50 protein-coding genes (2 of these 50 cut by a window edge) are annotated in these 57,671 nt (G+C 42.7%); 36 read left to right on the top strand and 14 right to left on the bottom strand.

Annotation, left to right across the window (positions count from 1 at the left end; genetic code table 11):
• Nucleotides 1–370, bottom strand: the start of a protein-coding gene (gene argH / locus OEG80_RS12215) for an argininosuccinate lyase (protein ID WP_041772188.1). The gene continues 1,004 nt to the left of window position 1, outside the view; the window shows 370 of its 1,374 coding nt (coding positions 1–370); it begins with the start codon at nt 368–370; the stop codon falls past the left edge of the window.
• Nucleotides 371–486: 116 nt separating this feature from the next.
• Here argH and OEG80_RS12210 point away from each other — a divergent pair, with 116 nt between their 5' ends.
• The 6 genes from OEG80_RS12210 to OEG80_RS12185 all read left to right on the top strand — a co-directional run bounded on the left by OEG80_RS12210 (nt 487) and on the right by OEG80_RS12185 (nt 6,522).
• Complete coding sequence (locus OEG80_RS12210; RefSeq protein WP_263241058.1) at nt 487–1,638, top strand: histidine kinase; 1,152 nt, start codon at nt 487–489, stop codon at nt 1,636–1,638.
• Nucleotides 1,639–1,833: 195 nt separating this feature from the next.
• Nucleotides 1,834–2,571 carry a LytR/AlgR family response regulator transcription factor gene (locus tag OEG80_RS12205; protein WP_011512472.1) on the top strand — a complete coding sequence of 246 codons (738 nt, stop codon included), beginning with the start codon at nt 1,834–1,836 and terminating at the stop codon, nt 2,569–2,571.
• Nucleotides 2,572–2,754: 183 nt separating this feature from the next.
• Complete coding sequence (gene hemC / locus OEG80_RS12200; protein WP_201530569.1) at nt 2,755–3,792, top strand: hydroxymethylbilane synthase; 1,038 nt, start codon at nt 2,755–2,757, stop codon at nt 3,790–3,792.
• Between the two features lie 112 nt (nt 3,793–3,904).
• Nucleotides 3,905–4,882: a uroporphyrinogen-III synthase gene (locus OEG80_RS12195; protein ID WP_011512474.1), complete on the top strand. Its 978-nt coding sequence runs from the start codon at nt 3,905–3,907 to the stop codon at nt 4,880–4,882.
• 129 nt (nt 4,883–5,011) lie between these two features.
• On the top strand, nt 5,012–5,962 hold the full coding sequence (locus tag OEG80_RS12190) for a hypothetical protein (RefSeq protein ID WP_263241054.1): 951 nt from the start codon (nt 5,012–5,014) through the stop codon (nt 5,960–5,962).
• Nucleotides 5,963–6,036: 74 nt separating this feature from the next.
• On the top strand, nt 6,037–6,522 hold the full coding sequence (locus tag OEG80_RS12185; RefSeq protein WP_263241053.1) for an acyl-CoA thioesterase: 486 nt from the start codon (nt 6,037–6,039) through the stop codon (nt 6,520–6,522).
• Between the two features lie 105 nt (nt 6,523–6,627).
• On the opposite strand, the gene ribBA is transcribed toward OEG80_RS12185, so the two are convergent.
• Both ribBA and OEG80_RS12175 read right to left on the bottom strand, forming a co-directional pair.
• Nucleotides 6,628–7,740 carry a bifunctional 3,4-dihydroxy-2-butanone-4-phosphate synthase/GTP cyclohydrolase II gene (ribBA, locus tag OEG80_RS12180; protein ID WP_011512477.1) on the bottom strand — a complete coding sequence of 371 codons (1,113 nt, stop codon included), beginning with the start codon at nt 7,738–7,740 and terminating at the stop codon, nt 6,628–6,630.
• 312 nt (nt 7,741–8,052) lie between these two features.
• Complete coding sequence (locus tag OEG80_RS12175) at nt 8,053–9,342, bottom strand: replication-associated recombination protein A (protein WP_263241052.1); 1,290 nt, start codon at nt 9,340–9,342, stop codon at nt 8,053–8,055.
• A 329-nt stretch (nt 9,343–9,671) separates the two neighbouring features.
• Here OEG80_RS12175 and OEG80_RS12170 point away from each other — a divergent pair, with 329 nt between their 5' ends.
• Nucleotides 9,672–10,169 carry a hypothetical protein gene (locus tag OEG80_RS12170; protein WP_011512479.1) on the top strand — a complete coding sequence of 166 codons (498 nt, stop codon included), beginning with the start codon at nt 9,672–9,674 and terminating at the stop codon, nt 10,167–10,169.
• 100 nt (nt 10,170–10,269) lie between these two features.
• On the top strand, nt 10,270–11,235 hold the full coding sequence (locus OEG80_RS12165; protein ID WP_263241050.1) for a hypothetical protein: 966 nt from the start codon (nt 10,270–10,272) through the stop codon (nt 11,233–11,235).
• A gap of 79 nt (nt 11,236–11,314) precedes the next feature.
• Here OEG80_RS12165 and gltA read toward each other — a convergent pair whose 3' ends face one another.
• Nucleotides 11,315–12,595: a citrate synthase gene (gene gltA, locus OEG80_RS12160; protein WP_011512481.1), complete on the bottom strand. Its 1,281-nt coding sequence runs from the start codon at nt 12,593–12,595 to the stop codon at nt 11,315–11,317.
• Between the two features lie 1,031 nt (nt 12,596–13,626).
• Here gltA and sdhC point away from each other — a divergent pair.
• The 13 genes from sdhC (at nt 13,627) to OEG80_RS12095 (ending at nt 31,726) form a co-directional block, all read left to right on the top strand.
• Nucleotides 13,627–14,013 (top strand): succinate dehydrogenase, cytochrome b556 subunit, encoded by a 387-nt coding sequence (gene sdhC, locus OEG80_RS12155; protein ID WP_011512482.1) that lies wholly within the window; start codon nt 13,627–13,629, stop codon nt 14,011–14,013.
• Between the two features lie 17 nt (nt 14,014–14,030).
• Nucleotides 14,031–14,417: a succinate dehydrogenase, hydrophobic membrane anchor protein gene (gene sdhD / locus OEG80_RS12150; RefSeq protein WP_041753314.1), complete on the top strand. Its 387-nt coding sequence runs from the start codon at nt 14,031–14,033 to the stop codon at nt 14,415–14,417.
• A gap of 178 nt (nt 14,418–14,595) precedes the next feature.
• Entirely contained in the window at nt 14,596–16,446 is a 1,851-nt protein-coding gene (gene sdhA, locus OEG80_RS12145) for a succinate dehydrogenase flavoprotein subunit (protein ID WP_011512484.1), read from the top strand.
• A 207-nt stretch (nt 16,447–16,653) separates the two neighbouring features.
• Nucleotides 16,654–17,364, top strand: a complete 711-nt coding sequence (locus OEG80_RS12140) for a succinate dehydrogenase iron-sulfur subunit (protein WP_011512485.1) — start codon at nt 16,654–16,656, stop codon at nt 17,362–17,364.
• 811 nt (nt 17,365–18,175) lie between these two features.
• Nucleotides 18,176–21,061 carry a 2-oxoglutarate dehydrogenase E1 component gene (locus OEG80_RS12135; RefSeq protein WP_263241049.1) on the top strand — a complete coding sequence of 962 codons (2,886 nt, stop codon included), beginning with the start codon at nt 18,176–18,178 and terminating at the stop codon, nt 21,059–21,061.
• 155 nt (nt 21,062–21,216) lie between these two features.
• Entirely contained in the window at nt 21,217–22,449 is a 1,233-nt protein-coding gene (gene odhB, locus OEG80_RS12130) for a 2-oxoglutarate dehydrogenase complex dihydrolipoyllysine-residue succinyltransferase (protein WP_011512487.1), read from the top strand.
• Between the two features lie 270 nt (nt 22,450–22,719).
• Entirely contained in the window at nt 22,720–24,171 is a 1,452-nt protein-coding gene (gene lpdA / locus OEG80_RS12125) for a dihydrolipoyl dehydrogenase (RefSeq protein ID WP_020442497.1), read from the top strand.
• Between the two features lie 201 nt (nt 24,172–24,372).
• Nucleotides 24,373–25,539: an ADP-forming succinate--CoA ligase subunit beta gene (sucC, locus tag OEG80_RS12120; RefSeq protein ID WP_011512489.1), complete on the top strand. Its 1,167-nt coding sequence runs from the start codon at nt 24,373–24,375 to the stop codon at nt 25,537–25,539.
• A 104-nt stretch (nt 25,540–25,643) separates the two neighbouring features.
• On the top strand, nt 25,644–26,519 hold the full coding sequence (gene sucD / locus OEG80_RS12115; RefSeq protein ID WP_011512490.1) for a succinate--CoA ligase subunit alpha: 876 nt from the start codon (nt 25,644–25,646) through the stop codon (nt 26,517–26,519).
• A 107-nt stretch (nt 26,520–26,626) separates the two neighbouring features.
• Entirely contained in the window at nt 26,627–27,667 is a 1,041-nt protein-coding gene (galE, locus tag OEG80_RS12110) for a UDP-glucose 4-epimerase GalE (protein ID WP_263241048.1), read from the top strand.
• 53 nt (nt 27,668–27,720) lie between these two features.
• Nucleotides 27,721–28,605, top strand: coding sequence for a UTP--glucose-1-phosphate uridylyltransferase (locus tag OEG80_RS12105; protein ID WP_263241047.1), 885 nt, complete (start codon nt 27,721–27,723; stop codon nt 28,603–28,605).
• A 3-nt stretch (nt 28,606–28,608) separates the two neighbouring features.
• On the top strand, nt 28,609–30,276 hold the full coding sequence (gene pgi / locus OEG80_RS12100; RefSeq protein ID WP_263241045.1) for a glucose-6-phosphate isomerase: 1,668 nt from the start codon (nt 28,609–28,611) through the stop codon (nt 30,274–30,276).
• 37 nt (nt 30,277–30,313) lie between these two features.
• Complete coding sequence (locus OEG80_RS12095) at nt 30,314–31,726, top strand: UDP-glucose/GDP-mannose dehydrogenase family protein (RefSeq protein WP_263241043.1); 1,413 nt, start codon at nt 30,314–30,316, stop codon at nt 31,724–31,726.
• 150 nt (nt 31,727–31,876) lie between these two features.
• Here the strand turns inward: OEG80_RS12095 and OEG80_RS12090 are convergent, their stop codons facing one another.
• Complete coding sequence (locus tag OEG80_RS12090; protein WP_263241042.1) at nt 31,877–33,370, bottom strand: phosphomannomutase CpsG; 1,494 nt, start codon at nt 33,368–33,370, stop codon at nt 31,877–31,879.
• A 155-nt stretch (nt 33,371–33,525) separates the two neighbouring features.
• Between OEG80_RS12090 and mazG the strand changes: the two genes are divergently transcribed.
• The 8 genes from mazG (at nt 33,526) to yjgA (ending at nt 41,204) form a co-directional block, all read left to right on the top strand.
• Nucleotides 33,526–34,389, top strand: a complete 864-nt coding sequence (mazG, locus tag OEG80_RS12085; RefSeq protein WP_263241041.1) for a nucleoside triphosphate pyrophosphohydrolase — start codon at nt 33,526–33,528, stop codon at nt 34,387–34,389.
• Nucleotides 34,376–34,807 (top strand): ComEA family DNA-binding protein, encoded by a 432-nt coding sequence (locus tag OEG80_RS12080; protein ID WP_011512497.1) that lies wholly within the window; start codon nt 34,376–34,378, stop codon nt 34,805–34,807. Before mazG ends, OEG80_RS12080 begins: the two co-directional genes overlap by 14 nt.
• A gap of 164 nt (nt 34,808–34,971) precedes the next feature.
• The gene (gene pcnB, locus OEG80_RS12075; RefSeq protein ID WP_263241038.1) at nt 34,972–37,218 is read left to right on the top strand and encodes a polynucleotide adenylyltransferase PcnB; all 2,247 of its coding nucleotides are present in this window, start codon (nt 34,972–34,974) and stop codon (nt 37,216–37,218) included.
• 34 nt (nt 37,219–37,252) lie between these two features.
• Nucleotides 37,253–37,819 (top strand): 2-amino-4-hydroxy-6-hydroxymethyldihydropteridine diphosphokinase, encoded by a 567-nt coding sequence (gene folK / locus OEG80_RS12070; protein WP_263241037.1) that lies wholly within the window; start codon nt 37,253–37,255, stop codon nt 37,817–37,819.
• A 67-nt stretch (nt 37,820–37,886) separates the two neighbouring features.
• The gene (panB, locus tag OEG80_RS12065) at nt 37,887–38,687 is read left to right on the top strand and encodes a 3-methyl-2-oxobutanoate hydroxymethyltransferase (RefSeq protein WP_263241036.1); all 801 of its coding nucleotides are present in this window, start codon (nt 37,887–37,889) and stop codon (nt 38,685–38,687) included.
• Between the two features lie 51 nt (nt 38,688–38,738).
• Nucleotides 38,739–39,602, top strand: coding sequence for a pantoate--beta-alanine ligase (gene panC, locus OEG80_RS12060; protein ID WP_263241034.1), 864 nt, complete (start codon nt 38,739–38,741; stop codon nt 39,600–39,602).
• 59 nt (nt 39,603–39,661) lie between these two features.
• A complete protein-coding gene (gene rapZ / locus OEG80_RS12055; RefSeq protein ID WP_263241032.1) occupies nt 39,662–40,624 on the top strand; it encodes an RNase adapter RapZ in 963 nt (320 codons plus the stop codon).
• Nucleotides 40,625–40,691: 67 nt separating this feature from the next.
• Nucleotides 40,692–41,204 (top strand): ribosome biogenesis factor YjgA, encoded by a 513-nt coding sequence (gene yjgA, locus OEG80_RS12050; protein ID WP_011512503.1) that lies wholly within the window; start codon nt 40,692–40,694, stop codon nt 41,202–41,204.
• A 149-nt stretch (nt 41,205–41,353) separates the two neighbouring features.
• On the opposite strand, the gene OEG80_RS12045 is transcribed toward yjgA, so the two are convergent.
• Complete coding sequence (locus tag OEG80_RS12045) at nt 41,354–41,974, bottom strand: thiol:disulfide interchange protein DsbA/DsbL (RefSeq protein WP_011512504.1); 621 nt, start codon at nt 41,972–41,974, stop codon at nt 41,354–41,356.
• 376 nt (nt 41,975–42,350) lie between these two features.
• On the opposite strand from OEG80_RS12045, the gene ubiG reads away from it, so the two are divergent.
• From ubiG to OEG80_RS12020, 5 genes are all read left to right on the top strand, one after another.
• Entirely contained in the window at nt 42,351–43,181 is an 831-nt protein-coding gene (ubiG, locus tag OEG80_RS12040) for a bifunctional 2-polyprenyl-6-hydroxyphenol methylase/3-demethylubiquinol 3-O-methyltransferase UbiG (protein ID WP_263241029.1), read from the top strand.
• Nucleotides 43,182–43,216: 35 nt separating this feature from the next.
• Nucleotides 43,217–43,927, top strand: a complete 711-nt coding sequence (locus OEG80_RS12035) for an HAD family hydrolase (RefSeq protein WP_263241028.1) — start codon at nt 43,217–43,219, stop codon at nt 43,925–43,927.
• Between the two features lie 118 nt (nt 43,928–44,045).
• Nucleotides 44,046–44,930 carry a YciK family oxidoreductase gene (locus tag OEG80_RS12030; protein WP_263241026.1) on the top strand — a complete coding sequence of 295 codons (885 nt, stop codon included), beginning with the start codon at nt 44,046–44,048 and terminating at the stop codon, nt 44,928–44,930.
• Between the two features lie 242 nt (nt 44,931–45,172).
• On the top strand, nt 45,173–45,967 hold the full coding sequence (locus tag OEG80_RS12025) for a substrate-binding domain-containing protein (protein WP_025651116.1): 795 nt from the start codon (nt 45,173–45,175) through the stop codon (nt 45,965–45,967).
• A 177-nt stretch (nt 45,968–46,144) separates the two neighbouring features.
• Complete coding sequence (locus OEG80_RS12020) at nt 46,145–46,411, top strand: DksA/TraR family C4-type zinc finger protein (protein WP_263241023.1); 267 nt, start codon at nt 46,145–46,147, stop codon at nt 46,409–46,411.
• Between the two features lie 120 nt (nt 46,412–46,531).
• Here OEG80_RS12020 and OEG80_RS12015 read toward each other — a convergent pair whose 3' ends face one another.
• Together OEG80_RS12015 and ompR are read right to left on the bottom strand one after the other, a co-directional pair.
• Nucleotides 46,532–47,719, bottom strand: a complete 1,188-nt coding sequence (locus OEG80_RS12015; protein ID WP_263241021.1) for a CobW family GTP-binding protein — start codon at nt 47,717–47,719, stop codon at nt 46,532–46,534.
• A 43-nt stretch (nt 47,720–47,762) separates the two neighbouring features.
• Complete coding sequence (gene ompR / locus OEG80_RS12010; protein WP_011279439.1) at nt 47,763–48,527, bottom strand: osmolarity response regulator transcription factor OmpR; 765 nt, start codon at nt 48,525–48,527, stop codon at nt 47,763–47,765.
• 418 nt (nt 48,528–48,945) lie between these two features.
• On the opposite strand from ompR, the gene OEG80_RS12005 reads away from it, so the two are divergent.
• Nucleotides 48,946–51,468: a Tex family protein gene (locus OEG80_RS12005; RefSeq protein ID WP_263241018.1), complete on the top strand. Its 2,523-nt coding sequence runs from the start codon at nt 48,946–48,948 to the stop codon at nt 51,466–51,468.
• Between the two features lie 136 nt (nt 51,469–51,604).
• On the opposite strand, the gene OEG80_RS12000 is transcribed toward OEG80_RS12005, so the two are convergent.
• Nucleotides 51,605–52,036 (bottom strand): hypothetical protein, encoded by a 432-nt coding sequence (locus OEG80_RS12000; RefSeq protein WP_020442514.1) that lies wholly within the window; start codon nt 52,034–52,036, stop codon nt 51,605–51,607.
• Nucleotides 52,037–52,483: 447 nt separating this feature from the next.
• Nucleotides 52,484–53,782 carry a saccharopine dehydrogenase family protein gene (locus tag OEG80_RS11995; RefSeq protein WP_263241015.1) on the bottom strand — a complete coding sequence of 433 codons (1,299 nt, stop codon included), beginning with the start codon at nt 53,780–53,782 and terminating at the stop codon, nt 52,484–52,486.
• Between the two features lie 459 nt (nt 53,783–54,241).
• Here OEG80_RS11995 and OEG80_RS11990 point away from each other — a divergent pair, with 459 nt between their 5' ends.
• Complete coding sequence (locus tag OEG80_RS11990; RefSeq protein ID WP_011512513.1) at nt 54,242–54,397, top strand: DUF1328 domain-containing protein; 156 nt, start codon at nt 54,242–54,244, stop codon at nt 54,395–54,397.
• Nucleotides 54,398–54,544: 147 nt separating this feature from the next.
• On the opposite strand, the gene OEG80_RS11985 is transcribed toward OEG80_RS11990, so the two are convergent.
• From OEG80_RS11985 to OEG80_RS11970, 4 genes are all read right to left on the bottom strand, one after another.
• Entirely contained in the window at nt 54,545–54,838 is a 294-nt protein-coding gene (locus tag OEG80_RS11985) for a 4a-hydroxytetrahydrobiopterin dehydratase (protein WP_133103928.1), read from the bottom strand.
• A 304-nt stretch (nt 54,839–55,142) separates the two neighbouring features.
• Complete coding sequence (locus OEG80_RS11980; protein WP_020442517.1) at nt 55,143–55,436, bottom strand: GNAT family N-acetyltransferase; 294 nt, start codon at nt 55,434–55,436, stop codon at nt 55,143–55,145.
• 182 nt (nt 55,437–55,618) lie between these two features.
• Nucleotides 55,619–56,965, bottom strand: a complete 1,347-nt coding sequence (locus tag OEG80_RS11975; protein ID WP_020442518.1) for a fatty acid desaturase family protein — start codon at nt 56,963–56,965, stop codon at nt 55,619–55,621.
• Nucleotides 56,966–57,094: 129 nt separating this feature from the next.
• On the bottom strand, nt 57,095–57,671 hold the final stretch of the coding sequence (locus OEG80_RS11970) for a flavin reductase family protein (protein WP_020442519.1). Its footprint extends 746 nt past the window's final position; 577 of the gene's 1,323 nt are visible here — the last part of the coding sequence; the start codon falls outside the window, past its right edge; its stop codon occupies nt 57,095–57,097.

Here is a 57,671-nt window from a genome sequence, read left to right as displayed (position 1 = left end):
TATCAGTCTCTTCGCGTAACCAAAGACGAATATCAGTCGCCACTTGGTCATTACGGCTACGACCGGTATGCAGCTTTTTGCCCACCGCGCCGACGATATCGGTCAGGCGCGATTCGACGTTCATATGCACGTCCTCTAACGCAATCGACCAATTAAACTCACCGGCTTCGATTTCGCGTAGTACTTGATGCAAACCATCAATGATCGTTGCAACGTCATCAGCTTCCAAGATACCGCACTCTCTGAGCATGGTCGCATGGGCAATTGAGCCTTGAATATCGTGGCGGGCAAAGCGCTGGTCAAAACCAACCGATGCGGTAAAGGCTGCCACAAAGCTGTCGGTCGCTTCACTAAAGCGTCCGCCCCACATCTGCTGACCCTGACTACTAGTAGTAGGGCTGTTCTGTGCGGCAGCGTTTGTTATAGAAGCATCTGTGCTAAACTCAGAAGCAGATGAATTTTTATTTGAATCGGGATTACTAAGGTTTGAAGAATTGGCGTTCATATCAGTCTAAGACAAGTCAAGAGAATAAGAACTCAAGTATAGCAAATGATGAGGTTGCCTTACTAGCGGAGCGCTTAGAGTTTTTTATACCCAAGCTCATGGAAATCATGAAACCTTGGCAATGGCTGCTGGTAATCTTTTTTTGGTCGCTTTTTTTAGCGATTGTCGATCGTCATAGCGTTGTCAATGAAACACAATTTGCCATAAAAATGACGGCAAGATTTATCCAAACTGCCTTAACACTGCTGCCTTCCTTTTATCTCATTGACTATCTACGCCCTGTTTTTAAACGTATGCGTACATTGAAGGTGAGCTTATATGTTCTGTTCATCATTACTATCAGTGCCATTATCACGTTGATACTGGTTCTGTTATTGATGATCAATACAGGCGCCTTTACCTTTACTCTCACTGCTTTTATCTCAACCGTTATCTTTAACACTTTAATTATTGCAGGATTTACCATTACAGGATTGCTGATCTTTTTACGTCGTTATCGTGAGATGACGGCGCTGAAGCAATCTTTTGAAAAAAAGCTTGCCGCACAAAATGATGTATTAAAAGCGCGTCTGGCACCGCATTTCTTTTTTAATACCATTAATACCTTAATGTCACTGATTGAGACCAATCCTTCTCGCGCTGCCGATTTATTACAACACGTTTCAGTATTATTTCGTGCCAGCTTTAATGGTGCGCGCGAGATCAGTTTTGCAGAAGAGGTGGCACTTTGTGAGCATTATTTGGCCATTGAGACGATTCGATTGGCAGACAAGTTGGTAGTCAGTTGGCAGCTGCCTGATGAAAATATCATGTATGACATGGTCATCACCGCTTTGAGTTTACAGAGCGTGATTGAAAAAATGCTGCTGAATGTGGTTGAGAGGAGCACTGAAACTGTATATATCGATATTCATGTCACGTGGCTACAGCACCGTGTGGCAATCACCATTAACGTACAATTACCTAAAAATAGTTTAATGATCCATCATGATTTGCGCCAACATATGGATTTTCATATTCAAGCGCAGCGCTTACAAGCGTATTTTGGTCAGAGTGCAGATATCCAAAGTAGGGTGACAAGCAAACAGATTATGACCACTATCGATTATCCGCTACAGGACGTTAGCTTATAGATTTTTTAACCGTGGCATATTTATTGCAGCATTTATTATATCGCACGAATAGTATGGACGGATAATAAGTCTGATTAAGGTAAATCTATTATCAAAAACCATTATTTCCCTATACTAGATGATAGGTTATAAGTGCTAATATATTATTGATATTTTTAAATATATGTTCAAAGTATGCCCTTGAAAGGAGCTTGCATGCGGATCGTAGTTTGTGATGATGAACCATTAGCTCGTGAACGTTTGGTTAGGATTGTTAAAGAGTCAGGTCATGAGGTGGTTGCCCAAGCAAAGACGGGTATCGAAGCCATTAGTGCCGTAAAATCTCAGCAGCCAGACATCATATTGCTAGATATTCGTATGCCTGAGATGGATGGCGTACAGTGTGCGCAAGAGCTTGCTAAGCTGCAACATCCGCCCGCAATCATCTTTGTGACGGCCTATGATCATTATGCCATTGCCGCTTTGAAAGCCAATGCCATTGGTTACTTGCTAAAGCCTGCCAATAAAGATGAGTTGCTCGAAGCCCTAGAAAAAGCCACCAATCTCAATGCGGCGCAGCTCAATGAGATTCGTAAACTTGAAAGTCCAACGTCTCGTCCAGTGCGCGAACATATTGCAGCGCGTACCCATCGCGGTGTTGAGCTGATAAAACTCAAAGATATCTACTATTTTACGGCAGATCAGAAGTACGTCAAAGTACGGCACAAGGATGGCATCGTGCTCATTGATGACACCTTAAAAGAGCTTGAGCAAGAGTTTGAAGACAAGCTGTTCCGGGTACATCGTAACGCTATCATCAATATCAAATATTTAGATTTTTTAGAGACTTTAGATGCCGGCCAATATCAGTTACATTTTAAAGGAATTGATGAGACTTTGGCAGTGAGCCGCCGCCATTTACCAGGGCTGCGCGAAAAGATTCAAAACATCTAAGCATGCCTCACTTTGTCTCCTAAAATAATCACGCCATATCATCAAACCCTTATTTATGCTTAAATAGGGGTATTTTTTTTGCATTATTATCGTTATAAACCATTTTTATGCCCCATCTTGGGCGAAAAACTCACATTATCGTCGAGCAATGACCGTTTAGTATTAAAATTATTGAGGCCTTTTATGAGCACCATGCAGCAACCTGCTTTGACTACCTTAAATATCGCTACGCGCCAGAGCCCACTGGCATTATGGCAAGCTGAGCATATTCGTGATCGATTACTAGCTTTGTATCCTGAGATGACAATTAATCTGCTAAAAATTGTCACTAAAGGTGACAAAATTTTGGATACGCCACTGGCTAAAATTGGCGGCAAAGGTTTATTTGTTAAAGAGCTTGAGCAAGCACTGTATGACAAGCAAGCAGATATCGCAGTGCACTCACTCAAAGACGTGCCCATGGATTTACCAGAAGGGTTGACGCTAGGCGTTTATTGCAAACGTGCTTCACCAACCGACGCTTTTGTATCGAATACTTATCATAGTATCGATGAGTTGCCACAAGGGGCGGTAGTCGGTACTGCAAGTTTGCGTCGTCAGTGTCAAATCAAAGCTTATCGTCCCGATTTGCAAATTAAAACCCTCCGCGGCAATGTCGGCACGCGACTAAGCAAGTTAGATGCGGGCGAGTATGATGCGATTATTTTGGCGACTAGTGGTCTACAGCGCATTGAGCTTGATGCACGTATTCGTAGTGAGTTGGATATCAATATTTGCTTGCCAGCAGTTGGGCAAGGCGCGTTAGCAATTGAATGTCGTGAAGATGATGCCGACGTATTAAAATTATTGGCACCACTCAATGACGACAAAGCCCGTATCCGCTTAATCGCTGAGCGCGCATTAAATCGTCATCTGCAGGGCGGTTGCCAAGTACCTATCGCCGCTTATGCTGTATTACAAAAGGCAGATGCATTGGCTGCTGATAATGATAGCAATGATAATGACAATGGTAACAACGATGCTGGCGATACCTTATGGCTGCGCGGTCGCGTTGGTCAAGAAGATGGTAGCGAGCTGCTTAAGGTGGACAAGCGCCAGACGTTAACAGGCAGTCAAGCTGAGCAAGAAGCCCAAGCAAACCAGTTGGGTATCGAAGTTGCTGAGATGTTATTGCAAGCTGGTGCTGGTGAGATTCTATCAGCGATCTATCATCCTGAGTAATAGCTAGTCTGTATAACACTGGATCATCATTATCAACTCAGTCATAGAGTTATCATGGTTTAGATGACTCTATGATGGTGCTAACTCTATTTGCTTTTTTCACGGTATATTTATGTCTTGGTCATCATCTAAGTCCACGGATTCAAATCAACCAATTAATACGCCATTATTGCTGCCGCAACTTGTCATCAATACGCGCCCAGTCGAGCGTGCCGCCCCACTGACGCGACATTTACAAGCGGCAGGTATGTCGGTTGTTGATATGCCGATGTTGACACTGCAACCGCGTTTGACCACTGATAGTGATATGATACTGATGCGCCAGTGGCTAGCAGGCGAGTATCAAGCATTGGTCATCGTTAGCCCGACAGCGGCAGCCTCAGGTTTGGCTATTTGGCAGTTGCTTGAGCGTGAGCACCAAGCTAATGGCGCGACTGATAAAGCAGTAGAGGCTATAGAAGGTAGCTCTAATATTTCAGTAGCGCCAAGCCATCTGATTGCTGTTGGTGAAGCGACTGCTGCTGTGTTAAATGAGGCAAAGTTATCAAACGCCAGTTATCAAGTACTGCAGCCTGTTATTGCTAATAATGAAGGTATGCTGGCGATGCCTGAGATTGATAGCCTGCAGGCGGGGGATAAGCTACTCGTGTGGCGAGGTCTTGGTGGACGACGATTATTGGTTGATACTTTGCAAGCGCGCGGTGTGCATATCGATAGCATTGCTTGGTACGAGCGCAAAATGCCTATTGATGCCATGATGCAGTATCAGCAATGGCTACAAGATTTCAATAATCGAAATGCGACCGTTGGCATAACCGCGTCACAGCAAGGAAAACCCATTGTCATTGTAAGTAGTGGTACCGCATTTGAGCATTGGGAAAGTATCGTTCAGGCTGCCAAAACATTCGATGTAGCAGCAGAACACCAAGTAATGTCAGTCAATGCGCCACTTAAACTATCAGACTTTTCTTATGTGGTATTGGGTGAGCGCTTAGCCAATATGGTTGCTGAGCAAAATTTAAGTTATTGGCGCGTAGAGGATTTGGCACCAGAAACCATTCTCACTGCTATTAAGACAACCAGTTTATAATATTTAACATATAGTAAATTTGAGATAAAAAAGAGACGTTTAGCGTAACGTGCTACTACTCTAAAATTATTTAAACTACTTGCTCAACTGTTTACGCTTAACCTTATCAATCATGAACGGTGTGGCCTTATGCCAATGAATTCTGAATCGTTATCGAAAGATCCTTCTGCTCTTCAGCAGCGCCGGCAAGCAAATATGTTCTTGTTACGCTTGCAATGGGTGGTTATTTTATTGTTGATAGGCGTCTTACTGTGGCTATATATCAGTCAGCAGCGTTTTCAGCATACGGTCAATGAGCGCTTGCAAAGTAATGAGCAAGTTGTCAGCCGTTTAAATGAGATGGACGATCGCTTATTTGCGATGAGTCAACAAACGCTGCCAGCGACTAGTGCAGCAGTCAATAGCCAAGCTCAAAACCAGCTGGATTTATTACGTATCCAGATACAAGCTGCTGATAGGTTGCTGGCAGACAGTAATGGCAGTGCGGCGATTGATTTATTGCAAGGTCTACATTGGCAGCTTTCACAAAAAAGTAATGAGATTGCGCCCGCGCTAACGGTTGTTATTAAACAAAGCTTGGTTAAAGATATTGAGCGCTTGCAGGCGAGAAGTGCTCAACCAAGCTCTTGGCAGCTGCAAAACCTTGCGATTCAAAATATCCAAGATTTTTTATATCGCCATGAGCGTGCTGCTAATACTGAGCTCAACACTGCACTACAGAAAAACACAGCGACGAGCCAATTTACTGACAATAGCCGTTTAACGCGTCGGCAGCTGACGATTCATGAAGCCATCATGACCTTAAATCTAGCCAGTCAGGCCAGCAATATGCATGATCGTGATCAGTTAGTCATGTATTTAAATCAAGCACGTAAGCAGCTGCAAACGCTGATGCCTAAACAAGCAGAATCACAGGCTTCTATCGATAACAAGCAAGAGTCAGACAAAAATGACTTGCCGACCAAATCCTCTCCTAAAAATATGACAGAAGTGATAGAAGGTTTGGATAGACTGATTGCGAATGCACCAAAAACATCGCCATTATTAACCTCACAGATTTTAAATAAGCCGCAACGTTAATGCACTACGGATTTATACGATTGTTTTAAAGTGTTATTGTTTTAAAGTATTATAAAAATAAGAGACAGGCAGTTATGGAACTTTTCAATCAAACATCTATCATTGATAATTTGGACAATCATTGTCCTGAAGAGCTAGCGCATTATCCTATTATCCATCAGCAGCCGATTCATTGGGGTGAAATGGATGCCTTTAATCATCTAAATAATGTGGTGTACTATCGCTACGCTGAGTCAGCCCGTATTGGCTATTTGCAGGCGCTGGGCATGTTTGATGGCAATATGGTTACGGTATTGGCACAATCAAGCTGCCAGTATTTGCGCCCAGTGATTTTTCCTGATATCTTGTTATTAGGCGTTCGTTGCCAGCGTTTGGGTACCACCAGCATAGTAATCGAGTACAGCTATTATAGTACGGCACAAGCTGCCATCGTTGCGACCGCTGAGGCAGTGATAGTGCGCTTAGAGAGCAATGGTCAAGATAAAAAGCCATGGACGAATGAGGAGCGTGAACGACTACTAGCTCTAGAAGCAACATTCGGTCATATCCCACAACTCTAAGTATGATGCTTTGTGATTAAGCTTTGAGAAAATAAGAAAAAAGGCGCATCAATCTAAGCTGATGCGCCTTTTTTATTGATAATAAGTTTCTATTAATTAAGCCTATTAATCTTGCTTTGGTGCATGGACAAAATCAACCACGTTCAAATCAAAACCTGATAAGGCATAAAACTTCATCGGTGAGGACAAGAGGCGCATATCACGTACCCCTAAATGACGCAAAATCTGTGCGCCAACACCAATACTGCGATATGGTTGCTGTGTGATGGTAGATAGAGCTTCATTCAATGCCGCCTTATCCAAAGCATCGCCCAAGTCAGTCGGCTCATGATTGCCAATCCAAACCAAGACACCACGCTCTGATGCACTGATCTCTTCTAATGCTGAGCGTACGCTCCAGCCGCTACGACCAGTGGTATCATTTTTGGCAGCAAACAAGTCACGTAATGGATGGAAACCATGGACGCGAACGGTGCTAATACCTTGGCTCACGTCGCCTTTAACCAAAGCTAAATGGGTTTCAGTCGCACCGAACTCACGGAAACGATGTAAGGTAAAAGTGCCATACTCGGTCTCAAACGGATGCGAGGCAATCTCTTCGACGGTTTGCTCATTAGCAATACGGTAGTTAATCAAATCAGCAATCGTACCAATTTTTAAATCATGTTCCTTTGCAAATACTTCAAGATCATCACGGCGTGCCATGGTGCCATCCGCATTGATAATCTCTACAATCACCGCTGCTGGCTCAAGTCCGGCAAGACGTGCCAAATCACAACCTGCTTCGGTATGTCCGGCACGATGTAAGACGCCACCATTCTGTGCCATGATTGGGAAAATATGCCCAGGCTGAACGATGTCTTCTGGTTTTGCAGAAGAGGAGACCGCTGCTTGAATGGTACGCGCGCGGTCAGCGGCTGAAATACCCGTAGTCACGCCTTCAGCCGCTTCAATAGAAACGGTAAAATTGGTACTAAATTTTGCTTCATTACGGTCAGACATGAGTGGCAGTGCCAACTGCTGGCAACGTGCTTGTGACAAGGTCAAACAGACCAAGCCACGTGCATGAGTAATCATAAAGTTGATATCTTCAGGGCGCACGTGGGTCGCTGCCATGATAATATCGCCTTCGTTTTCGCGGTCTTCATCATCCATCAAGATGACCATTTTACCTGCACGAATGTCTTCGATAATCTCAGGAATCGTATTTAAACTCATAGTAGATCTCAATATTTTATTGTATAAATAGGTGTCAATATGGGATATAAAGTGTTATCTGCCTATTGTAGCAGTAGATGCGACAAAGCGCTGTTGCGGCTAAGCAAAACGCGCTGGATCAAATAGATCAACTGTAGACGTTATCTAATCATTGCTTATACATCATTATGAGGACATTTTAACGCTTTTCATCCCACTGTGCTGCCTCATCTCGAAACTATATAGGCCAGTCTGTCTAAAACCGTGATTAGTATCACTAATGGTAACGACAATTGATAGATCAGTGCATATAATCAGTCATATTTTGAGTGATTAGTCATTACTGGCCGCTTGGTCTTTCAGCCAATCGATAAACTGCTTGCTATGCTGCTCACGCTGATTGTCTGCAAATTCATAAAAGCGCGTACCGATTAAATTGTCTGGTAAATAACTTTGCGCATAATAATGATTGGGATAATTGTGGGGATAGACATAATCTTGTCCATAGCCTTGATTGCGCATTAATTTGGTCACGCCATTACGTAGGTGTAGCGGCACAGGTGAGGCGTCTTTTTCTGCCAAGCTCATCGCAGCATTGATAGCGTTGTAAGTACTATTACTCTTGGCACTGGTTGCCAGATAGACCACCACTTGCCCCAAGATAATACGTGATTCTGGCATGCCGATGGATTGCACGCTGCGCAATGCCGCATCAGCAAGGAGTAGGGCATTAGGGTTGGCATTACCGATATCTTCACTGGCTAAAATGACCAAACGCCGCGCGATGAAGTCGGCAGGCTCACCGCCCACTAGCATCCGTGCCATCCAATATAGTGCCGCGTCAGGATCTGAGCCGCGCACTGACTTTATCATCGCTGAGACCATATCATAGTGCTGCTCACCATCTTTATCATAGCGTACGAGTGCAGTCTGGGCGACACGAGCGACTAAGGTATCGTCGATAATGATCGGTGTTTGCTTGGTATCAGCCGTTTGAATCGCCAGCTCTAATAAATTAAGGGCTTTTCGTGCATCACCATGTGCCAACTGGCTAATCGTATCTTGCGCCTGCAAATCGACCGATAGGTTTTTCAGTATATTATCTTCTAAAAGCGCCCGCTGTAATACCGCACTGATTTGCTCAGGCGTCAATGGCTCTAGGCGATACACTTGGCAACGTGATAACAGCGCATTATTGACACTAAAGGAAGGATTTTCAGTGGTCGCGCCAATCAAGGTAATATCACCAGACTCTACAGCGCCCAGTAATACATCTTGCTGAGCTTTATTAAACCGATGAATCTCATCAATAAAGACCACTGGCGACTCAAAACTCAATGAATCCTTAGTATCTAATACCTCGCGTAACTGCTTAACCCCAGTATTCAAAGCAGATAGTGCATGGAAAGGTCGTTCAACGGCATCCGCCAAAAGCATAGCGATAGTTGTTTTGCCAATACCTGCTTCCCCATGCAAAATAATAGACGGTAGGTGTCCTTGCTCTACCAAGCGCCTTAGCGGAGCACCTACTGCTAACAAGTGCTCTTGACCAATAATGGCATCAAGCGTGGTCGGGCGCATACGCTGGGCGAGGGGTGTATCAGCATGAAAATTAGGTGGCATAAAATTCTCTATATCTTCTGTTATTCAAGGCTTTTTGTTATAAGATTAAACAGTTATCCATAGTATTCAAAGTCAAATTATTGTTTTCCATATTTGTCTTTATAATGCTGTCCTTATTGCGATTAAGCAATAAGTCATAAATAAGGTAATAATTCATGATGTTTTTAACATTATTATAAAAGCTAGGCTAACGCAGATTCACGTTAATAAAAGTCAGCTAAATGTACAGCTTATGTCTTTAACGCTTTACTTATATCTATATTATCCCTATTAAGGTGTTAACTAAATTTACGAAAATGATAGATCACAGATAAAGGATTATAGTAGTCATGTTGCAGTCGATTTTTAAGCGTCTATTAAATCGTAGTTCAGCATCTGCTAACTTAGTAACTGCTAAACAACAAGCGCGGTCTCTCACTGAAGGTGAAATTAATCTTGCACGTTCGGTTTTTGGTGACAGCCTCAGACTTGATGACGTTCAGCTGAAAACAGCATGGTGGGTACTCAAACATTACGCTGTGAGTCCTAATGGTCATATTTATTTTCATGCATCAGATTGGATAGATGATTTTAGCCAAGCGCCATTGGGCAAACAAGGTTGGCTGATACATGAGTTGACACATGTGTGGCAGCTGCAACAAGGCTTGAAGGTGGTACGCGGTGCTATTATCGATCGTCGCTATAATTATGTACTAGAGATGGGTAAGCCTTTTCTTAAATATGGTATCGAGCAGCAGGCACGCATGGTACAAGACTATTTTGTCCGTCGTCAGCGCGGACAATACTGTCAAGATCTTGCAGGCTGCATTCCATTTTTAGTGGTTTAATTGCGACTAATCTTGAGCCTAGTAGACCATGCCGCGACTGATTCTTAACCTCTATATAGCTATGTGATATTTTTGTTTTTAACACAGGAAATAAATTCAGATGTTTAAATTTTGGGTAGTAGAACATGATAATGGTGTTTATGGTAACCTTACCAATAAAGGTATTGAGTGTCCACAGCACTCAAATGCCTTACTGGCGGCGGCATTGACTGGTGTCTTATTGTTAAGCGGATGTCAGCAGCAAGCAGCAGAAGAAAATGTAGCGGATAAGCCCCAAACCAGTGAGCAAACAAGTGAAGAAGACAGCCAACCGATGGCGCAAAGTGATTCTGCTGCAGCACGTATTGAGCAGTTCCAACCTTTATATGTTACCCAGTTTCAGGCATTGCAGGGGCGTCTGCAAGCAGAGTACGAGTCGCTACAAGCTGCTGATATTGCAGACAGTGAAAATGCTTTATTAGTCGATGAGCCTACTGTTGCAACTGGCAATAATCAGCCAGCTAACAACAGCGATCAAGGAGCTATAGCTGCTACGCCACAACTAACACAAGATCCGGTAGCAGCTGCAAAGGATGCAGCAAATGGCAACTCTGTGACAGATACTGAAATAAACGATGAAATTAACACCAGTACCGAAGTTGGTGAGCGCGATTTAACGGTGTTAAAGCGTATTAGCTTAGAGCCACGTAAGCCTGTGATATTAACTGAAAAGCAGATTATAGAACGCTATGAGCAAGCAATGGAAGCGCTTTATCAGCCAGTGACCACGCCACTGAATGCGCAGGATACGGATACTTTGATTAATATCGCAACCTTAGTACCACAGCTTTTTGAAGATGCAGAAATTGCTGGCAGAGTCAGTGCTAAAAGCCCTGCATTGGCACGTTTAATTATTCAGCATCAAGTTTGGGAGCAGATAGAAGCCCAGCAAGTACTAGATATGCAAAAAATGAAACAAACCCAACAACAAGAATTTGAGATGCTGATGGCGAAATTCAATGAAACGATTGAAGGTTATGATGAACAAATCGCTAAATATGAGCAAACGTTAAAAGAGTTTAAGTAATCCGTTAAATTTAGCCATAAAAAAATCTCGCACATGGCGAGATTTTTTATGACTGTTTACTTTTACACATGCTTAATTACTATTTACGATCTTCAACTTTAACAAAATCGCGCTGCGTTTCACCAGTGTATAACTGACGTGGGCGACCGATTTTGAAAGGTGCGCTGTGCATCTCTAACCAATGGCTGATCCAACCAGAAGTACGAGCTAGTGAAAAGATAACGGTAAACATTGACGTTGGGATACCGATGGCTTTAAGGATAATACCAGAGTAAAAATCAACGTTTGGATACAAGTTACGCTCAACGAAGAACGGGTCTTCTAAAGCGATTTTCTCAAGTGCCATAGCAAGCTCAAGCTTAGGATCATTGATACCCAATGCGCCTAGTACTTCGTCACAAGTTTCTTTCATCACTTGTGCGCGTGGGTCAAAGTTTTTGTAAACACGGTGACCAAAGCCCATCAGTTTCACTTCACGGCTTTTCACTTTTTCCATAAATTCTGGAACGTTTTCTACTGAACCGATTTCATCTAGCATCTCAAGTACGGCTTCATTAGCGCCACCATGTGATGGTCCCCAAAGGGCGGCGATACCAGCAGCGATACAAGCGTAAGGATTGGCGCCAGTAGAACCTGCTAGACGTACAGTAGACGTTGATGCGTTTTGTTCGTGATCAGCATGCAAGGTAAAGATTTTGTCCATAGCACGCGTGATAACGTCGTTGGTTTTATAATCAACATCAGCAGGGGTTGCAAACATCATGTATAAGAAGTTTTCCGCATAATTGAAATCATTACGTGGATACATGAACGGTTCGCCTTGTGAGTATTTATAACTCATTGCCGCAAGTGTCGGCATTTTAGCGATGAGACGAATCGCGGTAATTTCACGATGTTCTTCATTGCTGATGTCTAAATCTTCATGATAAAACGCAGATAAGGCACCAACGACACCAACCATAATTGCCATTGGATGGGCGTCACGACGGAAGCCTTCAAAGAACTTACGCAATTGATCATGAACACCAGTATGCTTACGAATTTTTTCAAAGAAATCGGCTTTTTGCTCAGCGTTAGGCAGATCACCATGAATCAGTGCATAAGCCACTTCTAGATATTCTGCATTGTTTGCTAACTGGTCAATAGGATAGCCGCGATGCAATAGCTCGCCTTTACCACCATCAATGAAGGTAATTTTCGATTCGACAGGAGCAGTTGCCATAAAGCCTGGATCATAGGTCCAATAGCCAGCTTGTTGGAAAGCAGCAACTTCGATAACTGACGGCCCTAAAGTACCTTCAGTAATAGGAAGTTGGTAGTCCTTACCATCTACGGTCAATGTGGCTTGATTATCAGCCATAATTTAATCTCCATTGTTTTAACTTGTTAGAACAAAAATAATAGTGACGCACACCCTCGCATCATAAATAGTCAAATGGCCAAAATGAATGTGACCTATTTAATATGCAGGCTATATTAGCAGTTATTACTTAAGTTTTGAAAAGACTTTTACTTGCTAGACCACCAATAGACGTGAGCTAGTAGTGCTTATCGGTTGTAAACTTTGTATCAAAATATGTCTAGTAGGTAATTTGACTGTAAACCCTCTTATTTATCATAGCGTAATGATTATTATTAACCTAGATATAAAGAGACACTTTTAACCAAGTACCCTGTTGAGATATCTTCTAATATTTACTATAAAACAGACAGAGCATCATTAGCTGATACATTCGTTTGGCTTTATAGGTCACTAAGCCTGAGTAATACTAATGAATTCATATTGCAAATAGCCAGTTTTTTGTTAATAAATCTCTAATAACCACTATTTAGGGGATAAATTTGTAATTAGGGCTCAGTCATTTTATAATTAGAGGGATTTAACTGGCACTAGCTTTGCGCAAATTGAGGACTTGTCCTAATAAAGTAGGTAAGGGGCTTTGCTCCACTCATACTTTGTTACGATTGAATAATCACTTTGTAGACCAAGACCGAGCTTATCGCTTGAATATTCTTGTTAACTGTTCTATTTTTAAATAGCCTACAGTGAAGTTTACCTTAACAAAAAAGGATAACGTAGAGATGACTCCATGGCGTTGTCTTTTTTTTGTTAATGGGAACCAGTAAAAATAGAATAGTTAATCGATTTATCCCGTGCTTCGTTTTGTGGTCTGTTAATATGTAGAAAGCTTATTATTGAAAGGGTTTATTGAGCGATAGTTGAATGCCCATAATGACCCTGTCAATCTCCGTATGCTTTCAGATTTAGCGCAAATTAAATGACGTCAGCTAGCTCTTCCTTCCTTACTTTATTCGTCTTGTGTGGTGCTCAGTGTATTTGGCAGACGATTGCTAAATCATAAGTAACTACCAGACATAACCGCAAAAAGGATGCCCGCTGTGAAAAGCAACCGACCTATTGATCTGCCCCTCAGCCAAGTGATTAGTGTTAATCGATCACCGATTGCGATTGCTTCAATCTTGCATCGTATCTCTGGCATCATTTTATTTTTACTTATTCCAGTCATGCTGTGGTTATTGCAGAATTCTTTGGCATCGCCTGAGAGTTTTGAAACCGTTTTTGACAATGTTTTAGTGCGCTTTTTGGCATGGATTTTCGTCGCCGCCATCGCTTATCACTTTGTGATGGGTATGAAGCATTTATTTGCTGATATGGGCATGAATGAAGAGCTGAAATCTGGCCGTGCCGCCTCTATGATCAGCTTTGTAATTGCAGCGATATTAATAGTCGCGTCATTTGTATGGGTGATGTTCTAATGAAAAACGATTCAGGAATAAAAAGCGCAACCAGTCTAACCGGCTCAGGCTCCCGTGATTGGATTGTCCAACGTATCAGTGCGGTGGTCTTAGCAGTTTATAGTGTGGTGCTATTGGGCTTCTTTTTAACCCATGGCGATGTGAGCTACACGGAATGGTCTAATTTTATGACCAGCTTACCGATGCGTCTATTTAGCTTAGTAGCAGTTCTAGCCCTTGCGGGTCATGCATGGATTGGCATGTGGACCGTATTCACAGACTATATCACTACCGGTAAATTGGGCGCGAGCGCAGCTGGCCTACGCTTGGTCTTACAGACATTAATGATTATTGCCGTTTTTGTATTTTTATTCTGGGGCATCATGATTTTTTGGGGTAACGGCTTCGGTGTCGCTGCTGTTTAACGCTCAGATAGATATGCACATTTTAGTAAGTGGTTGAAGGCGGCTTAGATACCCAGTTATATACAATTACATCATCCATATCCGTGCTTTGAGTCGATGATTCAGCTCGGAATGTATGACTGGTTAAGCAGTCCTTGTATTTACTTCGCAAGTATTAACAGGCATTAGGAAAACCGTAATGGCAACTAGACAAGACAATACCATTAGCAATATCAAAACCCTAAACTATGACGCGGTCATCGTTGGTGGTGGTGGTTCAGGTATGCGTGCATCATTGCACTTAGCTGAAGCCGGCATGAAGGTTGCAGTCTTAACCAAAGTATTCCCAACCCGCTCGCACACTGTTGCAGCTCAGGGCGGTATCGGTGCAAGTCTCGGTAACATGAGCAACGATAACTGGCATTTCCACTTTTATGATACCGTTAAAGGGTCAGACTGGTTGGGTGACCAAGACGCGATTGAGTACATGTGCCGTGAAGCGCCAAAAGTAGTATACGAGCTTGAGCACATGGGCATGCCGTTTGACCGTAATGAAGATGGCACAATTTATCAGCGCCCATTCGGTGGTCATACCTCAAACTATGGCGAAAAAGCCGTACAACGTGCGTGTGCTGCTGCTGACCGTACCGGTCACGCGCTACTGCATACTCTATATCAAAAAAACCTGCAGCAAGGTACTGAATTCTTTATTGAGTGGATTGCCCTTGATTTGATCAAAGATGAAGCCGGCAACATCAATGGCGTCATCGCTATTGAGCAAGAAACTGGTACTGTTGCGGTATTCCAGTCACCAATCACTGTGTTAGCGACAGGCGGCGCAGGTCGTATCTTTGCTGCCTCTACCAACGCTTATATTAATACTGGTGACGGTATTGGCATGGCGGTTCGTGCTGGTATTCCACTACAAGACATGGAATTTTGGCAGTTCCACCCAACCGGCGTTCATGGTGCCGGCGTACTATTGACCGAAGGTTGCCGCGGTGAAGGCGCTATCTTACGTAATAAAGATGGCGAAGCCTTTATGGAGCGTTATGCTCCAACCGTAAAAGACTTGGCACCACGTGATTTAGTATCACGCTCTATGGACCAAGAAATCAAAGAAGGCCGTGGTTGTGGTCCAAATGCTGACCATATCGTGATGGATATGACCCATTTAGGTGTTGAAACCATCATGAAGCGTCTGCCATCAGTATTCGAGATTGGTAAGAACTTTGCCAACGTCGATATCACGAAAGAGCCAATTCCTGTTATTCCAACCATTCATTATATGATGGGCGGTATTCCAACCACGATTCATGGTCAAGTGATTGTACCGGATCTAGAAGCAGGTACGGATGAAGATGGTCTATATGCAAAAGGCAACGTGGTTAAAGGTCTATATGCAATTGGCGAATGTGCGTGCGTCAGTGTTCACGGTGCCAACCGTTTAGGTACCAACTCATTGCTTGATTTATTGGTATTTGGTCGCGCTGCAGGTAAGCACATCGTCGATGAATTCCATCATGCGGATCATAACTATAAGCCACTTGATCCTCGCGTCCTTGATTACACAGTCGGTCGTTTAGACAAGCTGCAACAGTCAACTTCAGGCTACAATGCGCAAGACGTTGCCGATGAAATTCGTGCAACCATGCAAACGCATGCCAGTGTATTCCGTACACAAGCGATGATGGATGAAGGCGTTGCAAAAATTCTAGCGCTAGGCGAGAAGATTGATCAGATTCATTTGGCTGATAAATCACAAGTCTTTAACACTGCTCGTATTGAAGCCTTTGAAGTGGGCAATCTTTACGAAGTAGCAAAAGCGACGATGATATCGGCGGCCCAGCGTCATGAAAGCCGCGGCGCGCACAGTGTCTCTGACTATGATCGTCCTGAAGATGATGAATATGCACCAAACGGTCGTAACGATAATGATTGGATGAAGCATACCTTATGGTATTCTGAAGGCAATAAGATTATCTATAAGCCGGTTCGTAAAATTCCATTAACGGTTGATTATATCGAGCCAAAGGTTCGTGTCTACTAAGTCAGACGCCTTGCGCCTGATGTGTATAGACAGCATAAACGTTTTATCCTTTATTCATTTATTAAAAAGGTGACCGCCAGCTACAAGCTCATGCCAGCGCCCTATTAATCAGTATTTGATCATTCTTGTCAGTACAGATTAATAGCCAGCGCGACTATGTTGCAATCCTTGTATGCCCGCCATCACCGACGTGTGGAGTTTAGCATTATGAGCCGAGGTACTCGCACCATCGAAATCTATCGCTACGATCCTGATCTGGACGCAGCGCCGCGCATGCAAACTTATACGATTGAGCTACTAGACTCAGATCGTATGTTGCTTGACGTGTTATTACGCCTAAAGAAGGAAGATGAAACTCTTACCTTCCGTCGCTCGTGCCGTGAAGGCATCTGTGGCTCTGATGGCATGAATATTAACGGTAAAAATGGTCTAGCATGTTTGATCAACATGAATACTTTGCCAGAAAAAGTAACCGTTCGCCCGTTACCAGGTTTGCCAGTGGTTCGTGATTTGGTCGTCGATATGAACCAATTCTACGAGCAGTACGAAAAAGTACATCCATTCTTAATTAATGATCAGCCAGCGCCTGCGACTGAGCGCTTGCAGTCACCTGAGCAACGTGACAAGTTAAATGGTTTATATGAATGTATTTTATGTGCCTGCTGTTCAACCAGCTGCCCATCATTCTGGTGGAATCCTGATAAGTTCTTAGGACCATCAGCACTACTGCATGCTGATCGTTTTGTTTCTGACAGCCGTGACAGTGATACGCGCGCGCGTCTGGCTCGTTTAGACGATCCATTCAGCTTATTTCGTTGCCGCGGTATCATGAACTGCGTATCAGTATGTCCAAAAGGCTTGAATCCAACCAAAGCTATCGGTCATCTGCGTAATTTGTTGCTTGATCAAGCAGGTTAATATACCTTTTAGCCTCAATTAGCTTTATAATAGCGCTATAAAAAACACCACCTGAGATAAGGTGGTGTTTTTTATTCGTTAAAATAAGCAAAACAATAGCGTAAAGTCACCATGCTTGTTAAGTCGTCTTAGAACAATATTTGAATTTGCATCAGAATAATCATGGCAAGTAAGGCCATACTAACAATACGTTGCTTATATGTAAGACAACCTGTTATCTGGTCCATCTGCCTATATAATTATAAGTAGTAATGGCTAAGCATAAAAAATGCATGGTTATTATAAGATTATAGGGGTGAATGACGATGATAGAAGGTATATAATACTGAGGTTAAAACGGATGCATAGCAGTGATGTGTGAATATGCAGGAAGTCAATCACCTATGAATTGCGTAAAGTGATAATAGATATTCATTGTGTAAATACTTAGTATTGAACAAACAAACTATGGCTGCAATTGTTGCCATGTTACGCTATACGGCAGTGTATCATTTGTCAAATAGTCATTGTAGAGCTACAATAGCCAAGTTATTCAGCAGAAATGGCTTGTAAATGAGCCAGCTGAACAAAAAAATTTAAAAAAATGCTATTAATAACAATTTAGTTATAACTTGTAGCATTATATATAAATTAATGTTTTGTGACGAGCGACATAAGAAAACTGAACGTTCACAAATAATTTGAATGGTGTTCTATGTTGATTGTTCATTTTTAAAAGGCTATTTATTCAATAGCTGAGCCGCCTGTATACAACAGATTTTACAATAATAAGCACGATTCCATTCATTTATCTATCAAATAGACGATTATTATGAATAGTATAACTAAAGAAGCAGCGAGCGTAGATCAAACAGAATTGGCCGCTGATAATGCCAATTATATTGATATTCTCTACGAGCAATACCTAGAAGATCCTAATAGTGTTGGCAGCGATTGGCAAACGTATTTTGAACAATACAAATCGCCAAATGATGCGCCGCACAATGCCATTAAAGACCAGTTTTTATTGTTAGCCCGTAATCAGACGGCTATTAAGGTCAGTACTGATACCAGTAGCTCGGCTAGCAGTCATAGCAACAATGTTGGTGACAATAAGCAAATGGGTGTACAGCAACTCATCTCAGCTTACCGTCGTCGCGGTCATCGCCGTGCGCAGTTAGATCCATTAAGTCTGCATCCACGTGCGGAAGTAGAGGATTTGACTCTTGCTTATCACAATCTTTCTGAAGCGGATCTTGATACAGTATTTCCGACTAATGATCTAAATATCGGTAAAAATGAAGCACCGTTACGTGAAATCATTGAAATCATGGAGCGCGTCTATTGCCGTTATATCGGTACAGAATATATGCACGTGACCACCAGCACAGAAAAGCGCTGGATGGAAAAATATCTAGAAACCAATCTAGGTCATATCTCTTTTGATACAGAAAAACGTTTGTCTATTCTTGAGCGTTTGACGGCAGCAGAAGGCTTAGAAAAATATCTTGCTCGTAAATATACGGGTGTGAAGCGTTTTGGTCTGGAAGGCGGCGAGAGCTTCATTCCAGCGATCAATGAAATCATTCAACGTGCTGGCGGTTATGGTACAAAAGAGATGGTCATTGGTATGGCTCACCGTGGGCGTTTAAACTTATTGGTAAACATCTTGGGCAAAAACCCTGCTGATTTGTTTGATGAGTTCGATGGCAAAGTTCAGCCAGAAAAAGGCTCAGGCGACGTTAAATACCACAATGGTTTTTCATCGAACGTGATGACACCAGGTGGGGAAGCGCATTTAGCGTTGGCATTTAACCCGTCACATCTTGAAATCGTTGCGCCAGTATTACAAGGCTCAGTACGTGCACGTCAAGTACGTCGTAACGATCAGCCACTTCATGAAAATAAGACGGGCAATTCAGTATTGCCAATCGTCATTCATGGTGATGCAGCGTTTGCCGGTCAAGGCGTGGTACAAGAGACATTCCAGATGTCACAAACCCGTGCGTATACGACGGGCGGCACCATCCATATTGTGATTAATAACCAAGTTGGTTTTACCACCAGCCGTCAAGAAGATGCACGCTCAACCGAATACTGTACCGATGTGGCAAAAATGGTTCATGCGCCAATTTTACATGTTAACGGTGATGATCCTGAGTCTGTGGTATTTGCCGCGCAATTGGCGTTAGATTATCGTCATGAGTTTGACAAAGACATTATTATAGATCTCTTCTGCTATCGCCGTAACGGTCATAATGAGGCGGATGAGCCTTCAGCGACTCAGCCACTCATGTATGCTGTGATCAAAAAGCTACCAACGACTCGTACTATTTACGCGCAACAGTTAATCGAAGAAGGTTTGCTGAGTAAAGAAGATGAAACACGTTTAGAAGATGAGTATCGTGAATCGTTAGACCGCGGTGAATATGTTGCCAACTCATTAGTAAACGAGCCTAACGAGCAGCTATTTGTTGATTGGAAACCTTATTTGGGACACGATTTGGTTGACGATTGGGATACCAGTGTCAATATCGAAGTGTTGAAAGGCTATGGTCGCCGTATGGCGCAAATGCCTGAAGGTTATAAGCTACAGCGCCAAGTACAAAAAGTGGTCGAGCAGCGCTTAGCGATGCAAACTGGCGAAGAGCCTTTGAACTGGGGTGCAGCTGAGACATTGGCATACGCATCATTGGTCGATAACGATAAAGTGCTGGTACGTATTACTGGTGAAGATGTAGGGCGTGGTACGTTCTCACATCGTCATAGTGAGCTATACAATATTGAAGATGGCAGCATGTATGTGCCACTTGCTCACCTGAGTGAAGATCAAGCACGCTTTGCCACTTATAACTCATTGCTATCAGAAGAAGCGGTACTAGCTTTTGAATATGGTTATGCGACCACGGTGCCAAACGCATTGGTCGTTTGGGAAGCGCAGTTCGGTGATTTCGTCAACGGCGCTCAAGTCGTTATCGACCAATTTATCGCCAGTGGCGAGACCAAATGGCAGCGTGTTTGCGGCTTGACCATGCTATTGCCGCATGGCTTTGAAGGTCAAGGTCCTGAGCATTCATCAGCCCGTCTTGAGCGTTTCTTGCAGTTATGTGCTGAAGACAACATGCAAGTCATCACCCCAACGACCCCTGCGCAGATTTATCATGCGCTACGTCGTCAAGCGGTTCGCCCAATTCGTAAACCGTTAATCGTCATGTCGCCAAAGAGCTTGCTACGTCATAAGCTTGCGACTTCTCAATTAGAAGAGTTGGCAAATGGTAAGTTTGAAACGGTATTGCCCGAGATGGATCAGCAAAATCCGGACAACGTGACTCGTATGGTGCTATGTGGCGGCAAAGTTTATTATGACTTGCTTGAGCAGCGCCGTGCTTTGGGTCTAGACCATGTCGCAATCGTTCGTATTGAGCAGCTTTATCCTTTACCAGAAAAACGCCTAATTGCTGAAATTGAAAAATACAGCAACTTAAAAGAAATCGTTTGGACGCAAGAGGAGCCTTTGAACCAAGGCGCTTGGTATTACTTAGCACCGCATATGTTCCGCATTGTTGTACCGCATCCAACCAGAGCAAAAGTGATGGAGCCAGTTGCACGTCCTGCAAGTGCAGCGCCTGCGACAGGATCAGCAAAATTACACGTTAAGCAACAACAAGATTTAATCGCTGGTGGTCTTGGTATCAGTGTAGATGAGCTGTCTATTTAATAGCTTATATAAATAACAGATTGTATGTAATCAATGAATCAGGCGATGACAGTCAGTACCAAGTAAGACAATTTAAATATCACATTTTAAATGGCACTGACTGCCTATCACGACTTAATTATAAATAGTAATATCCAAATCTAAGGAGTATATCGATGGCTGAAATTAAAGCCCCCGTTTTTCCAGAATCGGTTGCCGATGGTACAATCGTTGAATGGCATGTCACTGAAGGTCAGCAAGTAAACCGTGATGACCTATTAGCTGAAATCGAAACTGATAAAGTTGTATTAGAAGTGGTCGCGCCTGATAACGGTGTTGTAACCCGAATCGTTAAGCAAGTAGATGACACCGTATTGTCTGATGAGCTGATTGCCGAATTTGAAGCTGGTGCTAGCGCCAGTGCTGAAGCTGCTCCTGCCGTTGATCCAGATCAACCAGCTGCGCCAGTACAACCTAAGCAAGCAACAGATGGCGGCGAGCCAGTACAAGCCTCTGCTGAATCTGATCATAAAGATCAAAGCCCTGCGGTTCGTAAAGCAGCCAAAGAGTCTGGCGTAGATCCTAAAAACGTCGAAGGTAGTGGTCGCGGCGGTCGTGTGACTAAAACTGACATGTCAAACCCAACGTTGAAAGCGGATAGCTCAATCACTTCTGATAGTGGTCGTCCTGTTGCTGAAGCAGTTGGCGAGCGTACTGAAAAACGCGTACCAATGACACGTCTACGTAAAACAATCGCGAATCGTCTACTAGCTGCTTCTCAAGAAACGGCAATGTTAACGACGTTTAATGAAGTCAACATGAAACCGTTGATGGATATGCGTACCAAGTATAAAGATCAGTTTGAAAAGCGTCATGGTACACGTTTAGGCTTTATGTCGTTATTCGTAAAAGCGGCGACTGAAGCCCTAAAACGCTATCCAGCTGTGAACGCGTCATTAGACGGTGATGATATTGTTTATCATGGTTACTATGACATCGGTGTTGCCGTATCTTCTAACCGTGGTCTAGTCGTACCAGTACTGCGTGATACTGATCGCATGAGCATGGCAGATGTTGAAGCCAAGATTCGTGAATTTGGTGGTAAAGCACAAGAAGGCAAACTTGGTCTAGAAGACATGGTTGGCGGTACATTTACCATCTCAAACGGTGGTGTATTTGGTTCACTGATGTCAACACCTATCTTGAACCCACCACAAACCGCTATCTTGGGTATGCATGCCATCAATGACCGCCCTATGGCAGTTAATGGTGAAGTTAAAATCTTGCCAATGATGTATCTTGCCCTGTCTTATGACCATCGTATGATTGATGGTAAAGAAGCGGTACAATTCTTAGTAACACTGAAAGAATTGGTTGAAGACCCTACTATGCTACTTTTAGATCTTTAAGTTTTTAGGCTTGTATCAGTAATGACTGATACAAGCTTTTTAGCTTTGTATAGATTATCTTTTAATGCCTTTTAGCTTTTTCAGTTCTATCTTATGAGCAATGAGCTAAGCATACTCAGCAACTATCTTTATCGTCTTTTTAAACGCATCTATTATCTAGCATTTAGATATCGTATTGGTTATCGAATGGATAAGTCGATGGTTTACTAACGAGATAAATTGGTTTATATGATACCTAACATTAAACTAAAATTAAAATAGGAACGTATTATGAAAGACAGTTATGATTTAGTCGTCATCGGCGGCGGACCTGGTGGTTATGAAGCAGCAATCCGTGCAGGACAGCTTGGTATGAGCGTCGCTTGTATCGAAAAACGCGTTTATAAAGGCGAGCCTGCACTTGGCGGTACTTGCTTAAACGTCGGTTGTATCCCATCAAAAGCATTGCTTGATAGCTCACATCGCTATGAAGCGACTAAGCACGACCTTAATGAGCATGGTATTACTACTGGTGATGTTGCTATCGATATCGAGCAAATGATTGCTCGTAAAGAAGGCATCGTTAAGCAGTTGACTGGCGGTGTTGCTGCGTTATTGAAAGGTAATGGGGTTGACTGGCTACAAGGCTGGGGCACATTAGAAGATGGTAAAGGTGCTGATAAAAAAGTTAAATTTACCGCCCTTGCTGATGAAGCAGAAACGACTATCACTGCTAAAAACGTCATTCTTGCAGCTGGTTCAGTGCCGATTGATATTCCAGTTGCCAAAAATGACGGCGATCGTATCGTTGATTCCACAGGCGCGCTTGACTTCACTGCTGTACCTAAGCGTTTAGGCGTAATCGGTGCCGGTGTTATCGGTCTTGAGCTTGGTTCAGTATGGCGTCGTCTAGGTGCAGAAGTTGTCGTATATGAAGCACTACCTAGCTTCTTGGCTGCTGCTGATAAAGATATCGCTAAAGAAGCGGGCAAAATGCTGAAAAAGCAAGGTCTTGATATCCGTGTTGATACCAAAGTGACCAATGCTGAAGTGAAAGGCGATCAAGTCATCGTTACTAGTGAAACCAAAGGCGAATCTAGTGAAGAGAGCTTTGATAAGCTGATCGTTTGTGTCGGTCGTCGCGCTTATTCTGAGAAACTACTTGGCGAAGACAGTGGTATTCAATTGACCGAACGCGGTTTGATTGATGTCAATGATCAGTGCAAAACCAATCTTGATGGCGTTTATGCTATCGGTGATTTGGTACGCGGTCCTATGCTTGCGCATAAAGCCATGGAAGAAGGCATGATGGCGGTTGAGCGTATTCATGGCGAAAAAGCTCAAGTTAACTATGACACTATCATCAACGTCATCTATACGCATCCAGAAATCGCATGGGTTGGTTTGACAGAGCAAGAAGCAGAAGCTGCAGGTTATGAAGTCAAAACAGGTTCATTTAACCTAGCTGCAAACGGTCGTGCTCTTGCTCAAAGTGAAGCTCAAGGCTCTATCAAAGTCGTTGCTGATGCCAAAACAGACCGTTTGTTAGGTATGCATGCGATTTCTGCTGGTGCAGGCGATATCGTCCATCAAGGTATGATTGCGATGGAATTTGTATCAAGCATCGAAGATTTGCAGTTGATGACATTCGCGCATCCAACGATCTCTGAAGCCGTCCATGAAGCAGCATTGTCTGCGGATGGTCGTGCCATTCACGCGATTCAGCGTAAAAAACGTAAATAATTTTAACGGCTAAAAATATTTTGTATAAAGATATTTTAAGTGTTTTAAATGGTTATTAGATGATGACATGACCATCACATTGTTCGAATAGCTATTTTGAATGACTATTTTGAATGCTGCGTTGGTCTAACATACAGTAGAGCATTCTACGATGTATGAGTTTTCATTTTTTATTAATGGTAAAAATAAAGGATTCAATCAATGAATTTACATGAGTATCAAGCAAAAGAGCTATTGAAAAGCTATGGCTTGCCAATTCAAGAAGGCATCATTGCCTACAGTGGCGACGAAGCAGCGGCAGCTTTTGACAAAACCCCAACTGATATCGCAGTCATCAAAGCACAGGTTCATGCTGGTGGTCGCGGTAAAGCGGGCGGCGTGAAACTGGTTAAGACTCGTGAAGAAGCGAAGCAAGTGACTGATGAGCTTATCGGTAAAAACCTTGTAACGTATCAAACCGATGCCGCTGGTCAACCAGTGAATTTCGTTTTGGTTGCAGAAGATATGTATCCAGTACAAACCGAGCTATATCTTGGCGCTGTTGTTGACCGCTCTTCACGTCGCGTGACGTTTATGGCATCAACGGAAGGCGGTGTTGAGATTGAGAAAGTTGCAGAAGAAACCCCTGAAAAAATCTTTAAAGTAAATATTGATCCATTGGTTGGTTTATTGCCATTCCAAGCGCGTGAAGTGGCGTTTAAATTGGGTCTTGAAGGCAAGCAAATCAATCAATTCGTTAAATTGATGTCTGGTGCTTATCAAGCATTCGTTGAAAACGACATTGATTTACTTGAAATCAACCCATTAGCGGTTCGCGAAAATGGCGAGATCGTTTGTGTTGATGGCAAAATTGGTATTGACTCAAACGCTTTATATCGTTTGCCTAAGATTGCTGCGCTACAAGACAAATCACAAGAAAATGAGCGTGAGCTTAAAGCGGCTGAGTTTGATCTAAACTATGTTGCCCTAGAAGGCAATATCGGTTGTATGGTAAACGGTGCTGGTCTTGCAATGGCTACGATGGACATCATCAAATTGTACGGCGGCAAGCCTGCTAACTTCTTGGACGTTGGCGGCGGTGCAACTAAAGATCGCGTTGTTGAAGCATTCAAGATTATTCTTGAAGACAGCAGCGTTGAAGGTGTTCTGATCAACATCTTCGGTGGTATCGTACGTTGTGACATGATTGCAGAAGCTATTATCGCTGCGATCAAAGAAGTTGACGTCAAAGTACCAGTTGTTGTCCGTTTAGAGGGTAACAATGCTGAGCTTGGCGCACAAATTCTAGAAGAATCTGGTCTGAAATTGATCTCAGCTCAAGGTTTATCAGACGCCGCTCAAAAAATTGTTGACGCTGTTAAAGCTTAATTGCTCAAGAGTATAAGGCGTTTGCTGTTATTCTACCGACGTTAACATTTAACGTGGCAGGATAGGCAAGCGCCTACCAGACAACCGCATACAAGGATAAGATAATGAGTGTATTAATTGATAAAGACACCAAAGTATTGGTGCAAGGTTTTACCGGTAAAAATGGTACGTTCCACTCAGAACAAGCCATCGAATATGGTACAAAAGTTGTTGGCGGCGTAACCCCAGGTAAAGGCGGTCAAACGCACCTAGGTTTGCCAGTATTCAACACCATGTCTGAAGCAATGGCAGCCACCCAAGCAGACGCTTCTGTTATCTATGTACCAGCTCCTTTTGTACTAGATTCTATCATCGAAGCAATTGATGCTGGTGTGAAGCTAATTGTTGTGATCACTGAAGGTGTACCAACGCTTGATATGCTTAAAGCCAAACGCTACCTTGAAACAGCAGGCGATGTACGTCTAATCGGTCCTAACTGCCCAGGCGTTATCACCCCAGGTCAGTGCAAAATCGGCATCATGCCAGGTCATATCCATTTGCCAGGTAAAGTGGGTATCATCTCACGCTCTGGTACTTTAACTTATGAAGCCGTTGCTCAAACCACTAAGCTTGGTTTTGGTCAATCAACCTGTATCGGTATCGGTGGTGATCCGATCCCTGGTATGAACCAGATTGATGCGCTTAAATTGTTCCAAGAAGATCCACAAACTGAAGCAATTATCTTAATCGGTGAAATTGGTGGTACTGCTGAAGAAGAAGCAGCCGCTTATATCAAAGACCATGTAACTAAGCCAGTTGTTGGTTATATTGCTGGTGTAACTGCTCCTGAAGGTAAGCGTATGGGTCATGCCGGCGCTATCATCTCTGGCGGTCAAGGTACAGCTGAAGATAAATTTAAAGCGTTTGAAGCGGCAGGTATTGCTTACACGCGTGACCCATCAAAATTGGGCGAGAAGCTAAAAGAAGTGACAGGTTGGTAGTATCAGTAGCTAACTGACTGTTAATACTCAAATGACGTTGAAAAATAATGAAGGCACCCCTACAATGGGGTGTCTTTTTTTGTTTGAAAATTGCTTTGGATATCAATATGGAAAATTATAAAAATAAAATATTAGTGACTGGAGGCGCAGGATATATCGGTTCACATACTTGTATTGCACTGCATGAAGCAGGCTACGAGGTGGTGATATATGACAATTTATCTAACAGCAGTTTTGAGGCAGTAAATCGTGTTTCTAGCCTTATTGGGCAGCCTATCGACTTTATCGAAGGCGACATTCGTGATGCTGATTCACTCAGGCAAGTATTTGTCGCCCATCGATTTTTTGGCGTGATTCATTTTGCTGGCTTAAAAGCGGTGGGCGAATCTGTCGCTAAACCCTTGATGTATTATGATAATAATGTGAGTGGTACGATTACCTTACTTAAAATCATGGCTGAATATGAGGTTAAAAAACTAGTCTTTTCTTCATCAGCTACGGTCTATGGTGATCCTGAAATTCTGCCCATTAATGAAGACTCTCCACGCTCCTGTACCAATCCTTATGGACAGAGTAAGCTTACGGTTGAGCATGTTCTAGAAGATTTAGCGCTATCAGATAACAGCTGGAGCCTTATTCCTTTGAGGTATTTTAATCCTGTTGGCGCGCACCCATCTGGACAAATTGGCGAAGATCCCAATGATATTCCAAATAATTTAATGCCATATATCTCACAAGTCGCGGTCGGCAAGCTTTATAAATTAAGCATTTTTGGCGATGACTATGCTACGGTAGATGGTACGGGTGTGCGTGACTTTATACATGTAACTGACCTCGCACAAGGTCATGTCGCCGCGCTCAATTATCTAAAGCAGCAAAAGCAAAGCTTAGGTTTTCTTCCGATCAATTTAGGATCAGGTAAGGGAACGTCTGTATTAGAGTTAGTTAGAGCGTTTTCTGCCGTATCAGCTAAAGATATTCCTTTTCAGTTTGTTGGGCGACGAGCTGGTGATATTGCCAGTTGCTATGCTAGTGCTGATAAAGCACAAGAGTTATTAGGATGGAAGGCAAGCTTATCTATTACTGATATGTGTCAAGATACATGGCGTTGGCAAAGCATAAATCCAAATGGTTATAACTCAATATAAGTATTATAGAAAACAAACCCTTATCCATTCTTATTAAGTATGTATTAATCCTTATGAAAAAAATTACTCACGCGGTGATACCCGTTGCAGGCTTTGGTACTCGTATGTTGCCATTGTCTAAATCCGTACCTAAAGAGCTATTGCCGCTTGGTAATCGTCCTGCCATCCATTATGTGGTGGCAGAAGCCATTGCTGCTGGTATTAAGCACATTGTCTTGGTTGGTCATGCACAAAAAAGTGCTATTGAAAATTACTTTGATCTCAATGCCGAGCTTGACAATCAATTGCGTGTTAAAGGTAAGAACGAGCTAGCAGACAGCTTAAACTGGCTACCAAATGATGTGACTATATCGATGATACGTCAGGGTCAGCCATTGGGTTTAGGTCATGCGGTGCTTGCCGCACGCCCAATCATTGGTGAGCATGATTTTGCAGTACTGCTGCCAGATGTGGTGCTTGATCCTTTTAATGGTGATATGTCTGCTGACAATTTGGCGTTTATGATTGACGCTTTTGCTGAAGATAACCATTCTCAAATATTGGTCGATAAAGTAGCCGATGAAGACGTGCACAAATATGGTATCGCTCAATTAAGTGAAGCGCTTATGGATGAGGGCGATATAGATGATAAAACAGATGAGAATGTCAGTTTTAAAGTGGCAGGTTTTGTAGAAAAGCCAAATCTCTCTGATGCGCCATCAAGACTCGCTGTGGTCGGTCGTTATGTCTTTAGTTATCATATTTTTGATTATCTGGCTAATACCCAAGCCTCAGTTGGCGGAGAAATTCAACTGACGGATGCTATTGATGCGCTTATCAGTGAGTATGGTGTCAATGTCACGACCATGCGTGGTAACAGTTATGATGCTGGCGATATGCGCTCTTATATGCAAGCTTTTATATATTTCGCTCAGCAGCAACTAGCCGATGAAGAGTAGTTAATGAACGATACAAAAAACAATAAAGTCTATAGCAGTGCCCGCCATTCTAAATATTGGCAGAAGCTGAAGGCAGCAGCTGAGTCGAAGTGGTCATTAGCTGCCTTGTTTGCACAAGATAATACGCGTACCCAACGTTTTAGTGCTCAAAGTGGGGCGCTGTATATGGACTACAGCAAGCAATGTCTAGATGATACTGTGCTAGAAAGTTTATTAAATCTGGCAAATAGTTGTGAATTGTCCACTCGTATTCAGTCCTTGCTGCAAGGGGCGATGGTGAATACCAGTGAAGAACGTGCCGCTTTGCATACTGCACTACGATTGCCCACCACAGCAAACTTACAACTTGATACGCAAGATGTAGTCGCTGATGTCCATCAAAGTTTGGGGCAAGTTGAACGCTTATCTGAGCGTGTACGCAGTGGGACATGGCGCGGGTTTTCAGGTAAAGCAATTACAGATGTTGTTAATATCGGTGTAGGGGGTTCTGACTTAGGGCCACTGATGGCAACCACTGCCCTTGATGAGTGGGCAGATACCTGTGTTGAGGTCCATTTTGTCTCCAATATGGATGGCACGCAGCTGGATAATTTGCTAAAACATCTAAATCCTGAAACCACTTTATTTATTATCTCATCTAAATCTTTTGGTACCATTGATACCTTATCCAATGCCAAAACGGCACTATTATGGCTGCTTGCAACCGCAAAGCTGCGTGCGGGCACTGAAGACAGTGTATTGCGTCGTCATTTCATCGGTATCTCGGCCAATAGTGAAAAAATGAGTGCTTGGGGTATTCATCCTGAGCACCAGTTGCAGCTTTGGGAATGGGTAGGGGGTCGTTTTTCTTTATGGTCAGCGATTGGTCTTGCCATAGCTATTCGTATCGGTATGTCTGGGTTTAAAGAGCTGTTGGCAGGCGCGCATAGTATGGATGAGCATTTTGCGCAGGCGGATTTTGCAGAAAACTTACCGGTATTATTGGGCTTAATCGCAGTTTGGAATAGCACCTTTTTGCAGGTAAATGCTCATACTGTGCTGCCTTATGATGGGCGCTTAAGCTATTTACCCAGTTATTTAACTCAGCTAGAGATGGAAAGTAATGGTAAATCGGTGACCCAGCATGGTGATCGTATTGATTATGATACCTGTCCTATTCTTTGGGGTGAAATTGGTTCCAATGCCCAACATGCTTTTTATCAGCTGCTACATCAAGGAACGCAGCAAGTCTCTTGTGATTTTATCGCTTGTGTACGTCGCTACAGTGATGAGGCAAAAAATACGCCACTACAACAGCAGCATGAACTGTCTTTAGCCAATTGTTTGGCTCAAAGCCGTGTACTGGCTTTTGGTAATGCTGCTATCGCTGAAACGGATGGTCAAATTGCTTGCGATGCTGATAAATATAAATACTACCGAGGCAACCAGCCTTCTACAACCTTGCTGATTGATGAACTTACCCCGCATAGTTTAGGGGCGTTAATCGCGCTTTATGAGCATAAGGTTTATGTCATGGCTAGTATCTGGGATATCAATCCATTTGATCAATGGGGCGTTGAGATGGGTAAGCAGATGGCAGAGTCCGTTCATGATGCGATGCAGCAAGAGGGCAACGCACCATTCGATACCTCAACCAATCAGCTATTAAAACACATCAAACAGCTTTCTTGAGAGCGCTGCTATATTAATAACCATTAAAGGTACACTCATGAGCGCCGAGACTATGGATAAAAATATGCCCCAATCTGAATCCAATTCGTTTAGTTATTTGGCAAAAAAATCTGCTGTCTGCGTACTTATTGGTCATAGTATTGAGGCGGTGACCAGTGCTGTCGTACTGGCAAGTCTTGGTCAGCAAGTGCATTTATACGCAGACCAAGAGATATTGGCGCAGCAGCTACATCAATATGGCTTTGAGCATCATTTGCAGGCACTATGGCAAATGTATACGCAGCAACAGCACATTATGAGTTTTGCACTGCCTAATACCGCTGATAAGCTTATACAGCTTTATGAAGTAGCAGGTCATAGCAATACGAAGGCTATCGACGAGCAGCAAGAGGTAAAACAACCAAAATCAGTAATCCTATATTGGTTGTTTTTAGACAGTGTCGATTCGGTATGGGTAGAGGATGATTGGCTTACCGCTTTTAATCACAGTCAACAGCAGACACAACCGCTCATGATGAGTGGCATTAAGCAGCTTGGCACTATAGATGCATTGTCTCAGCGCTTAAAGCGTGCTTGGGTCTATTATCTACCGTTCGTTTTCTTAAAAGATGGCGACGCTTATAGCTCTATGTTAAATCCGTCACTATGGCTACTCGGTGAAAAAACCTCTAATAGTCGTCATCATTTGAGTATGCTACAGCCATTAATGCAGCATGCGCGTGCTACTCATTATGCCAATATCGCGACTATCGAATTTGCTCGTAGTAGCATCATGGCGATGCTCGCAACGCGGGTCAGTTTTATGAATGAGATGTCGCGCTTGGCGGATAGTCAACAAGTCGATATCCAGCAAGTCAGCCATATCATGGGGCTTGATGAGCGCGTGGGCAGTAGCTACTTGCAGGCGGGCTGGGGGTTTGGTGGTAATACGCTACCGACAGAATTGCTTCAGCTACAACAATCAAGTCAAGCACAGAGCTTGGCCATGCCGCTATTGCAATCGGTTATCCATATCAACGAAGACCAAAAAGAGCTGATATTTCGCAAATTTTGGCAATATTTTGATGGTTTTATCGATAATAAAACGGTCATGATTTGGGGCGGTAGTTATAAGGCGGGCTCAGGACGGACGGCAGAGTCGGCGATTCATCCATTATTAGCATTATTATGGTCTTATAATATTCGTACGCTGGTTTATAGCGATAAAACGCAAACGGAGCTAGCAGCGCTTTATAAGCAGCAGCCATTGCTTGAATTGATAAACAATCCTTATCAACAGCTTAGTGAGGCGCAAGCAATCTTTATTATCAGCTGGTTACCAGAAAATAGACTAGATATTGCTAAGCTTAATGAGCAAGCGATGCCCGTATTCGATGCGCAAAATGCCTTTTCACGAACACAGATTGATGGTCTAGTCGGCGACTATATGGGGATTGGTCGCGCTAAATAAGATTTTCTATCAAGTATAAAATAAGCTCAGTAGACAAATAGTTATTAGACTAAAGCTAAATAAAAGCGCCGATTAATATAAAAAATAATCGACGCTTTTTTTATTTTTATAAGTTTAGAATGTCTTTATTTAGCATTGCAGCTATTGAAGTTAAGCAGGTACAGCACCTTTACTGGCAAGCCATTGTTGAATCTCCTGGGTCTTGGTCTGTAGTAAATCCTCATCACCGCGACTTTCAATATTTAACCGAATTAATGGTTCAGTATTTGAGGCGCGTAAGTTAAAACGCCATTCGCCAAAGTTTAAACTCAAACCATCGAGCATCGATTTGGTTGGGTTTTCGGTACTAAACTTTTCTTCGATAGCGCTAATAATCGTCTGCGCATCATGCGTGGTCAGATGAAAGTTCAGCTCGCCTGAGCTTGGATAGGCTGCAATATAACCACTGACCAATTCTGACAAGGTTTTACCGGTAATCGATAATAGCTCAATGGTCAGCAGCCAAGGAATCATACCGCTATCGCAGTAGAAAAAATCGCGAAAATAATGATGCGCTGACATCTCGCCACCATAAACCGCACCAGAATCACGCATCACCTGCTTGATAAATGAGTGCCCAGATTTACTAATAACCGCCTTACCGTTATGCTCATGGATGACGGCTTCGGTGTTATAAATCACCCGTGGATCATAAACAATCGACTCGCCTGCATACTTATTTAAAAAGGCTTGCGCCAGCATCCCAACGACATAGCTACCATCGATAAATTCGCCGTATTCATCGAATAAAAAGCAGCGGTCAAAATCGCCATCAAAGGCAATCCCAAGGTCGGCTTTATTTTCTAACACCGCTTGCTGGGTGGCGGTTCTATTAGCCAAAATCATCGGATTAGGGATGCCATTTGGAAAACTACCGTCAGGGGCATGATGCAGTTTAATGACTTCAATCGGTGCGCCAGCTTGTGCTAACTTTTCGATTAATAAATCAACCACGGGACCGGCGCTGCCATTGCCTGAATTAATAACCAGTTTAAGTGGTTTTAATTTATCCGTATCGATGAAAGTCATCACATGATTGATATAGGCGCTTTTATCCGTCAGTAATTGTAGGTTGCCTAAGGTGTTAGCAGTGGTAAATTGCCCCGATTCCGCCAACGCTTGAATCTCTGCCAAACCATCATCGGCGCTAATCGGTTTTGAGTGCTCTTTGACCAATTTTAAGCCATTATAATTAATCGGATTATGACTGGCAGTGACTTCGATACCGCCCAACGCTTGATAGTAGCTGGTGGCAAAATACACCTCTTCTGTACCTGTCATTCCCAAGTCGATAACATCGACGCCAGCATCTAGCATGCCTTTGATAGTCGCTTGTTTTAACTGTTCACTTGAATGGCGAATATCGCTACCAATAACGATAGCTGATTTTAAGTTTTTCAGTTCAGCGGTAGCATCATTATCGGCACTGTTATAACGCTCGAATAAAATTTGGGCAAAGGCACGGCCGATACGGTAGGCGATAGCTTCATCGAGATTGACACCAAGCTCGCCGCGGATATCGTAAGCTTTAAATGAATCAATGTTAATCGGTGCGAACTGGGTTTGAGTCGCATAGCTGGCATTATTCGTATCGGATGTGGGCATAACGATAAAATCCTTGCGTTTAAGCAGTGAGATGATAATTAAGTAGGTTACCCAATTATAAGCTAATCAGTGTTCAATGCTACACTAACGACAAAATCGTTATAAACTTAATAGGGTTCTATTGAATAACCAATAAAAATATAAGAGTGTTTTTTATGAATAGCTTAGAAAATAAAATAACAGCGCCTACACCGGTACAAGGAACGCCAGAAGCAAGTGGCGAATTAGCGGATTTGTTGTCCTTAATGGCGCGGTTGCGTAGCGATTGTCCATGGGATAAAAAGCAAAGCAATCATAGCTTAATTCCGTATGCGATTGAAGAAGCCTATGAGCTCGGCGAAGCGGTACAAAGTAATGATGATGAAGACATCAAAGGCGAGCTTGGCGATGTGCTGCTGCAAGTGGTTTTTCATTGTCAGATGTACGCTGAACAAGAGCGCTTTGATATGATTGATGTGATTACCACTTTACAAGAAAAGCTGATTCGCCGGCATCCGCATGTGTTTGAAGCAGAAACGCTTAAAGATGAAGCCGCGGTAAAAGAACGCTGGGATGAGATTAAAGTAGAAGAGCAACAAGCCCGCGCCGTACGTGGCAAACCACAGCGTCGTTTGGACAATACCAAAGCAGGTAGTGCGCTGATGCAGGCGCAGGATGTGCAAAAACAGGCGTCAAAATTGGGTTTTGATTGGGAAGGCGTCAGTGGCGCATTTGATAAACTCGATGAAGAAATTGCCGAGCTAAAGACCGAGATTTTAGATAAGCCCCAAGTTGAAATCAAAACCAATATCAGAGAGATTGAAAAGGAGCTTGGCGATTGCATGTTTGCGCTTGTCAATGTGGCGCGCAAATTAGACCTTGATGCGGAAACAGCAACGCTGACCTGTGTGCATAAGTTTAAATCACGTTTTGGCTATATTGAAGACCAGTTAGCTGCCGCAGGCAAGCGTTTAGAAGACAGCGATATCAATGAGATGGATGCGTTATGGGAAGCGGCGAAACAACATGAACGCGACTAATAAAAGCTTGCTTATTAAATGGTTAGCCATCAAATGGTCGTTTATTAAATGGCAGCATGCTAATTTGTTTAAAAATGTAGCCATTTTTTTAGTAGGCATGGTTTCTATCATGGCTATGCTGTCTCATCCTGTCTTTGCCGCCCCTTGTTTTGATAACGCCCAAAGTGCTTATAACTACATATTGACGCAAGAGACAGCACAAACTCAAGCACGTATGCAGTCAATCATTAATATTAATCGAGCAACAGAAGGTGAGCTTACGTTGCTACATGGTATCGGTAGCAATAAGGCGCAAGCCATTATCCTATATCGTGAGATGTTTGGCAGTTTTAGAACGGTTGATGAATTGACAAAGGTAAAGGGTATTGGCGCAAAAACCGTTGATAAAAATCGAGGACGTTTGACCGTGCAAGATTAATCGCTGTATTTTACTTTAATTAACCCCAATATTGACAAAATAGCATGTAAGTAACTGTCTAAATACACCCACCATGGCCAAAATTTGTTAAACTAGCACGTACATCCGCCTGATTGACGCTGTGTTCGTCAGGGTGGTTAAGAAAAAAGGCAAGGAGTAGATGCATGGCCGAGCGTGCCGCCAAGCAGTTAGAACTGAATAAATCTGAATTACCCAATTCTATTACCGAAGTAATCGCAACCCTAACCCGAGCTGGGTTTGACGCCTATATCGTCGGTGGTGGCGTGCGTGATACCTTGCTAGGACTGCGTCCAAAAGATTTTGACGCGGTTACTGATGCCAAGCCTCATGAGATTAAAGACGTCTTTGGTAAGCGCTGCCGTATTATCGGTCGCCGTTTTCAGTTGGCGCATGTGTACTCTGGGCGTGAGCTTATCGAAGTAGCCACCTTCCGTGGTCCACCTATTAATGATTCTAATACCAATCAAGACGGTATGATTCTGCGCGACAATGTATGGGGTGATATCAAACAAGACTTTGCCCGTCGTGATTTTTCTATTAATGCCCTTTATTATCAGCCGCTTAAAGGCATAGTTCATGATTTTTGCGACGCGCTTGAAGATATTGATAATAAAATTATCCGTTTATTAGGCAATGCACCGATTCGTATCGAAGAAGATCCGGTCAGATTGCTGCGTGCCTTGCGTTTCAAAGCAAAATTGGGTTTTGAGTTTGATAGCGAATTAGCCGCACAGTTCCATGATGGCAACTGGTCATTACTTGAGCAAATCTCTCCGCACCGTCTGTATGATGAAACGCAAAAGATGTTTACCGGTGGTTATTTAGTACCATTATTACCGCTATTGTTTGATTCAGGCGCGATTGATAGTCTCATCATTTATCCGCCTTCTGAGCCAAGTGCCTTAGTTAAACAAGTCGCTATTAATACCGACAAACGTATTGCTGCTGGCAAAAGTATCAACCCAGCATTCTTTTATGCCGCTTTGCTGTGGGAGAACTACTTACATCAACTAGAAAAAGCCAAAAAGCGCAATATGCCTTTTGCGGATGCACAAATGCATGCAGCAGGCAAAGTGATTGATCGTCAACGTATCAAGACTGCCATTCCAAAATTTGCTGAACAGTTTATTCGTGATATCTGGATATTGCAGCCAAAACTGGCCGCGCCGCGTAGCAAACAGATTGTACAGCTATCTGAGCATCCACGTTTTCGTGCCGGTTTTGATTTCTTATTATTGCGCGAGCAGTGCGGCGATGCAGAGCATCCACTTTCTGAATCGACCAATGATATGGGCGAGTGGTGGCAGACCTATCAAACCTTGACTGAGCAGCAGCAGGATCAAGCGATTGATGACTTTGATGAAAATATCCGCCGCGGTGCTTATAAACAAGGTCAGCGTGGTCGTGGACGCAATCGTCAAAAGCAGCAGCATTCGAATGACAATGCTAAGTTGAGTCAGTTGGATAATGACTATCAAGGTAAAGCGCTGAGTAATGGTCATGCAAAACCAGCAATGGTTAATGATGCCTCAAATGTGCCATCACGTCGTCGCCGTGCCAGTCAGCATACTTCTGCTAATAGTAAAAATTATAGCCCGCAGCAACTCACACAAGACAATAACGAGCTGGCACAGTTGCAGCAATTGTCTTTGGTGAGCAGTAATAATGGTAGCAATCAGCAGCACACGCCGAAACCTGCACCATTGTTTGTCATAGAACAGGGCAACGTCGTACCGCCTTTGAAAAAGCAGCTATCTGGTTCAGATAAAGCACTGCCTAAAGCGACGCAAAAAGTGCTTGAGCAAGCAACAGTTAGTAACAAGGCATCGGCTGATAGTCAATCGCAGCCGCAAGAAAAAGCTGTTAATAAAGCGAGTGACTTAACTAATAGATCGCATGCACCAAAAGAGTCAGTGAATACTCAGGTGTCTTCAAACAAGGCTCGTAATACTATTTATAAAGAACGCAATGCTGCTCAGTCTCCAGCACTTGTTAGTATGAATAATGAGCCGATACCGCACAAGCGCCGTCGTCGTCAGCCTACTGTGATTGACAATAGTGGTATTGGCGCAGAGGCTAGCAGTGCTAAAGAAGCAACGACAATAGACACCAGTAGTAATGAGAAATCATCTGGGAAGTACGCAAAAAAAGTACCTAAATTAGCTGTTGGCTCTACTGATAACGTCATTGATAAAGCACCGAAACCCGCTAAAGCATCAAGTACTAAGTCTACTAAAGCCAAACGAGACGATAGTAATCAAAGTGCTACAAATCAAAGTTCTAACGAACCGCAAGATGCTAATAAAGTAGCTAACAGTAACATGACTGCCAATAAAGGCCCTGTGCCATCGAAACGTCGCCGTCGTCAGCCAAGCGTCAATGACGTTTAATGTTGACAGCGAATATAAGAGTAAAGTGATAACGATGAACACGCGCTTTAATGATATTGATTTTGATAGCAAATCTATCGCCATTTGCTCTTGGGTCACTTGTTATGTTGGCTTGGGTAGCAATCTGGCAAATGAGCTTGGGGCGCCTGTTGAGCATTTACAGCACGCGTTTGAGATGATGCAAGAGCAAGAAAAGATACGCACGGTGCGTATTTCTTCATTTTATGCCTCGGTACCGATGGGACCGCAAGATCAGCCAGATTTTGTGAACGCCGTTGTGGGCTTTGAAACTATATTTACGCCGTTTGAGCTACTGACATTTTGCCAACAGTTGGAGCAGCAAGCAAAACGCGCCCGCCTGCGTCATTGGGGTGAGCGTAGTCTTGATGTGGATATATTGTTATACGGCGATGAGCGGATTTCTGAGCCAACATTAACGATACCGCATGTGGGTTTGCATGAGCGTAATTTTGTTTTGATACCGTTACGAGAGCTCGCACCTGAGCTAATGATTGTAGGAAAGTCGATAATCGACTATCCCCAAAGCAGCGATTGGGCAGGTTTGAAGCTGTTAGAACATGATGCGTCAAGTCATAAATAAAGAGACATTCATTTAAAGTGAATGACAGTTGATTGATATTCAGAAGTATTGAGGATGATATAACGATATGACAACGTTATCTACTTTAAATAAGTTTAAAAAAGACGGTACCAAATTTACTTGTCTGACCTGTTATGACGCCATGTTTGCGCGCATGATGGAAAAAGCGCAGATTGATACGATTTTAATCGGTGATAGCTTGGGTATGGTGGTGCAGGGTCATGATTCAACCTTGCCTGTTACGGTCGATGATATGGCTTACCACACTGCTAATATCGCCCGCAGCAATAAGCACGCACTTATTTTAGCGGACTTACCCTTTATGAGCTACGTGACGCTGCCTGAGGCCGTTGTTAATAGCCGCAAGCTGATGCAGGCAGGCGCTCATGTGATTAAAATTGAGGGTGGTCGTGAGCTTTGCGAGTTGATTACAACATTAGCGCAAGCAGGTACGCCAACGTGCGTGCATTTAGGCTTAACACCACAGTCGGTAAACGTTTTTGGCGGTTATAAAGTTCAAGGTCGCGGCAATGAAGCAGGTCAAAAACTCCTTGACGATGCAAAAGCTGTGGTTGACGCTGGTACAGCGCTTTTGGTACTAGAATGCGTCCCTGCTGAGCTTGCTAAAGCAGTAACGGAAGCCGTTGCTGTGCCCGTGATAGGCATCGGGGCAGGCGCCGATACCGATGGTCAGGTATTGGTCATGCACGATATGCTCGGTATGGTTCATGGTCGCGCGCCGCGTTTCATCCATGATTTTCTGACTGATGAGCGTAACACTGAGCACAGTATCGAAGGCGCATTTGCCTTGTATCAGCAGTCAGTAAAGGAAGGTAGTTTTCCAACAGAGCAGCACCAGTTTAGCTAAGCAAATATAGAATTTCAGTAATTAGGTCCATCAGTAAAAGAGCAGTTAAACATGCCGACGATTCATTACCATATCTCAGACTTACGCGTTGCTCTGCAGCCTTACCGAACAGCGCAGCGCATTGCCTTAGTACCTACAATGGGTAATCTACACGATGGTCATCTGGAGTTGGTAAAAATTGCCAAACAGCATGCAGAGATCGTGGTGGTTAGTATTTTTGTCAATCCAACGCAGTTTGGGGTTGGTGAAGACTTTGATAGCTACCCTCGTACCTTAGATGAAGATGTAACAAAGCTTGCCATGGTTGGCGCTGACTATGTTTTTTCTCCTACTATTGATGAGATGTATCCGGTATTACCGCCGCCGACCACTATTCTCGCTGGGACTATTACTGAGCAACTATGTGGCAAAACTCGGCCCAATCATTTCGATGGTGTCGGTATTGTTGTCTCTAAACTCTTCAATATCGTGCAACCTAACATAGCCGTATTTGGGCAAAAAGATTATCAGCAATTAGCCATTATTAAGCAGTTGGTTCGTGATTTGAGCTATTCAATCGATATTATTGGCGCGCCTATTATTCGTGCTACTGATGGCTTAGCGTTATCATCGCGCAATCAGTATTTAAGCGAGTCTGAGCGCCAAACAGCGCCTATCTTACAGCAGGAGCTGCAGTATTTAGCCAAACAGATTAGTGATAATAAACAGCCGTTAGAGGTGCTTTTGACAGCAGCTCATGAGCGTATTACTAGTGCGGGGTTTATGATTGATTATCTAGAAGTAAAAACAACTGAGTTGATAGCTGTTGATGATGAGAGTATCAATAACCATCAAGTCTTGGTTATTTTAGTGGCTGCATGGCTAGGTCGTGCACGCTTGCTAGACAATCGATTGGTCACGATTAATAAAGTTTGATCACACTGCTATTTATAATATTGTAATTTGCGGGATGCAATTTATAAGGATGACGGAACATGCAGGTAAATCAAGACACCCATAATGCTCAATCAAAGCTAACAGATTCTAACGAATCCACTGGTGATAAACTGAGTATATTGGTAGTGTCAGGACGTTCAGGCTCAGGGAAAACCTCGGTACTAAATATCCTTGAAGATCTGGGTTTTTATTCTATTGATAATTTGCCTTTGTCTCTTGTGCCTGAAGCGGCGCAAAAGCTGGTCTGTGATAGTGGAATTAAGCGCATTGCCCTTGGGGTGGATATTCGTACGCCGCGCGCAGATTTATCTAACTTTGATGCAATCCATGACAGTTTAAAGCAGACCTATGGCGAAGAGGCGGTCATGGTGATGTATGTGACGGCGCAAGAAGAGACGCTGGTTGCACGCTTTAATGCCACTCGTCGCATCCATCCGTTGATGGTGTTAGATACCAAAGGCGTAGAAAATAACGTTTATAATCTACCAGCAGCTATTGAGAAAGAAATACAGCTTTTGCAGCCGATATTCAAGCATGCCGATATCAAGATAGATACCAGTATGCTCAATATCCATCAGCTAAAAGAGCGTCTGCGTGATTATGTGGGTGTAGATAATCAAATCGTGATTAATTTACTATCGTTTGGTTTCAAGTACGGCAGCCCTATCGATGCAGATTTTGTCTTTGATGTACGCATCTTACCCAATCCACATTGGAATCCGACACTGCGCTCGGCGACAGGTCTTGACGCCGAAGTGGGTGCGTTTTTTGCCGATTATCCAGAGGTTGCTGAGATGACGGGAGATATCGCTACATTCTTGAATCGTTGGTTACCTGATTTTTTACATAATAATCGTCATACGGTAACGGTTGCCATTGGCTGCACCGGTGGGAAGCACCGTTCGGTATTTATCACCAAACACTTACAAGACAGATTGCAAAATAGCTTGCCAGAAGGCTTGACCGTGACGGCGAAACACCGTGAAAAGCATCGCTGGTAGCGCTTGCTGAACCTTTTATACCTAATTTTTTATACCTATTATTTATTTTTAAACATGGAAAGCTTTTATGATTGACTGGTCAGAACAAGATATGCGCGTCTCACGCACAGAGCTCAAAAAAGCTCATGAGCGCCTGCAACAGTTGTCGATACCGCTTGCCAGCTTATCGAAGAAACAACTTAAAGCTTTACCTGCCAGTGATTATTTTATGGCGGAATTAATGGCGCTTGCCGATATTACCAGTGCCAATGCGCGTAATCGTCAGACCAAGCGTGTTGGCAAGCTTATGATTGAAGAAAATCGCCATGAGCTGATAAAAGCATTATTTGATGCCTATTTTCCTAAAGAGCAGGTTTCTAAGATAGAGAGCTGGTATGAGCGTCTAAATATCAATGATGAAGGGACGCTTAAGCAGTTTGTCAAACAATATAAAGCCTCTGAGCAGCATAGTATGTATCAGCTATTGCTCTGGATTGAGTACGCTAAGCATACAAACGATGAGGAGCTAATGGCGGAGTCAAAAGCAGATTTGGCCAGTTATATCCGTGAAGTCGCTATTTTAACGAATCTAAAAAAATAGCGATAAGAGCTATAGGCAAGCGAATTTGGTTAGTGGGTACCTATAAACCACTAAAGATAGAATACTAAAATACAAAAAGGCCAATCAGCAAAGATTGGCTTTTTTAATTGATAAGAAATAGCGTTTTTATATTTTTTTAAAAACTAATGCTACTTTTTCTCTGCGCGTACTTTGTCGACTAGGAAATCAACTACTTTAGGTACGGTAGCACTTTCACCGGTTACCACGTACTTGCCTTGCACGACAACGGCTGGCACACCTGATAGCTGATAACGCTTGGCACCTGCTTGTGAGCGACCGATTTTGGTACCAACAGCAAAAGAGTTGTAAAGGCTATTAAATTTCTTTTCGTTCACACCTTTTGAGGCATACCATTTGCTTAATGAAGACTGGTCAAATAACTGCTTACCATCTTTATGTACGGCATCAAATAAAGCGTCATGGGTCTTGTCTTCAAAACCCAGTAATTGCGCGGCATAAAAACCACGGGCACTGGCTTCCCAAACAGGGTTTAATGCTGCGGGTGTTTTAAAGAATGCCACATCTTTATCTTTGTTTTTTGCCCATTTTTCCATGTGTGGATTGAGGACGTTACAATGGGGGCAACCATACCAAAAAAACTCACGCACAATGATAGCATCACCGCTGATTTTTTCTGGATTATCTAACACACGATAGTCTTTTCCTGCGACATAATTGGCAGCTTGTGCACCCATATTGGCAAATCCAATAGCGCAAGCCAAACCAGTTAATGCGATGATACGTTTCATACTTATTCCTTGAAATAACGACATTCAGAAGTTTGCTTTAATAGTTATAGCTTTGATAGTCATATAAATACCAAAGCAAATAAGCAATGACAAAGTCAATAGACGACGATAGGTCGACTGAGTCGACCTACTATAGAATAGCAACTATAATAGCGTAAAATGCGGCAGTTTGTGAACCGGATTCTTAACTAATGGTTGTAATGCTGTCAGTCATTATTTAAGGTATCTTACTTATAGCCTGTTATTCTATTTTTATTGACCTTTAAAGCATCAATAAAGCAGTTCACAATCGGTGACGATGTACTTACGGCAGCTTTGCGGCTCGCATGTTAATATTGAGTCTTTAGTCACATACTATAACAATAAAGGAAAAACTATGAGCCAAGCTTTATTTTCTGGGCAGCCTTTGCACACTCAAGCAAACGATAGTGGCATGGCTGACGATACCATAAACGCTATCAATGTCGATCCAAGCGAAGTTGAAAAATTTAATAAACTGGCGGGTGAGTGGTGGAATAAAACCGGTGCCTTTGCTACCTTACACGAAATCAATCCGCTGCGTCTAAACTGGATAGAGGAAAATGTGAAGCGTGGCTACGTGAGTGCTGATAGTCAAAAAACGGCAGAGATGGGCTTGGCGGGTAAAAAAGTTCTTGATGTCGGTTGTGGCGGTGGTATCTTATCAGAATCAATGGCACGTCGCGGCGCAGATGTGACAGGTATCGACCTTGGGACAGAAAATCTCAAAGCAGCAAGCCTCCATGCTGAACAAAGCAACTTACAAGATACCTTGCGCTATCAGCATATTCCGGTTGAAGCTTTAGTGGCTACCCATGCTGGTCAGTTTGATGTGGTTACCTGTATGGAGATGTTAGAGCATGTACCAGATCCAGCCGCTATTGTAGATGCTTGTTTTAAGCTGTTGGCGCCAGGCGGCGTATGTATACTATCAACGATTAACCGCAATCCAAAATCGTACTTATTTGCTATCGTCGGTGCAGAGTATGTACTGCGCTTGCTTGATCGCGGCACGCACGATTATGCCAAGTTTATCACGCCAGCTGAGCTTGATAAAATGGCGATTGATGTAGGGTTTGCGCGCCAAGATATCATTGGACTGCACTATAATCCATTGACCAAGCGCTATTGGTTGGCTCAAAACGTCGATGTCAATTATATGATGGCAGTACAGAAACCTCTCGCTTAATACCCTTTTTACCACCCTAATGAAGAGCCTTTGTAATGAGTCAATTTGTAAAAGCGGTCTTATTTGACCTAGATGGGACATTGATAGATACTGCTGCCGATTTTGTACGTATTATTGGCAAAATGAGCCGCGAAAATGGCTGGCAAGCGCCGTCTGAGGTAGAGATTCGTGAGCAAGTATCTGCGGGTGCCTCAGCAATGGTGCAGCTCATGCTACGTCATAATCAGCAAACGGATTTTAGTGAAGAGACGTTGCTTGAGTTTCGTCAGCAGTTTTTAGATGATTATGAAGCGGATATTTGTGTGGATAGTCATGTTTTTGACACGCTTGAGGACGTTTTAAGTGCCCTTGAAAAAAAGGGCGTACCTTGGGGTATCGTGACCAATAAACCGCGCTATTTGTCAGAGCTGTTATTAGAAAAGATGCAGCTAGACACGCGCTGTGCAGTTTTGGTTTGTCCTGATGATGTGTCACGTCCTAAGCCTGACCCAGAGCCTATGTATGCGGCGTTAGAAAAACTTGGTATCCCTCGCGGCGCTGCTGCAAGTGTGATTTATGTTGGCGATCATATCCGCGATATCGAAGCTGGTAATGCAGCGGGTATGCCGACGATTTTGGCCGCTTATGGTTATATTCCGCCTGAAGATCAGAACAATCTGAAGAAATGGGGCGCAGATTATATTGCAGAAACGCCTGAGCAGTTGAATAAATTATTGCTGTCTTCTGGTAAATTCGACTATTTATAACTCAAATGAGCCATAAGCTTAGCGTGTTTTTAGTCAATATTTTAATAACATAGCATATAACAACATAGCATAATGGTTAACCATCCCATTTATTAAACGATAAGCAGTGAGTAATGCCATGAGTGACAATATCAACCCATTAGCGAATCTCTCGGAAAGCCATTCCGCCGACAATATAGCCAATCATCTGAAAAGCCATCAGACTGACTTGCAAGCGTCTGTCGCTGCCTTAGCCGCCTTAACTCACGATGATATTCGTGACTTTGTACCCTCTGAAAACTGCTTAGATGGCAAGACCATTTTAGTCACAGGCGCAGGTGATGGTATTGGGCGTGTCGCTGCTTTGACTTATGCTCGCTATGGTGCCACGGTGCTGCTATTAGGTCGTACTAGCAGTAAACTTGAATATGTCTATGATGAGATCGAAAGCTTTGGTGGTAAGCAGCCGGCGATGTTACCGATGAATCTAGAAGGAGCTACTTATGCAGAAATGCAAAAATTAGCAAATTTGATTCATAGAGAAGTGGGTCAGCTTGATGGGATATTGCATAACGCGGGGATGCTTGGTCCATTGACGCCACTTGAGATGTATGATGTTGATATGTTTGCTCAAGTCATGAAGATTAACTTCACAGCGACCTTTATGCTTACCCAAGCGCTACTGCCGTTACTCAAAGATGCGCCGCATGGCTCTATTGTCTTTACCTCAAGCACCGTAGGTACGCATCCTCGCGCGTTTTGGGGTGCCTATGCGCTGTCTAAGCAAGCCGTAGAAGGGATGAGTGATATCTTTACCCAAGAGACGCAAAATACCACCAATCTGCGTTTTAATTGTATTAATCCTGGCGGTACGCGTACCAATATGCGTGCTCATGCTTTTCCGGGTGAAAATCCCATGAGTTTAAAAACGCCGGAAGACATCATGTCAGCCTACGTCTGCTTGATGAGTAACGAAAGTATTGGTGTACGCGGGCAAGTGGTTGAGCTACAGCCAAAAGATTAAGAGGTGTTACTTAAACTTGCATGAATACAAAGCGTAAAAGTAATTTGGGTAGCTATAGTTGATACTAAATGAAATAGATGCGTCGTACTAGGATGCGAAACTGGTATAAATTTTCTTTAGTTGCTTGATGTGCTAATAGAAGCTACAAAAAATATATACCAACAGCAAGATATCTGTTTTATAGTAAATACGACTCTGTTTTTTGTCAAAACTACCAATGATTTTTACTTAGGATAATACTTATGAATAAGTCCATTGCTGCTGCATGTGTGCTGCTAAGTTGTACTTCAGCTTTTGCGCAAACCACGCTTTTTGATCCTTCCATCGAGCACAATCCTCAGGATGGTGTCATAAAGCTGTATGGAGCAGGTGGCCCACATACCGCTTTAAGAAAAGTGGCAGATGTCTGGGAAAAGCAAGGTGGTACCAAGGTAGAATTAATAGCAGGACCTGAAGACAAATGGTCGGCTGACGCTCAAGCTGATGCCGATGCTCTGTGGGGAACTTCTGAGCAATCAATGACTGCATTTCTTGAGACATACGAAACTTTTGATCATGAAAAAGTTGAACCCATTTATATCCGACCAGCAATCATAGCTGTACAAAAAGGAAATCCTAAAAATATACGTAGCTTTGATGATTTATTAGCTAAGGGGATTAAAATAGTTGTGACCGAAGGTAAAGGAACATATAACACTTCGGGTACTGGAGTTTGGGAGGATCTCGCAGGACGCAAAGGAAGCTTAAACGATATTGCTCGTTTTCGAGATAATATAGTAGCGTATTCTTTAGGATCTGGAGCCAGTTTTAAAGCATTTAAAGATGAAAAAGCAGATGCTTGGATAACTTGGCCGAATTGGCCGCTTAATAATTCCAAAGATATGGACATGGTTAGTATAGATAAGGATCGAGCTATCTGGCGTGATTTAAACATCGTTGTATCACCAAAAGCTGATCCTCAAACAAAAGATTTTCTTAACTTTTTAATCACTAAAAAAGGACAAAAAATCATGAAAACAGAAGGGTGGCAACGCTGAGTAGAAGGTTTTAGGCATACACTCTTAAAAAGTAAATACCCTAAATATAATTCTCACTAATCGTTCAAACACATTTGTTATTTGCATATTGTAATTAGCAATAACCACCCCATCTATTTGTTATTAAAGAATTTATCTATAAAGCAATGATCATTAAAAAATAAATAGGATGGGATTATGGCAGGTGGCTGGTCAAGAGATGGTGCTGAGCACGAACAGATGGATGCGACCGTTAATGATGCGTTAGAGCGCGCACGGCGTGCACTGCCGACCGGTGAAAGTGCTGAGTTTTGTGATGAGTGTGGTAACCCGATTCCAGAAGCGCGGCGCATAGCGGTACCAGGTGTGCAGCACTGCGTTAGCTGTCAGTCTGAGCTTGAAAAAGAAGCAAAAGCTGCGGAATTGTTTAATCGCCGTGGCAGTAAAGACAGTCAGTTACGCTAATAAAACCAATGCTGCTCAATAAAAAAGCCCCTACTACCAAAATAGTGTGGGCTTTTTTAGTGGTTCTATTTTTATCAACAATCTTTCTATCACTACAATATATGGCTATGCAATCATTAACTATAGTATCAAGGCCATGAGTTCATGGTCATAGGCTTCCCAATCTAGCTTAACCTCTATCGCATCTTCTTGCCCAGTACTTGTTTGCAAAATAATTTCTAGTCGGCTGTCGGCTTGTACGCTTACTGTCTTTGTAGACAAGCTATCAGGCGTAAAATTGATTTGTAGCCAGCCATTAGACGTATGCAATACGCCTTTGATGCGTTGCCAGTTTGGTAGCGTTAGCAGCCAATCCTGTAACTTATCAGCATTTAATATAGAGTCCGCTGGTAATCGCCAACCTGCAACTACGATATCTTGCTGTATTTCATGATAACGATAGGGCAGCTCGATGTCTTTGTCTGCCTGAATATCATTATCGTTTGTGGAAGGGTCGAATAATGACTTATTCGATAATGAATGACTCAGTGGCTGCAAGCTAATCACAGATTTTTTCGGCTGAGCAATATTAACTGTCCGCTGTTGTGAGATAGTCTGGCTAGGCTTGTTCAGCTGCGTGCTTAACACTGCTGAATAGTCATTCGATGTGCTTATATCGTTAATTGTGGTCTGATCATCAGACTCTGCCCAAATAATAGTGATTTGCGCATTTAACTCTGCTATCCAATCTTGTAATGCTTGCTTATCGTCAGTACTTAATTGGGCATAGCGATTAATGACCAAGACATTGGCATCACGGATATGCGCTTGGAACCCTTCGTGAGCACGATATTTTTCTCGTTGCCACTGCAGAGCGTTAAGTACAGTTATGACCGCCTGCATCTTTAGAGCCGTCTGCCAATGCGGCGCGCTCAGCTGCCGTATAAGCTCACGTGGATGAGCAAGCCCTGTCGGCTCAATAAGCAGGCGTTGCGGATGATGGTCACTCAGTAGGCGACTAATAGCTATTTGTAGAGGTAACTGGCTGGTACAGCAAATACAGCCGCCGCTAACTTCACGAATGGCGATATTATTTTGAGCGGAATTGCTATCTTGTGAGCTTGAAACCAAGGCTGCATCGATACCAATCCGACCAAACTCGTTAATCAATAATGCCCAACGCTCATCAGTGGATTTATCGGCAATCAATTGATTAATAAGTGTGGTTTTGCCAGAACCCAAAAACCCTGTCACCAAGGTGCAGGGTATATTTCGATGAATAATAGAGGATTTCAATGTTGCGCCCGTTGTATTAATAGGATTACCCATTAATAGTATGATATATCAACGGACACAAGCAATACTTGGAAATTTAAAGTGATTCGCTCTTAGCTGCTTCGACTTCTGCTTCGTCAGGTACGAATACATAGCCTACGCCCCAGACAGTCTGGATATAACGTGCTTGTGAAGGATTGTCTTCAATTAAGCGGCGCAGACGTGATACTTGAACGTCAATTGAACGCTCCATCGCGCCCCATTCACGACCACGGGCAAGGTTCATCAGCTTATCACGGGTCAATGGCTCGCGTGGATGCTGAACCAATGCCTTTAGTACCGAAAATTCACCCGTCGTTAAGGTGACAACATTGCCGTCGCGTTTGAGCGTACGTGTCGATAAATCAAGTGTCCATGGACCAAATTCTACTACTTCAAGCTGATGACTTGGGGCCCCTGGTAGCTCACGATTTTGACGACGGAGTACTGCTTTGATACGTGCTAATAGCTCTTTTGGATTAAATGGCTTTGGTAGATAGTCATCCGCACCCGCTTCTAGACCTGCGATACGATCAGCGTCGCCACCTTTAGCCGTGAGCATAATAATAGGGATGTCGCCATTATCTTCGCGCAGGCGCTTACAAATACTGATACCGTCTTCGCCTGGTAGCATCAAATCAAGTACCACTAATGAAAAAAGCTCACGCTGCAACAGCTTATCCATTTGACTGCCATCGTGGGCAGTACGGACAACAAAACCATCGTCTTCTAGAAAGCGCTGTAACAAAGAGCGCAATCGTGCATCGTCATCAACGACTAGAATACGCTGAGTTAAGGTATCGGGGCTGTTATTTTCAGACATACAGGCATCCTCTTATAAAAATTATTATTAGCAAAAATTATTGTTAAAACGCACCAGTCAGTATATTTACTCTCAATAAAAACAGTGTGAATACCACTTTTACTATTTATTAGTGCAACTATTTGAGCATCATTCCATCGATTGGCAAAAAATTATAAAAATGAGAACTATTGTTCAGTACGTTGGTACACAGCAATATTTGTGCTGATGAGACTTTAGTGTATAAGATTGCAGTCATAATTGCATCACTGATAAAGGCAAATGCTGTAGGTGTTTGTTTAATAAAGCGTCAAGAGTGTGCTCATTAAACGATTTTTGCGGTAAATGACATGATAAATAACGAAAAGATAAAAAGGATTTCTATTCATGCAGCTTTTGCTATAATGCAAAACTACATTTCTCAACGATTGATACGTCTATGAGTAGCACTGATACCTTAACGCCATCTCAAACCTCGACAAATGCACAGGTTTTGGATGCAACCACACACGCGAATATTCACGACAAGCTTGCTCGCGCGCTTGGCATTAAGACTGCTCAAGTCAATGCGTTTGTCAAACTGTACGATGAGGGCGCGACCGTTCCGTTTATTGCCCGTTACCGCAAAGAAAAGACGCAGAATCTCGACGATGCGCAATTGCGCGCGCTAGAGAAGTCTCTCAATTATGAACGTGATATGGCAACCCGTCGCCTTAAAATTATTGAATTACTGAGCACACAAGGCAATTTGACTGACGAGCTGCAGACACGTATTGATAATGCAACCTCAAAACTTGAGCTTGAAGACATCTACTTGCCATATCGTCCGCGCCGCCGTTCACCAGCTGCCAAAGCACGTGCTGCTGGTCTTGATATTGCTGCACAAGCAGTGTTGACGCAAAACGTGACGCCAACCGATGCATTAGCAGACTATCAAGTACAATCAAGTATTACTGATGAAAGCGGTAATGAGATTGAAGTTGATTTTAGTGATATCGAGAAGCAACTTGCTGGTGTACAAGCCATTATCGTAGATGAATGGACGCAAGCGTTAGACTTGTTAGATCATTTACGTAGCAGTTTTGCCAAAACAGCCAGCATCGTATCGAGCGTTGCCAGTGAAGAAAAGCGTGAAGTCGGTGAAAAATTCAAAGATTACTTTGAGCATAGCGAAAGCCTGGCACGTTTGCCAAATCATCGCTTATTAGCGATGCTACGTGGTCGTCAAGAAAACGTCTTGGGTCTAAAAATCGAAGGCGAAAATGCGCCTTTTATTGAAAAAATTATTAAGCATTTTGAGATTGATGCTAAAGCGCCAACTGAGCGTCAAGAATTTTTGACAGAAGCGGCGAGCAGCTTATGGAAAGACAAATGGCGTCCGCATATCGAGCATCGTTTATTGACTGAAAAGCGTCTGACGGCAGAAGCGGCTGCGATTGATGTTTTTGCCAATAATTTACAGCATTTACTGATGTCAGCACCTGCTGGTCGCAAAGTTATTTTGGGTGTTGATCCCGGTATCCGTCATGGCGTTAAGATGGCGATTGTTGATGCTCAAGGTCATGTGATGTTAGATGGCGAAGACAAGCCTGTTATCGCAACGGTTTATCCATTTGCGCCTGATAATAAAATGACTGAAGCCAAAGTGGTTATCGATGAGTTATTAAGTACTTATAATGTGGATCTAGTGGCTATCGGTAATGGTACGGCAAGCCGCGAAACAGACGCAATGATTAAAGAGATTTTGGCGGCGAACGAGTCATTAAAAGCTAAAGCAGTCATCGTGAATGAATCTGGCGCGTCAGTCTATTCTGCCAGTGAGCTTGCTACTGATGAGCTTGGTAATTTAGATGTCTCTGTACGTGGGGCAGTATCTATTGCTCGTCGTCTACAAGACCCATTGTCGGAGCTGGTCAAGGTAGATCCAAAAGCCATTGGGGTTGGTCAATATCAACATGATGTCAATCAAGCTCAGTTGGCAGATAGTCTTGATAAAGTCACACAAGACAGCGTTAACGCCGTTGGTGTTGATGTGAATACGGCAAGCCCCGCTATTTTGGCGCACATTGCTGGCTTAAATAAAAATGTTGCGCAGCAAATCGTTACCTATCGCAAAGAGCATGGCGCTTTTGATAGCCGCGAGTCATTGAAAAATGTGCCGCGCTTAGGTGCTAAGACCTTTGAGCAAGCCGCAGGATTCTTACGCATACATGATGGTAGCAATCCACTGGATGCAACTGGTGTACATCCAGAAAGCTATGCGCTGGTCGACAGCTTACTTGCCCAAACAGGTAAAGCCTTGCCAGAAGTTATCGGTAACGACGGTGTGTTAAATAGTATCGATACCACAGCGCTAGCTGCTAATGATGAAAATGTTAGCGTAAAAGCGATTTTAGATGAGCTTGCTAAGCCCGCTCGTGACCCACGTCCTGAGTTTAAGACGGCTAACTTCCGTGAAGATGTGAACAGCATTAAAGATTTGAGCGAAGGCATGACACTAGAAGGGGTTGTTACCAACGTGACTGCCTTTGGTTGCTTCATCGATGTTGGCGTGCATCAAGATGGTCTGGTTCATATCTCGCAAATGGCCAATGACTTTGTCGCAGACCCGATGAACCGCGTCAAGCCCGGTGATATCGTCTCGGTCCGTGTCATCTCTATTGACGAAAAACGCGGTCGTATTGGTTTTAGTATGAAACCTGAAGCTGAAAAACCTGCACGTCCAGCAGCGAAACCTGCGACGGCAAATGTTACTAATAATGATGAGAATACCAGTCGTCCGCGCAGCAATCGTCCAGCTGGCGATAAGCGTCCGTCTAAGCCTAAGCGCCAACCTAGTAGCAGCAATAATAGCGACAGTCGCAGCAAGGCGCCTCGTGCAGAAAAAGCAGAAGCGCCTAGCAAAATGGGTACTTTCGGCGCGCTATTGCAAGAAGCAGGTGTGACTAAGGTTAAGAAATAAGATGTCTTATTCTAAATAGAAACAAAAAAGGCAGCCTAATGGCTGCCTTTTTTATTAAATCAAATATATCAATGGTGCTTTTTAATCACTATATTTATTTCAAGAATCGCCTTAGTATAATTACTTAGGTATTTACTTATAGCTCATCTTCTTCTGAAACTTCTGCTAAGTCTTCTTCTGCATCTAGCGCTACATCTTCAGAGATAATCTCAGTTGTTTGTAATTCCGAATTTTGTAAAGCTTCTGCTGGCGCTTTTATTTCGGTAGTCATCGATTGTTGACCGTTTGGCGCTTTTATCTCAGTAGTCATTGGCTGTTGACCAATATTGCTATTGACGCGTGCGCGCGAAATCGTTTGAGTTTCGCTAATCGCAAACGGCGTCATTTTGCTTGTTTTAGAAGTATTTGCATCAGTCTCATTGCCTGTGCTTTCAACTTTGGCTTCAACAGCAATCTCAGCAGTGGCGATCGTCTTTTTAGCGGCTTTAGTATCAGCTGGAGCTGCCATTGCCGGAACAGTAAGTGCCGCGCCAATCAGTAATGATAAAGCTAGAGTATGGTTTTTCATTTATTTAATCCTCAATTTATATTTTTATAATGTCAGCTAAAATGGTCGTAGAGATAACTTTGATTAAATGCGGTCTGATACGATATTTATCTATGTAGAATACAGAATTTATATATTTAAAATAACTAATATATAATCTATAGAAAAAATAAAATCATGATAATCAATAGGAGACTATCATGATTGATTCGTATAAAAATTCTGGTCAGTGCATAACGTTATCTATAAACGTAAAAGACGTCGTAAACACTAGGCGTAATAATAACAATTTAAATACTAATCATTCAGTGGTACATCCATGAAAAATCTAACAGACTCCTACTAATAAGTGATGTCGTGCAATTATTGTAGTGTTATTGTGAGATAAAAACCGCACCTTGTGACCAAAATGCGGTTATTTTAATACTACTAATTGATATTATAGAAACTGCTTTTTAAGACATAGATTTAGTTATCAATCACATCAAAGCTCAGACCAGCGTGTTTCTCTAAACGAGCAAGTAGCTTGTCGCCCATTGCTGAAGCAGGTGTCCAAAAACCACCCTTCACTTCTTCTTTGCTGATATCTTGCGCTAGACATAATGCCGCTTGCGACAACATACGTGAAGTGCTGCCATAGCCTGGATCTTTATCACCCGTTACTTTGGTAGTAATACTGTCTTTGTTAGCTGTTTGCCCAAAGAGACGAATATCAAAATAGCCGTTTTCTTGCTCTTCTTTAGAAGGTCCTGAACCTGATTTAGGCAACACGTGCTTGGATAATAACTCGCGACTTGGCGTAATCATCATGGCAGTGGCAAAGCCGAGCAAGCCTGCACTCAAGGCGTAACTCGTCAGCTTACCTTTGATACCATCTTTCATCCACATTGCTTCATCATATTTAAATTCGCGTCCATATTCATAACCAAGCAACTGATTACTGCGATGCACAATGCGCGTATTGATACTTGCCATCACAAAAGGCGCAAGCCAGCGCTGATGTTCGCTATCGTATTCTGGTTTACTGACATTGCTCTGACGTGCGTTTGGCGCATATTTATCATCGTTCAGCAAATAAGGATTTGCCACTTGCTTACGACGAGATTTATCTTGTCCGACTTCCTCAAAGATGGTTGCCATTGAGGCAATCGTACCGCCTGATAGTCCGCCTTTCGCGGCTTTCACGCGCATATGAATCACATCACAAGCACTGTCAAACTTCGCTTCTGCTTGCTTTTGCGTAAAGTAGACGCCTAAATCTGATGGGATAGAATCAAAGCCACACGAGTTGACGATACGGGCGCCGCTTTGTTTTGCCGCCTCTTGATACTTATCCATCATATCTTTGATAAATATTGCCTCACCAGTGAGATCAACATAATCTGTGCCATTATCAACACACGATTTGATAAGCGGTTCGCCGTATTTAAGATAAGGTCCAACGGTTGAGATAATGACTTGCGTTTGCTCGGTCATTGCATCAAGGCTTGCCGCATCATCGCTATTGGCAATAATAATATCTACTGTGCTAGTAAGTTTAGATTGCAACTCGTTGAGCTTCTCTTGATCACGACCTGCTATCGCCCAATTAATTTCAGAGCCACTCTTATCTTTGTTAGCAGACAAAAACTCTGCCAGATAATGAGCAGTGATTTGCCCAACAAAGCTGGTTGCCCCATATAAAACCACTGCATAAGCTCGTTTTTCACTATTAATTTTTTTGTTATCACCTGATGAGTTGGTATTCTTTGATATATCCGTATTCATCGTTATCTTCCTTGTTAGTGTGCTTTGTCAAATGATTGTTATAAGAAAATGATCGTTAAGTTCAATTGAGCTTAAAAAAGCATCATAAATAACATTTATAAAATCGAGCGTAAGATCTTTGAATAATTTTCTCATATACCTAGTAGTACTTAAGTGCTTATTTACCGTTTCCACACATAAGTACTGAAAATATCTTTAAATGGTAAGATTTGCTACAAAGTTTACATAACCTATCGACATTATTACCAAAATGAACCTTTTAGATTGAAAATCATTGCTACTCTATATTCCTAAGCACTATCTACAGCATTATCTATATTTTTAAACACTAAGAGCTGTAAAAAAATAAAAAGCAAAATATCGGATGACTGAGGTTGGTAATGTAAGAGTTAGTTGGTTAGCAATTACTATAGCAACCTTATTATTTGACTTTTCAATTACTATTTTAGGAGAATTATTATGTTTCGTTGGGCTATTATTTTCGCCGTCATCGCATTGTTAGCAAGTTTCTTAGGATTTGGTGGTGTTGCTGGATTGTCTGCAAACTTCGCCTATATCTTGTTAGCATTAGCAGTCATTCTATTCATCGTGGCATTTGTTAGCCGCCGTATGTAATAGGAAAAGTATACTCGTCCTATAAAGACATTAGCCAGTTGGAAAACTGGCTAGTAAAAAAGACCTCAGATACTATCTGAGGTCTTTTTTTATGGCTAGAACATAGCTATCTGCTAAGCGATACGTAGTAAGCACACAGCTTGATATTTATAGGCGTTTGGGCTGGACGATATGTTCCATGCGTTTTGCTAAACGAACATCATGGCTGGTGATGCCGCCAGTATCGCCAGTAGTCAGGCGAACTTCTACTACATTATAGGTATTACTCCATTCAGGATGATGTTCTAAGGCCTCAGCATGAAAAGCCGCTTGATTCATGAAGCTCATAGCTTCAACAAAATCGCCAAAGTGGTAAGTTTTTACGATCGCATTACCTTCGCGCTGCCAGCCTGGTAATTCTTCTAGCTGCAAATCGACTTGTTGATTAGATAAACTACTCATGGTGATATCCTTTATTATTATGGTGGATAGAAAAATCATTATTAACGATAAAATAGTGTGGCAACTACTGTAATTTTTATTTGCCTTCACGAATGTAATAAACGCTTATAAAAAGTCATAGGACAAAAAACCCACCTGTCACTGACATTTTATTATATATTTGGTTAAAAAAATATAATAGAAGTATCAAGAAGATAGGAGGGCAATGACGTTATTAGTGAGAGTATATAGCGCTAGTATAACGGTTAATAGAGCAAACTATCGTAGCTATTTATCGTTAAACATACTTATTCAATAGTTTGAACTATAGTAGATCCTTGTAGTCAGGATTTTTATCAATATACGAAGCAACAAACGAGCACTGCGGTACTACTTTCTTATTGTTTTCACGAGCATAGTCCAATGCATGTTTTACTAATGCCGAGCCAACTCCTCGACCACCTAACTCCTGTGGGACGATAGTATGATCATATACCAGCTTATCCTCACGCTCTTTGTAACTAATATAACCTGTCTGCCCATCGATCGAAGTCTCAAAGCGTCTTGCTGCCTCATTATGGACGATATTCATATCTGATTTTGTACCGACGTTACTCATAAAAACTCCCTATTTTCAAATATTATAATTATTTCTACTCTTGTTATTGTGCAGATTTCTAGTTTACATCTCTAGGCTGTTAGCGTAAGAGCAGATAGGGCAAATGTTAATATTTTTAACAGGCTTCTATTCTAAAAGCTCTTTTCAAGATTAAAGACTATGCCAGTCTCATTAATAAAAAATCAGGCATAAAACATAGCTTGGCGCACGACCTGAGGGAGAAACCTTCTAAAACCACGTAATGTCTCAGTAGCTTTGTTAGAGGCATGGTTATTACTGCTATTGTTGGTAATGCTTCTATCATTATTTGATATCGATTGTGTGTAAGCGCGCCATTCATCGCTATTTGGTTTACTAAAATGGCGAATGCGTCCAATTACTTGCTTAAATTGATGACTAAAGTGCCCAGTATTATAGGCTAAATCGTATTTATCGCAGATGGCTTGTACGTTTGGTGCAATCTGCGCATAGTGCCTAGCAGGCATATCCGGAAAGATATGGTGCTCAATCTGATGCGATAAATTACCAGTCAGAATATGAAACCATTTATTACCCTGAATATTACTAGAACCGAGAATTTGGCGTACGTACCAATCACCTTTGCTCTCATTGGCATCAAGCTGGGTATAAATATGCGCCTGCTCAGTAAAGTGACCACAAAATATCACCGCCCATGTCCATAGATTACGGGCGATATTGGCAGTGATATTACCGCTTAGGGTCGTCATTGCACTACTATGACCTAATGTCAGACCTGCCACCGCAGGAAAAGCAATATAATCTTTACCCATTTGCCGGGCGATTTTACTGAATAGGGCACGAGCTTTTGGCTGCATTATTCCTGCCAGCTGCGGCTTATCTGCGTATTCGTCAACACTGATTTGGATATCATGGAAAGCGACTGCCCATTCAAAGCCTAATGCCAATATCATCGTCTTAAATAAGTTATAACGATCGCTTGGCGTCCAAGGCTGCTCATCAGTCACACGAATCAAGTGATAGCCGACGTCATGGTCGCGACCGACGATATTGGTAAAAGTATGATGCAAGTAGTTATGCGAATGCTGCCATAGGGGCGCAGGGCAAACGATATCCCAATCGAACTTTTGGCTGTTAAGGTGAGGGTGCTGCATCCAATCATACTGACCATGCATGACGTTATGACCAAGCTCCATATTGTTTAAAATTTTACTAAAACTCAGTAAGGATGTGCCAAGTAGCCAAACGCTAAGTTTGCTACGTTTTGATGATAATTGCCCAGAAAATGCCAGTAATGCCCGTGAAATGACCTCGCTATATACCACCGTTCCATAAACACGCTGAATATAGCGCGCATCATCGCTGCCTAGTGAGTCCATCACGCTTTGATACAGAGTATTCAATTCATTAGCGAGCGCTTCGGTTTGCACTTTTGGTAACGGCGTACCCGTTAACGTTGGATATCGCGTGGTTTTGAATGGTGCATCGACTAACGAAGTTATAGTAGAGACTGCAGATTTAGCTTTAAATATAGGGGGTAACAAGCGCATAGATAGTCCTTATCCGAAGGTGCATCAATAAATCGTAAGCACAACGTTCGGTTTAATCATCGGTGTCAGTTTTAATAAACATTACAAATAAATGTTTATGCAAGGCTGTCTTATCCTTGATAATATTTTTTAAATATCCAATATGACATCAGTCATTGGTACATTAATGCAGGTTTGAATAGACTCATAGCCATCATTACTTATCTTACCGGTTTGAATGTTTTTTACTCTACCGCTGATTTTATTACAGCGACACAGCTGACAGATACCTTGTCTGCAGCCGTGGCTCATTCGAATACCAGCGCTCTCAGCACCTAATAGTAATGTCGTACTACTGTTATATTGTCGTTGCCGTCCACGTAAATAAATTGTTTTTACGTCGCTAGTAATCACTTCTTCGTCTGCTTTATCTATAGCAGGCAAGATATGATTGAAGTTCTCTATGGCACTAAAGCTCTCTATCGTAATGTTGTCACGCAGCTGCTTGTTATCTGGCAAATTAATCTCATCGCAAGCGCGGTACAAACCCGCTAACAACGCCGGCGAACCACAGGCAAATATCTGTGTATCCATCAGCGGTAATTTTAATGCTGTTAAAGTTTCTACGCTCAAATGTCGTGAGCCGGCAAGATAAGTATTGGGGTCTTCTGTATTAATAAGATGATAAATGAATGTTGGATACTTAGTAGCTAACTGCTGCCATTGA

It is taken from the genome of Psychrobacter sp. SC65A.3 (genome assembly GCF_025642195.1).
GTDB lineage: Bacteria > Pseudomonadota > Gammaproteobacteria > Pseudomonadales > Moraxellaceae > Psychrobacter > Psychrobacter cryohalolentis.
Note: the sequence above shows the minus strand (reverse complement) of the source record. Positions and strands in the feature narration are given on the sequence as shown.

Coding starts and splice junctions, on each gene's coding strand:
- OEG80_RS12025 (WP_025651116.1), top strand. CDS start 45,173: ATGAATAAGTCCATTGCTGCTGCATGTGTGCTGCTAAGTTGTACTTCA.
- OEG80_RS12195 (WP_011512474.1), top strand. CDS start 3,905: ATGTCTTGGTCATCATCTAAGTCCACGGATTCAAATCAACCAATTAAT.
- OEG80_RS12175 (WP_263241052.1), bottom strand. CDS start 9,342: ATGCCACCTAATTTTCATGCTGATACACCCCTCGCCCAGCGTATGCGC.
- yjgA (WP_011512503.1), top strand. CDS start 40,692: ATGATTGACTGGTCAGAACAAGATATGCGCGTCTCACGCACAGAGCTC.
- OEG80_RS12095 (WP_263241043.1), top strand. CDS start 30,314: ATGAGCGCCGAGACTATGGATAAAAATATGCCCCAATCTGAATCCAAT.
- OEG80_RS12005 (WP_263241018.1), top strand. CDS start 48,946: ATGAGTAGCACTGATACCTTAACGCCATCTCAAACCTCGACAAATGCA.
- OEG80_RS12135 (WP_263241049.1), top strand. CDS start 18,176: ATGAATAGTATAACTAAAGAAGCAGCGAGCGTAGATCAAACAGAATTG.
- OEG80_RS12035 (WP_263241028.1), top strand. CDS start 43,217: ATGAGTCAATTTGTAAAAGCGGTCTTATTTGACCTAGATGGGACATTG.
- OEG80_RS12170 (WP_011512479.1), top strand. CDS start 9,672: ATGTTGCAGTCGATTTTTAAGCGTCTATTAAATCGTAGTTCAGCATCT.
- OEG80_RS12090 (WP_263241042.1), bottom strand. CDS start 33,370: ATGCCCACATCCGATACGAATAATGCCAGCTATGCGACTCAAACCCAG.
- OEG80_RS12000 (WP_020442514.1), bottom strand. CDS start 52,036: ATGAAAAACCATACTCTAGCTTTATCATTACTGATTGGCGCGGCACTT.
- OEG80_RS11995 (WP_263241015.1), bottom strand. CDS start 53,782: ATGAATACGGATATATCAAAGAATACCAACTCATCAGGTGATAACAAA.
- sucC (WP_011512489.1), top strand. CDS start 24,373: ATGAATTTACATGAGTATCAAGCAAAAGAGCTATTGAAAAGCTATGGC.
- OEG80_RS12015 (WP_263241021.1), bottom strand. CDS start 47,719: ATGGGTAATCCTATTAATACAACGGGCGCAACATTGAAATCCTCTATT.
- lpdA (WP_020442497.1), top strand. CDS start 22,720: ATGAAAGACAGTTATGATTTAGTCGTCATCGGCGGCGGACCTGGTGGT.
- ompR (WP_011279439.1), bottom strand. CDS start 48,527: ATGTCTGAAAATAACAGCCCCGATACCTTAACTCAGCGTATTCTAGTC.
- sdhC (WP_011512482.1), top strand. CDS start 13,627: ATGCCCGCTGTGAAAAGCAACCGACCTATTGATCTGCCCCTCAGCCAA.
- OEG80_RS12045 (WP_011512504.1), bottom strand. CDS start 41,974: ATGAAACGTATCATCGCATTAACTGGTTTGGCTTGCGCTATTGGATTT.
- pgi (WP_263241045.1), top strand. CDS start 28,609: ATGAACGATACAAAAAACAATAAAGTCTATAGCAGTGCCCGCCATTCT.
- pcnB (WP_263241038.1), top strand. CDS start 34,972: ATGGCCGAGCGTGCCGCCAAGCAGTTAGAACTGAATAAATCTGAATTA.
- OEG80_RS12165 (WP_263241050.1), top strand. CDS start 10,270: ATGTTTAAATTTTGGGTAGTAGAACATGATAATGGTGTTTATGGTAAC.
- ribBA (WP_011512477.1), bottom strand. CDS start 7,740: ATGAGTTTAAATACGATTCCTGAGATTATCGAAGACATTCGTGCAGGT.
- OEG80_RS12190 (WP_263241054.1), top strand. CDS start 5,012: ATGCCAATGAATTCTGAATCGTTATCGAAAGATCCTTCTGCTCTTCAG.
- OEG80_RS12205 (WP_011512472.1), top strand. CDS start 1,834: ATGCGGATCGTAGTTTGTGATGATGAACCATTAGCTCGTGAACGTTTG.
- OEG80_RS11975 (WP_020442518.1), bottom strand. CDS start 56,965: ATGCGCTTGTTACCCCCTATATTTAAAGCTAAATCTGCAGTCTCTACT.
- rapZ (WP_263241032.1), top strand. CDS start 39,662: ATGCAGGTAAATCAAGACACCCATAATGCTCAATCAAAGCTAACAGAT.
- ubiG (WP_263241029.1), top strand. CDS start 42,351: ATGAGCCAAGCTTTATTTTCTGGGCAGCCTTTGCACACTCAAGCAAAC.
- folK (WP_263241037.1), top strand. CDS start 37,253: ATGAACACGCGCTTTAATGATATTGATTTTGATAGCAAATCTATCGCC.
- OEG80_RS12140 (WP_011512485.1), top strand. CDS start 16,654: ATGAGCCGAGGTACTCGCACCATCGAAATCTATCGCTACGATCCTGAT.
- OEG80_RS12105 (WP_263241047.1), top strand. CDS start 27,721: ATGAAAAAAATTACTCACGCGGTGATACCCGTTGCAGGCTTTGGTACT.
- gltA (WP_011512481.1), bottom strand. CDS start 12,595: ATGGCTGATAATCAAGCCACATTGACCGTAGATGGTAAGGACTACCAA.
- mazG (WP_263241041.1), top strand. CDS start 33,526: ATGAATAGCTTAGAAAATAAAATAACAGCGCCTACACCGGTACAAGGA.
- OEG80_RS11980 (WP_020442517.1), bottom strand. CDS start 55,436: ATGAGTAACGTCGGTACAAAATCAGATATGAATATCGTCCATAATGAG.
- odhB (WP_011512487.1), top strand. CDS start 21,217: ATGGCTGAAATTAAAGCCCCCGTTTTTCCAGAATCGGTTGCCGATGGT.
- OEG80_RS12080 (WP_011512497.1), top strand. CDS start 34,376: ATGAACGCGACTAATAAAAGCTTGCTTATTAAATGGTTAGCCATCAAA.
- OEG80_RS11990 (WP_011512513.1), top strand. CDS start 54,242: ATGTTTCGTTGGGCTATTATTTTCGCCGTCATCGCATTGTTAGCAAGT.
- OEG80_RS11985 (WP_133103928.1), bottom strand. CDS start 54,838: ATGAGTAGTTTATCTAATCAACAAGTCGATTTGCAGCTAGAAGAATTA.
- panB (WP_263241036.1), top strand. CDS start 37,887: ATGACAACGTTATCTACTTTAAATAAGTTTAAAAAAGACGGTACCAAA.
- OEG80_RS12020 (WP_263241023.1), top strand. CDS start 46,145: ATGGCAGGTGGCTGGTCAAGAGATGGTGCTGAGCACGAACAGATGGAT.
- panC (WP_263241034.1), top strand. CDS start 38,739: ATGCCGACGATTCATTACCATATCTCAGACTTACGCGTTGCTCTGCAG.
- OEG80_RS12185 (WP_263241053.1), top strand. CDS start 6,037: ATGGAACTTTTCAATCAAACATCTATCATTGATAATTTGGACAATCAT.
- sdhA (WP_011512484.1), top strand. CDS start 14,596: ATGGCAACTAGACAAGACAATACCATTAGCAATATCAAAACCCTAAAC.
- hemC (WP_201530569.1), top strand. CDS start 2,755: ATGAGCACCATGCAGCAACCTGCTTTGACTACCTTAAATATCGCTACG.
- galE (WP_263241048.1), top strand. CDS start 26,627: ATGGAAAATTATAAAAATAAAATATTAGTGACTGGAGGCGCAGGATAT.
- OEG80_RS12030 (WP_263241026.1), top strand. CDS start 44,046: ATGAGTGACAATATCAACCCATTAGCGAATCTCTCGGAAAGCCATTCC.
- sucD (WP_011512490.1), top strand. CDS start 25,644: ATGAGTGTATTAATTGATAAAGACACCAAAGTATTGGTGCAAGGTTTT.